This is a genomic window from Helicobacter sp. 12S02634-8 (genome assembly GCF_002272865.1).
Classification (GTDB): Bacteria; Campylobacterota; Campylobacteria; order Campylobacterales; family Helicobacteraceae; genus Helicobacter_J.
Map to the genome: position 1 here is coordinate 1 of NZ_MLAP01000009.1, position 57671 is coordinate 57671.

Genomic DNA, 57671 nt, shown 5'->3' on the forward strand with positions numbered 1-57671 from the left:
AAGAAGCAGGGGATTTTATCAACGACAACACAGACACAATCTTAAGATACATAGATATGACAATAGAGGCCAGCAAGCACATTGCTTTATTTGCCACAGCTTTTATCTTGGCTAAACCTGCGATATTGTTTGTTTCTTTTCAAAAAAAAGGGGGGGTATCTTCCCCTACCCCCTCCTTAACCCCGAAAAAACTCTTTTGGATTGCAAAATCCTTTTGCTTACGCATTAAGGGGCTAAAGGGAGCTGAGCTTAAAGCTTTGCACCTCCTAAATCCCCTTAAAAACCCCTTTACCCCTGCACGCAAAGGCGAAATACAAAAATGCAAGGATAGAAAACCTCGGATTGCTGTGTATTCGCTCGCCCTTGCGTGGTGCAAAAAGGCAGATTTAAGACTACAGAAGTGTAGTCGCTGGCTTTTTGCTAGCAAGGAAGTTGCGAGCTTCCCCTCCTTGTTTGCCGAAAAAAAGAGTTTTTTCGGGGTTAAGGAGGGGGTAGGGGTGGATAAACCCCTTTTTTGAAAGGAAATAAAAAGCATTTTTGAAAAAGCTTTCAAACTCTTAAGTATTATATCTATCCAAGGTCTTAAAATATCGCTCCAATCGCGACAAATAGGTAGCTTGAGGGGGTAGGGGGCTAGTGTTGTTTATTTCAAATACCCATAATCATAGAGTGCATTGGCCATTTTGACTAAAATCGGTCCTCCTTTGCCCCCACTCTGTCCGTGCTCAAGCAAGACGGTGATGACATATTTTGGGTTTTTATAAGGCACAAATCCCGTGATCCACGCATGCGATCGTCGGAAATATGCCATTTGGCTCTCTTTGACTCTGGTTTTGATTTCTTGAGGGATTTGTACAACTTGGGCAGTCCCTGTCTTGCAAGCAAGGGGGGCTTTAGAGCCGCGAGTACGGGAATAGGCTGTCCCTCCAGGCAGGCTGCACGCCTCATACATAGCCTTTTGGAGCACGGGGAGCTTGGATTTTTGGAAGTTGTTTAAAACATCTTGACTCACATAATCAGAGCTTTTATTGCCAAACATTTTAGCAAAATGGGGCGTGGGGAGCTTCCCTCCTGCGATGAGGGCTGTGTATCGCGCGATTTGCATGGGCGTGACCAAAAACGCCCCTTGCCCAATCGAGGTCACAACCGTATCACCCGTGTACCAAACTTTCCCATAGCGCTTCATTTTCCATTCAGGATCAGGGACAATGCCTATGAATTCATTGGGAATATCGATACCTGTTTTTTCCCCAAAGCCCATCTGCCGCAAGACATTTGCGATGTTGTTGATCCCAGCGTTTTGGGATAGCTTATAAAAATACACATCGACAGATTCTCTGATGGCTTTAAAAAGGTCTGATTTTCCGTGTCCTGTGGGCTTCCAATCACGAAATTTTCTGCCACCTAGCTCGATATAAGCTGGTGTATCGATTTTGGTGTTTTCATTGATACCTGCGTATTCTAAAAATGCGAGTGCCATACCCATTTTCACGACAGACCCAGGTGGATAGAGGGCGTTGACTAGCTTGTTGAGCAGGGGGTTATAGACATTTTCTCGCAAAGCGTTCCATTTTTCATAACTGATCCCGCCGACAAAATCATTGAGATTGTATTCTGGATAGCTCCCTGCTGCGATGATTTCACCACTTTGGATATCCATCACAATCACAGCACCCTCTTTGTCTTGGAATTCACTATCGGCGATTTTTTGGAGTCGCATATCTAGGCTCAAAATCAGGTCATTTTCAATCTCGGGCTTTTGTTCTTCTAAAATCTCAAGCTCTTGATTGAGGGCATTGACAGCTACAATGCGATAGCCGATTTGCCCTTGCAAAAAGGAGTTGTATTCTTTTTCTAAGCCTGTTTTGCCGATGATATTGGTGTATTTGCTTGTGGGGTCGTCTTTGATATCTGTGCGGTCAGCAGCCCCTACATAGCCGATGATATGGGAGCCAGAGGTGTTGTTGGGGTAGAGTCTTTTGGTGGCAGGCTCTATAGATATGTTGGGGTATTGAATAATTTGTGCATAGATTTTTTGTATCTGCGCATAAGGAATAAAGTTGATGACTTTGATGGGGGTGTGGTTGTAGAGGGAATCTTGTTTTTTATAGGTTTTAATGATTTCACTCGGATTGATATCGGGGAAAAAGCTCTGAATAATCCCCGCTTCTGTCTGCAAGTCTTTGTCTTTGAGCGAAGGGCTTAGCAAGATAGAAAATCCGACATCATTGATTGCTAAGGGCGTGTGGTTCCTGTCTAAAATCTGTCCTCTGGAGGGGATAAGGATTTCTTTTTTAATTGTGTTTCTTTGGGCGAGTTTTTCAAAGTATTGATGGGATTTGATGGTGAGGACAAAGATTTTAGTAATCAAAACAAGCCAAACAATGATAAAAAGGCTTAAGAGGATTTTATATCTGATATCTAATTTTTTCATAAATAATCCCTAAGCAAGACTCATAAAAGATATAGGCTATTAAAATCAGATTTAAATTCAAATCAAACCCTGCATCAAACATTCCAAACAAATACAACACGAAAAAATAAATGAAATAAATCAGTGGCACATAGACAAAAACAAAAAAGATATTTTCTTCAAAAAGCAATCGGAATTTTTTGACCACTAGCCAATTGGCTATGACAAATACAATGGGTAAAATCCCCGCAGGCTTGTTGTGATCGAGCTCAAAAAATATCAAACAAGCCACAATTGCAAGCACTTTGATCCATTGATTTTTTTTGCTTGCGTGGGCATAAAGGATAAAAAGCACTCCAATCATAGGGGGTAAAAATAAAAAAATATCGTTCAAGCAAGTATAAATACCAAAAGAAACCAAAAGCGTGAGTGCTTTTAGAGTTTCTTTAAAAGTGCTATTTCGTCGCAAATGGGGAAATGTTTGCATTTGATACAATCTGCCCAAATTTTATGATCGGGTAATGATGATTTTTCGATCACTTCAAAACCTAGCTTTTTAAACAAGCGCTCACGATAGGTCAAAACTAAAAATTCTTTAACACCCAAGGCCTCTCCCTCTTGGCATACCGAGCTAACAAGAGCACTCGCTATGCCTTGCCCTCGATAAGGCTCGCCCACAACCAAGCTTCTGACTTCTGCTAAAGAGGGCGAATAAATATGCAAGGCACAAAACCCCACAATCTTGCCATCAAGTTTGGCAACACAATAAGAACGGATAGAGTTTGCCATCTCTTCAGGGCTTCTAGGCAGTATCAGACCTTTTTGCACTTCTTTTTCTACTAAAGCACACATCAAAGCAATATCACTCAATATGGGTTTTTGTATCATCATCTCTGTTTGCATCTATCCCGAGCACTCCATTTAAAATCATTTCTTGGATCTTAGCTTTGCCACCAAATTTTTTATTTATCATTTTATCATTATTTGATACGACCACTCTGCCTTTTTGGTAGAAAATATGTTGTTGATTTTTGTTTAATTTGTCAAACTTTGTATAAACACTCAAAATCCTCTGATCGGGGCGCGCTATGGAGTGCAAGAGATTTTGGAGGGTGGTGTCTGCTTGCAAGTTGGTGTGCCTTGCGTCGATGAGATGGACAAAGAGCTTGATAGAAATGCGTTGGTGTAAAAACTCCCAGAGGTGGTGTTCCCAATGCTTTTTTGTGGCTTTAGAAACTTTCGCATAGCCAAATCCAGGGAGGTCGATGAGCCTAAAAGTCGCTGTTTGCATAAAAGGTGCTTTCCTCTCCCAAATCGTGTGAAAAAAGTTAATCAACTGCGTTTTTCCCGGGGTTGAAGAGCTTTTGGCAAGGTTTTTTTCTAATAATAGATTGATGAAAGTGCTTTTGCCGACATTGCTTCTGCCTAAAAATACCACTTCCATCACATCAGGTGGGGGGCAAAAAGAGAGCTTGGTCGCAGAAGTCAAAAAGCTAGCTTCTTTGATACAAATCACCTTGTGGTCTTGCTCTTCTTCCTTCATGGCTTTTCCTTTGGGTTTGTATCTTTTTGTGGCTTATCGGTGGGATTTTGTTGGGTATTTTTTTCTGTATTTTTGGGCGTGGGGGTTGGGTGTGTTTTGTTGTTTTGCTCCATATCATCAAGGTTGAAGATAAATTTAGCGGGCTTATTTTTGCTTCCAATCACATTAGCATAGCCACTGTCATTATTGACAATGATTTCTTCGCCTCTGATAGTATTTGCCTTGCCTACTTCATTGACAACGGCATTTTCTAGCAATCTGTATTCGCCATTGGTTGCATTATAGATCAGTTTATCAGAGTGCCCTTGGATCTCCCGCCCATTTTCCATAAAAATATGGAACTTGACATTACCCATCGCTTCATAAGATTGGGGAGTTCTTTTCTTGTCTGTATAGATGATGACCTTATCGGCTTGGAGAGTGTCTTTGCCTTTTGTGATATGCACTTGCCCTTCTATGGTCGTGATCCCTTTGGTATCATCGCTAGAAAACTTATCAGCAGTGACTTCAAGCGTTTCTTTACCATAGACCACTAAGGCCATCAATACACAGAGCAAAAGGAGAGTTTTTTTCATTGGATACCCTCTTTTTGGATTCTTTGATTATTGGGATTTGCTGGGCGTTTGGAGCTTGCTTGCTTGTCTTGGGATTTTTGCCCATCAAGCGTGATTTCTGAAGTGATATCAATCGCACTGATGGTTTGGGTTTTTCTGTTATAGATAATATTTTTACCATCAAAGTTCCCCTCTAGCGCAGTGAGCATAAAATTTCCCTTGCCTTTGAAGGTTTCATTACGATAGTCATAGACCCCGCTCTCACTCCAAAAGCTCCCCCCATCACTTTTAGTATACACCACGCCCTTAGGGAATTCGTAAAGATCCCCTTTTCTGAGCACTTCTTGCCCACTGATGTATTCATAGATATTTTTTGCTTGGCTGTTATAGCGGCTTGCTAAAAACCCATACAACACCTCGTAATCACTGAATTGCACGGCCCTTGCACCCTCGATTTTCATATCAACAAAATTCTTATTGATTTGATACATATTGAATCCCATCAGCTCGATTTTAGGGATATTTTTCGTATCAGATATTTCAAGAGAGGTCTGGGGAGCGAAGAAAAAAAATGACGCAAAAGTAATGGCTAAAAGCACCAAGAAAAAATTCAATACACTATTGGTAGAGTTTAAGTATTTCATCTTTGAGCCCATCTCGCATTACAATATACTCAATCATCTCGCGCACTGCCCCCTTGCCCCCGGGCTTTTGGAGTATCACATCAGCAAAATCTTTCAGCCACAACGCCCCATCACTAGGCACAAAGCGCAAGCCACATTCTGCAAACATACCCAAGTCATTGAGATCATCACCGATACAAGCTATCTCACAAGCTTGCAAATCAAATTCTTTTTTGAGCTTGCAAGCGATTTCTCTTTTATCAGATATGCCCATATAAACAGATTCAACGCCGAGTTCTTTCATGCGATAAGTCACGATTTTAGAGTGCCGCCCTGAGATGACAGCTGCTTTTTTGCCTAGCTTTTTCCAAGCGACCAGCCCCAGCCCATCTTTGATATCAAATATCTTGCTCTCAAGCAAGTCTTGATTATAAATCAAGCCCCCATCTGTGAGTGTGCCATCGACATCTAATAAAATCAATTCAATCATAAAACCCCTTTTGTGCTAGGGATCCCAGCTCGTAGATTGGGCGATAATGCCCGACGCAAAGCGAGTGCAAAGGCTTTAAAAGTCGCTTCTATGATATGGTGGAGATTTTTGCCTCTTTTGAGATAAATATGCACGCAAAAGCCCGCATTAGCTGCTACTGCCTTGAAAAACTCCTCAACAAGCTCGATATCAAAATCTCCCACTTTCCCTCTGAAATCCCCATAACAGCTCATATCAAACACCAAAAAAGCGCGATTGCAAATATCAATATCGCACTCTACGCACGCCTCGTCCATCACCACAGCCCCATTGCCAAATCTCTCAATCCCAGAAACTGGATAAATCCCCTCTTTGAGTAGCTGCCCTAGCACGATACCACAATCTTCTATGCTATGGTGGTAGTCAATATGCGTATCCCCGATACAATCGATACATAAATCTATCCAAGAGTGCTTGCTGAAAGCCTCGAGCATATGGTCAAAAAACCCAATTTTAGTATCGATTTTCCCCACTCCATTTCCATAGATTTCTAATGAAGCTTTGATTTTTGTTTCTTTTGTGTTGCGTGTGATTGTTTGCATTGATTCACTCCCTGATGATAATACCGCTTAGATTCTTAGACTTCGCAAAGTCAAAAGCCTCATCTTCGCTTTTAAAGCCCTCGATAAACACTCGATAAATCGGCTCGCCATTGCTGGTTTGTTCTTTGATTGTAGCCCGATAAGTTTCTCCTATATTTTTTTGCATTTGTTCTTTGAGAGCATTTGCCCCTGCTTGTTTTTTAAACGCCCCTACTTGCAGTGAGAAATCCCCTCCTTCAACGCTACTTTTACTCTCGCCAATTTTGAACTCTTCTTTGAGAGTTTTGGAGCGATCCATATCTTTTGCTACAGAGTTTTCATAATCCTTAGAAATCACCCCGCCAAAGCCCAAGACCTCTAAACGCACTTTGGCTGTGCCTTTATCGACCATATCAATATCTCTAGCAGCAGCATTGGAGAGGTCGATGATACGCCCATCGACAAAAGGCCCTCTATCATTGATACGCACCACCGTGGTTTTGCCATTTTCTTTATTATAGACTTTCACCACCGTATTCATGGGCAAAATCTTGCTTGCAGCTGTGTGTGCGTGCATATTATAGACCTCGCCATTAGAAGTTTTCTTGCTATGGAAATTAGGACCATACCAGCTAGCGATCCCATCAAAGATTTCACCCACATCAACGCGTGTGGGGTAATACCACTTGCCTGCTATCTGATAAGGACGCATTGTAGCCCTTTGTATCGCAGCAGAATCCCGCATACCCTCAAGCATCGAAGGATCAGGGCTATTAAAAAGATCATTAGGGGCATTGCTTGAGCTAAAACCTTGTGTATCGCCATAGGATCGGTTGGTGTAGTTTGAAGTGTATTTTTTTGAGCGATACGCCCCTAAGGCTTCATAATCGCTAAATCCTCCCACACCGCCATTATAAACACTCTGTGGCGAGCAGCCCACAAACAGCCCTATGCTAAAGGCTAGCCCCCCTTTTAGCCATTGCCCACTCAATGCTTGACCTCATTTTGAGCTATCTTTTGATAGTCTTTTTTGATGATAGGCACGATGAGCTTTTGATTGATAGATAAAAAAGAATTTTTAAGGTTGTTGGTAGTTTTGAGCTCTGAAATACGAACTTTGTATTTTTTAGAAATAGAACTTAAAGTTTCACCTTGCTTGACGCGGTGGAGGACAAACATTTCATTAGGATCTGTATCGGCCTTAAAATTTTGCTTGAAATGGGCTAGCTTTTCATAAGGGATATAAACTGTGTATTCATTATAGCCAGGGGGCAAGAAGTTATAACGGAATTGTCGGTTATATTTTTTGAGATCTTCTAAGCGCATACCTGCACCCTCAGCGATATTTTCTAGCAAAGTCCCTGCCTTGATATGCACGCTAGCTAGAGTATTCATAGCCCCTCTGTTGAGGAGATATTCTCTGTCTTCGCTTTTAAGCCTGTCGATATTATTAAAAGCTACAGACATACTCAAAATCATGCGGATATAATTCCTTGTTTCTTTAGGGAGGTATTTTTTCTCATCATCTAAAAGCACATCAATATCTGTGCTCTTAGCTTCTTTTATCGCCTTTTGAAGACGCCCTATACCGCAGTTATAAGCCATTGCAGCCAGATACCATTGACCTGTGATTTTATACAAAAACTGCAGATACCTGATAGCAGCTTGCGTGCTTTTGATCGGATCGCGCCGTTCATCGATATAATCATTGATTGTAAGCCCTAACTGCTTGGCAGTCACAGGCATTAACTGCCAGATACCTGAAGCTTTTTTGGGACTATAGGCTTTGGTGGAGAATTCTGATTCTGCCATCGCTAAAAACAAAAATTCTTGAGGGATCCCTGCTTGCGCGATCATACTTTTGAGAATCGGGATAAATTCATAGCTGGCGTCAAATTTCTGTAAAAAATAATCCCATTTGGTTTCTGCACTGCCTAGTTTGAGGGAGTTTTTTGCTTTGAGTTTGGCTAAAAACACTCCACTCACCCCAAAGGAGTTCAAGATATTCTCGCTGAATCGGTCATAGACTAGGTTGTTTAAATCGGCTCGCAATACACTCGATAAGCACACACAAGACAACAAAGCCATCAGTTTCAATTTCATCTATTTTCCTAATACTTTTGTGAGAAACTCAAAAATATAAAAAACATAAGGGTTGATTCTACTTGAAAAATCCTTAAACACCAATCGCTTGATAAGAAAATTTTTCCCCATCAATGCCACCCAAACAATTCACAAGCATTTTGCGTCGTGATCTGAGAAATCTCATCAATACCCATATCAAGGACTTCGGATAGCTTTTGTGCAATGAGGGGGATATGCATGGGCTCATTGCGCTCTCCCCGATGGGGGTGGGGGGTCAAATAGGGCGCGTCTGTTTCGAGCAATAGCCTGTTTTTGGGGATTTTTGGCAAAATCTCAATGATTTTTTTAGCATTTTTAAAAGTCGCCACCCCACCGATCCCATAATAAAACCGATCCGATAAGCCCAGCAAAATACTATCTGCATTGAAGCAGTGCAAAACTCCCCGCAAGCCCTTATAGGAGCTTAAAATCTCAAAGGCATCTCCACTGGCCTCGCGGATATGGACAATCAGAGGTTTGTCAAATTTGAGTGCTAGCTCAATTTGTGCGATAAAAGCCTCTTTTTGTGCCTTTTTATAAGCTTCTCGTTTCGATTCTATCGGCAGTCTATAATAATCCAAGCCACACTCTCCCACGCCGACACATTGGGTATGGCTCAGTGCTTTTTGCAACATCAATAAATCAAACGCCTCTATATCATAAGGGTGGCAGCCGACTGCAAAGTAAATAAAAGGATATGTTTGGGCGATATCTATAGCTTTTGGGAGATCGTGGGGGTCTGCAGCGGGGATAATGATTTTTTGGACTCCTTTTGCATACGCACGCGCGATCACTCCAGTGAGATCGTCTTGATAGTTTTGATGGTCAAGATGGCAATGTGTATCGATAAAATAGCTCAAATTTTCCCTCTTTGTTGTTTGATGATTTTGGCATTGATATTTATGGTAGAATCCGTTTAAAACTTTAGTATTTTAGTAAAAAACTGCAGCATTTTGACAACAAATAAACTTTATCCCAAAAGGACTTGTTTTGTTTACTGGACTTGTGCGTGAGATTGCCAAAGTAGAGAAATTTCAAAACAACATTTTATATCTGCGTAGCTCTTATCGACCAACGCTAGGAGATAGTATCGCTGTCAATGGTGCTTGCTTGACAGTCATCAAGCTCACGCCAAGTGGTTTTGGGCTAGAACTCAGTAGCCACACACAAGAAAAAATCGCTTCAGAAAACTACAAACATCTTGTCCATATCGAGCCAGCTTTGCGGGCTGATTCACGCATTGATGGGCATTTTGTGCAAGGGCATATCGATGGGATAGGGACAATCCAATCCATCACCCCCCATAAAAATCAAATCGATTTTGTGATCCAGACTTCTCAAGATATTTTAAATCTCATCATTCCCCAAGGCTCTATCACGATAGAAGGTGTGAGTCTAACGATTGCAGAGATTTTCTCAAATAGCTTCAAGCTCACGATTATCCCTTATACTTTCAAACACACACTCTTCCACACCTATAAGCCCCAAAGGCGAGTCAATATCGAAACAGATGTGCTTGTAAGGAGCATTGCCCTATTACTCAAACAACGCGACAAGCAGCAAAACCTCCACTCTTGGGAGGCCATTGATTCCATGATTTTAGGTTATTAATGCCCTCCAAGCTCCCTAAAGCCATTGCCCTAGCATACCACGCCCAAGAAACCCCTATGGATAATGCCTCTAAAGTCGTTGCTTCAGGTGTGGGAGCGATGGCAAAACAAATCATTGCTAAAGCCAAAGAATTTGACATACCCATTTTTGCAAACCCTGCTTTAGCAAATTCTTTGATTCAAGTTCCCCTTGATAGTGCCATACCTAGTGAGCTTTATGCGAGTGTTGTAGAGATTTTTATCTGGCTCCAAGACGCTCAAGAAAATTCTGAACTCAGCAAACCTGATTAAAAGTCAAAGTTTGACCCCCACTGACTTTGGGATTAATGGGAATATTTGTAACAAATCGTAACAAATCGAGTAAAATTTTTATAAAAAATCATAAATACAAATCGTGTTTTAAAATTTTTGTATAAAATCCGAAGCAATGAATATCTCATATTTTATCTCAAGGAGTTTGCCATTATCACTTTGAAAAATATAACCAAAACCTATCCCAATGGGTTTTGTGCGATAAAAAATCTTAGTTTGGAAGTGCAAGCAGGGGATATCGTGGGGATTATCGGGTATTCAGGTGCGGGGAAATCCACTCTAATCCGAATCATCAATCGCCTAGAAGAGCCCACTAGCGGGCATATCATTGTCAATAACACCGATATGCTTGCCCTCAAAGGCAAAGCCCTCCAAAAAGTGCGCCAAAAAATCGGTATGATTTTCCAACATTTTAATTTGCTGAGCTCAAGAAATGTCTTTGGTAATGTCGCTTTTGCCCTTGAAATCGCAGGCTGGGAACGCCAAAAAATCGCCCAAAGGGTCAAAGAGCTGCTAGAATTAGTGGGTTTGAGCCAAAAGGCAGAGTTTTATCCCAGTCAGCTCAGTGGCGGGCAGAAGCAAAGAGTGGCTATCGCACGCGCTTTAGCCAACCACCCCCATATTCTCTTGTGTGATGAAGCTACAAGTGCCTTAGATACAAAGACCACGCAATCTATCTTAGAGCTTTTAAAAGATATCCAAAAAAAGCTCAATCTCACGATCGTGCTCATCACCCATCAGATAGAAGTTGTCAGAGAGATTTGCAACCAAATGTGCGTGATGAGCGATGGAGAGATTATCGAAAGAGGGCTTGTCCACGAGCTTTTTGCCAATCCTTTACACAAGGTCACCAAAGAGCTGATTTCTTATCTCCCTCCCTCAGATAGCAAGCATATTTTAGCCCATCTTAGCGATCATAGCCATGTGTATAAAATCATCTTTACAGGCAAAAATGCTAACCAACCTTTGATTTCAGATGTGATCAAACGATTTGATATCGATGCAAATATCCTCTCAGGCAATATCGAAGACCTAAGAACGCAGAGTGTGGCATATTTGGTTATCAAATTTGGCGGGGAGATAGACCAAATCATGGCCTCGATTGCTTATTTACAGCAAAAGGGCTTGACAATCGAGCCATTAGGGGGCGTGCAATGATTTTTGATATGATTTATGATTCGACTTTAGAAACACTTTATATGGTATTTTTTTCATGCGTTTTTGCTGTGCTGTTTGGACTGCCTCTAGGTGTGCTGCTCCAGATAACCAAACACGATGGTATTTTGCCCATGCCTGTGTGTAATAAAATCTTAGGTGGCGTGGTCAATACAGCGAGGTCTTTTCCGTTTATTATCCTTGTGATTTTATTGCTCCCACTCTCTAGGCTGCTGATTGGGACAAGTATCGGGAGCACTGCTGCGATTATCCCTCTTTCGATTTCAGCAATCCCATTTGTGGCTCGATTGTTTGAGGGGGCTTTGGCTGAAGTCTCTAAGGGCTTGATTGAAGCGAGCTTGAGTATGGGAGCAAATAAATCTGTGATAATCAAAATGATGATTGCAGAGAGTTTGCCTGCTTTAGTCAATGCCCTCATCATCACTGCAATTTCTCTCATCGGCTATTCAGCGATGGCAGGGGCTTTAGGAGCAGGTGGATTGGGGGATTTAGCCATTAGGATTGGCTATCAGACTTATCGCCCTGATGTGTTGTTTTATGCTTGTGTTACCATCATTATTTTGGTGCAGATTATCCAGACAAGTGGCGATCTCATCGTCAAAAGACTCCGCAAATACAAATAAAAGGAAAGCAATGAAAACCACTCAAATCATATTAGTTTTTTTAGCAACAGCCCTCAGTCTATCTGCAGGCACACTCAAAGTCGGTGCTACGCCCGTGCCAGCTGCTGAAATCCTAGAGTTTGCTAAGCCCATCTTAGCAAAAAAAGGCGTTCAGCTCATTGTCCAGAATTTTACAGATTATGTCACCCCTGATGTTTCTTTGAACGAGGGCTCTAGCGACGCTAACCTCTATCAGCACAAGCCCTTTTTAGAAAAAATGAACCACGATAGGCGATTCAAACTTGTGTCTATCGCACCTATTTATGTTGTGCCTTTGGGATTTTATTCTAAAAAATATAAAAATGTTGCTGATATCAAAGACCGCGCTATTATCGCAATGCCCAATGATCCCACAAACTATTCACGTGCACTGATTCTCTTGCACGATCACGGTATCATCAAGCTCAAAGACCCCACAAATATTGATTCCACCGAATTTGATATCATCGAGAATCCTAAAAAATTCAAATTCAAGCAAGTTGAAGCTGCTATGCTCCCAAAGGTTTTAGATGGTATTGACGCTGCTGTGATCAATGCGAATTATGCCTTGCAAGCAGGTATGAGTATCAAACAGGCATTTTTCCACGAAAATGGCAAGTCCATTTATACTAATGTCTTGGCCTCTAGGGAGGATAATCAAAACAATCCTGATATCACAACACTCAAAGAAGTGCTTTTAAGCCCAGAGGTCAAGCAGTTTATTTTGCAGAAGTATCACGGCGAGATTATCCCTGTGCCATAACCCCAAACCACAATAAAGGAAAAAAATGAAAAAACTTATTTTTGTATGCTTGATTGCATTGAGTGCTATGTATGCTGAAGTCTTAAAAGTCGGGGCGACTCCTATCCCGCACGCACAGATTTTAAAAGAGATTATTCCTGATTTGAAAAAAGAAGGGATTGATTTGCAAGTGGTCGAATTTACTGATTATGTAACGCCAAATCTTGCACTTGCTGATAAGTCTTTGGACGCAAATTTTATGCAGCACCAGCCGTATTTAGACCAGATCAATAAAGACAGGCATTTGCATTTAGTGAGTATTGCTAAGATCCATATCGAACCACTGGGATTTTATTCTAAAAAAATCAAATCAATTGGCGCACTCAAAAATGGTGCGACTATCGCTATACCTAATGACCCTAGCAATGGCGGGAGGGCTTTGATTTTGCTTGACAAACAAGGGCTGATTAAGCTCAAAGACCCAAGCAATCTCTATGCGACCGAATTTGATATCATCGCAAATCCCAAAAAACTCAAAATCAAATCCCTAGACGCTGCGATGTTGGCAAAATCGCTCGATGACCTTGATGGGGCTATCATCAATACCAACTATGCCCTCCAAGCAGGGCTCAAAACCAAAGACGCGCTTTTTAGCGAGGGGAAAGATTCACCTTATGCTAATATTTTGGTAGTCAGAGAGGGCGATGCGAATAAACCGAGTATTCTCAAACTCAAAAAAGCCCTCCAAAGCCAAAAAGTCAAGGATTTTATCCTCAAGACCTATCAGGGCGAAATTATTCCAGCGTTTTGATGGCAATGGAAGTCAGATTTTTAGACCTTCACGCACAATACAAGCAGCTCAAGCCCCAAATTGACGCACTTTTTGCAGATATTTTGCGCCAAGGCGTTTTTGTAGGAGGGGAGTGGGTTGGGACATTTGAATCCAATTTTGCAGCATTTACCCAGACGCAAGGCTGCGTGGGCGTGGGTAATGGCACAGATGCTTTAGAGATTGCACTCAAGGCTTTGGACTTGAAGCCAAAAAGTGAGATTATCTTGCCAGCAAATACATTTTTTGCCTCTTTGGAAGCTGTTTTAAATAGTGGGCACAAGGCAGTGCTGGTTGATTGCAACGCAGATTATCTTATTGATACAAACTCCTTGCAAGAAGCGCTCACACCCAATAGCGCAGCGATTATGCCCGTGCATTTATATGGCAGAGCGTGTGATATGGGGGCGATTATGGATATTGCGCGTCGTTATTCTCTGAAAGTGATTGAAGATTGCGCCCAAGCCCATGGCGCACAGAGTCTTTGGGAGGGGGAGCCTAGGAGCGTTGGGAGTATCGGTGATGTGGGGTGTTTTAGCTTTTATCCGGGGAAAAATCTCGGGGCATATGGCGATGGGGGAGGGATTGTGAGCAAAGACCCCAAGATAGTGCAAAAATGCCGATCTCTTGCCAACCACGGAATCCAAAACAATAAATATGACCATCGCTTGATTGGGAGGAATTCACGGCTTGATACTTTGCAAGCAGGGATTTTGAATATCAAACTCCAAGCCCTCAAAACTGCCAATGCCACGAGGGCTAAAATAGCCAAACTCTATGAGCAGGGCTTGAGTCAGTTTGATGGTATCAAAACTCCTGCTAGTGGGGGATTTATCGGTAATCATGTTTGGCATCTTTATGTGATTTGTCTTGTGCGGGGTTGGGAGGGGAAAAGAGATATCGTGATGGAATATCTGCAAAAAAATGGTATCCAATGCCTCACCCATTACCCCAAAGACCTCAGCAGCCTAGAAGTTGTCGCCTCACACCCTGATTGCAGGATTTTTGCTAACACCAATGCAGTAAAATACGCCCAAAATATCATCAGCTTGCCCATGGGCGAGCATATCACACAAGACCATATCCAATATATTTGCGAGAAATTTGGCGCACTCCAAAAGCTAGAGCATATTTAGAATATCTGTAAGTGATAGGGGGGTCAAATGCTAGCTGGACTTATATTTTCAAAACAAGCCCTAAAAATTAATAGGTCAGTGGATTTGTGAGCCTTGATGGTTTTATAATTATCTTATCATTATTCTGCAATTACCCCATAATCGCCCTGCCACCCTCTCACTTTACTACACCTCGCCACGCCCCGCCACGCCCTGCAAAAAAAGGAGGAGGGAGGGAGAGGCTAAAGGGATTTAGCAGAGGTTTGGAGGAGGGCAATCAAATCAAGGGCTAAAAGGGCAAAAGGGATTATTTGAAATCTTTTAAAAGCAAGCTTTGAGTATCCATCACGCCCACACCTCTATCAAGGATATTTCTAGCAATATCTTGGGCTTCCTTCAAAGAGTGCATTTTAGCTGTGCCGCATTGATAGATATTGAGCTCAGGGATAGCGCTTTCGTCTTTGACTTTTAAAATATCTCGCATACTCGCCTCCCAAGCATCCCGCACCTCATAAGAATCAGGCTGACCGATGACACTCATATAAAATCCTGTCCGACAGCCCATGGGAGAAATATCAATGATTTCTACTTTGGAGTTGTTGAGATTATCGCGCATAAAGCCCGCAAACAAATGTTCTAAGGTATGGATACCTTTTTCGCTCAAAATCTCTTGATTGGGCTTGCAAAACCGCAGATCAAATACAGAGATTTTATCTCCTTTTGGGGTTTCCATACTCTTTGCAAGCCTTACAGCAGGGGCAGGCATAATGGTGTGATCTACTTTAAAACTATCCAATAAAGGCATGAGTGACTCCTTAAATTTATATAATCCCTCCATTATATCCCAAGTTAAGATATAATAGAAAAACTAAAACCCCTAAAGATAAGGAAAAAGTATGAAAATAAAGAAAAATGCAAGATATTCTTTTTGGATCACAGCTGTTGCTTCAGTCTTATTTCTCTATGGCTGCTCCCAGCCACCAAGCCCGCAAATTGCCACTGCGAGCCAAAAATGTGCCACTCCATTGGGTAAAATCCATATCAGTGCGATCGAGTCAGGACAAAATGACCTTGATATCAGCCCTGAATTCATCAAATCTCTTTTAGAACAAAGCGTTCAAGACAATTGCTTAGAGCTCACCAACACCCCTGATACAAATACCTATGAAACGACCATCAATTACAGCACTTCTTTAAAAAGCTTCTCTGATGAGAAAATCGCTAGCGCAGAGGTAAAAAACACGATTGGGGCTAACATTAGCTTTGTGCTTAAAAGCCCGAGTGTCACAAAAACCTTTGAGGGCAAGAGTGCGATGGAGATTGGGGGTAAGAAGATTTTAAGTATCGGGCAAGACGCTTCTGTCACCCAAGCTGACAAAGACCAAATCATGGCCCAAGCCTTTGGGGCAGCCTATCAATCAGCGCTCAGTAGCTTCAAACCAGAGGCAAAATGAAAATTCTTTTGACTCTCCTCCCCCTCTTGCTGCTCTCTTGCGCCTCAAAGCCCCAAGCAAGCGGGAGTTTCACAACTATCCAATGCGATATGGTCTGTAAAGGAGAGCAATGTTATCAAAAATGCACAGGTCTCCAAACGACACAATAATTTTTCTTCATTTACTTTTTGATTCTCATTTATGCTACAATTATGATACAATTATGATACAAAATTAATTTTAAAGGAAATGTTATGTTATCAAAAGAAGTAGTCAAATTGTTGAATTCTCAGATTGAAAAAGAGATGTTTTCGGCAAATCTTTATTTGAGTATGAGTTCTTGGTGCTATGAAAATAGCTTTGATGGTTCGGGATTGTTTTTGTTCGATCACGCTGAAGAAGAGAGCGATCACGCTAAACGCATTATCACTTATCTGAACGAAACAGATTCTCATGTTGAGTTGGTTAAAATCGATGCGCCAGAGAGCAAATTCACAAGCTTGCTAGATATTTTTGAGAAGACTTATGCACACGAAAAAACCATCACTCTCTCTATCAATGAGCTTGTAGATCATATGCTTGAGCATAAAGATTATCCCACATTTAACTTCTTGCAATGGTATGTCAAAGAGCAGCACGAAGAAGAAGCGCTTTTCAGAGGAATTGTCGATAAAGTCCGCTTGATTGGGGATAATGGCAATGGCTTGTATCTTGCAGACCAATACATCAAAAACCTTGCCCTCTCAAGAAAAAAATAACTTGACTTGATTTTGATGCCTTTTTATGGGGCGTCAAACCCCTCTTTTAGCCTTTTATAGATTGGCGTGAGATGGATTGCTTTTGTTGGTTGTATCCATACACACCCTCTATTTCCTCTATTCATATGTTTATATACTCATACTACTTGCCCCCATATCTATTCACCCTCCCCATATTAATCACCCCAAAAAACCTCCTATCAAGCTATTGAGTTCGTATTAAATTTTATTGCAAGGCTCACATAGGGCTCAATGTAGGGCTTAGTGTTTGTGGTATTTTGTCTTTTGAGTGACTTTTGATTGGATTCTATGGTATTTTTATAGGGATAATTTAGATAAAATGATTTATATCCTGAATTTTAGAGGAGCGGGTATGGATTTTTGTGATTCTAAGATGTTTTTCAATCGCGAGCTTTCTTGGCTTCGTTTCAACACAAGAGTGCTCAATGAAGCTTATAATGAGACTTTGCCCTTATTGGATCGATTGAAATTTTTGGCAATTTATGGCACTAATCTTGATGAATTTTATATGATTCGTGTAGCGGGCTTGCGGCGCTTGTATGCAAGCGGTATTGCTGAGATTGGCTCAGATAAGCTCACGCCCTTAGAGCAGCTATCCCATATCAGGGATTATTTGCATCAAGAGCAAAAAAGTATCGAAACACTTTTCCATCAGATCAAATCCCAGCTCTCCCAAGCAGGGCTTTTTATCAAAAATTTCAATGAATTGGATAAAAGCAAAAAAATAGGTATCAAGGATTATTTTCAAAATTATCTCTACCCCATCATTGTCCCTATTGTGATTGATTCTACTCACCCTTTCCCCCATCTGAATAATCTGAGCTTTGGGATTGCCCTCAAGCTTAGGAGTGAAGAAAATGGCGAAATCAAATATGGAATGATCCGTATCCCTAGAGTTCTGAAGCGATTTGTAGAGGTCGAAAAGGGAGTGTTTGTCTTGGTGGAAACGATTGTAGGGGAGTTTGCAGGAGATTTGTTTGAGGGGTATGAGCTTGTGAGTTATCTACCTTTTAGAGTCACGCGCAATGCAGATATTGAGATTGAAGAAGATGAGGCTGATGATTTCATTGAGCTGATGAGTGAGGGGTTAAAGGCGAGGAAAAAAGGCGAGATTGTAAGGCTTGAAGTGGGGGTAGGGGATAGCAGTTTGATTGAATTTGTCAAAAAGCAAATCATCGTAGCCAAAGAAGATGTTTATACCAATGATATGCCTTTGAATATGGGGACTTTTTGGGAGCTTGCCTTGTGTAAAGACTTTGCCCATCTCTCCACCCCGCCCTTGCACCCGCGGATTCTCCCGCCGCTTGATTGCGGGGCGTGTATTTTTGATGTGATTGACAAGCAAGATGTAATGCTTTTCCACCCTTATGAGAGCTTTGATTCAGTGGTGCAGTTTATCCAAAGTGCGACTAAAGACCCTGATGTGCTCTCTATCCGCATGACACTCTATCGTGCAGGCAAAAATTCACCCATCATCAAAGCCCTGACTGAAGCGGCCGAAAACAAGCAAGTTACCGTGCTCGTAGAGCTCAAGGCGCGATTTGATGAAGAAAATAATTTGCATTGGGCAAAGGCGCTAGAATCAGCAGGGGCACATGTGATTTATGGCGTGCCAGGGCTTAAAGTGCACGCAAAGGTTGCTTTAGTGATCAAGCAATCAGGCGATAAGCTCAAAGAATATGTCCATCTCAGCACGGGGAATTATAATAGCGCCTCGGCTAAGATTTATACAGATGTGAGCTTATTCACTTCAAATAAAAATATCGCCAATGATGTCATCAAGCTTTTCCACTCCCTCTCTACAGGCACTTCATATAAAACAGAGCTCAATGCCCTCTGTGTCGCACCTGCTCAAATCAAGCCCAAACTCATCGCCCTCATCGAGCAAGAAATCAAGCAAGGTGCGCGCGGTCGGATTATTTTAAAAGCAAATGCGTTGGTGGATACTGATATTATCTCTTGGCTTTATAAGGCTTCTCAAGCAGGGGTCAAGATTGATTTATTGATCCGTGGGATTTGTTGCTTGAAGCCCTCTCTTAAGGGAGTGAGTGAAAATATTCGTGTGTTTTCAATCGTGGGTAAATACCTTGAACACGCTAGGATTTATTATTTTGCCCACGCCTTGCCTCAAGTGTATTTTTCTAGCGCTGATTTGATGCCTAGAAATCTTGAACGTAGGGTGGAGTTACTCATACCAGCGACTTCTGAAGCCATTGCCCAAAGACTCATAGAGATTTTAGAGCTGCAATTGAGCGATAATGTCCAAATGTATGCGCTTGGTGCAGATGGCGAGTATGCTAAGGTGGTTTCTAAAGACAAGCCGATGAGTTCGCAGATATTTTATGAAGGCTATGTCAATGGAATCTATAATGCAAGCAAGAGCGAGCAAGAGCATTACAAGGCTAAAAAGCTTTTAGAAAGAATGATTGGAGAGTCCTAAAATGTCAGAACATAGTATCACATATAACCATATACAGCCCCAAATCGACCCTTTAGCCAAGATATTTGCACATGTTTGTGTGATCGGAGATGTGCGTATTGAAGAAGATTGCAGTGTTTGGTTTGGCTGCGTGCTGCGCGGTGATGTCAATCATATCCATATTGGTGCTAGGAGTAATATTCAAGATCTGAGTGTAGTCCATGTAGCCCATGGTGATGGGGGTGGGGTGGTGATTGGATCTGATGTGACAATCGGACATCGCTGCATTATCCACGCTTGCCATATTGATTCTTTGTGCCTTGTGGGTATGGGGAGTATCGTGATGGACGGGGCTAGAATCGGTGAGATGAGTATTATTGGAGCAGGGAGTTTGATCACTAAAGGCAAGGTTTTTCCACCAAGGAGTTTGATCATGGGTAATCCTGCTAAAGTAGTCCGTGAGCTCTCTGAAGAAGAGATTGCTTCAATCAAGCTTTCAGCTTCTAGCTATGTTGCATTAGCAAAGTCTTATATGGTGTCAAGAACCTTAGATGTGTGATTGGCTAGATTTAAATGTTTTTTGAGTAAAATATTCGGGTTATTTTCACCATTTTCACGCGCAGGCGTTCCCTAAGATCCAAAACAAAGAAAGAGCCATCGATGTCAGTATATAAAAAATTGCGTAGTGTCCTTTTTAAGCTTGATCCAGAAAATGCCCACTATCTCGCAGAGATTTTTCTCAAAAGCGTTTCGACCTCTAGTGTCCTCCAAGAGATACTTGCCAATCAGTTTTGCTATGAAAATGAGATATTACACAATCAAATTTGTGGGCTAGATTTTTATAATCCTATCGGGCTGGCTGCTGGTTTTGATAAAAACGCCACGATGGTAAGAGGGCTTTGCGCATTGGGGTTTGGGTTTTTAGAAGTGGGGACACTCACCAAGCACGCTCAAAATGGCAATCCCAAGCCCCGACTTTTTCGCTACCTTCAAGAAGAGAGTTTGCAAAATGCTATGGGCTTTAACAATCAAGGCGCACTAAAAGCTGCTGCAAGGCTCGCTCAAATCTATCCTTATACCTTGCCAATTGGAATCAATCTGGGGAAAAATAAATCCATTCCCACACAAGATGCATTGAAAAATTATGAAGAGGTTTTGTGCGATTTTTTATCGCTTGGGGATTATTATGTATTCAATCTTTCATCGCCCAATACACCTAATTTGCGGGATTTGCAAAATGTTAGCTTTGTGAAAGAGCTTTTTATGATGGCAAGGGAGCATACAAACAAGCCGATATTTTTGAAAATCTCTCCTGATATGCCAAAAGATACAATGCTTTCTGTCTGTGAGCAAGCTATTTTATGCCAAGCAAGTGGTATCATAGCGACCAATACGAGTGTGGATTATACTTTGCTTTGGGGTACTAGGGATTTTGGTGGCATTAGTGGAGCTGTGTTAAAATCTAAAAGTGCAGAGGTATTTGAGAGCCTTGCCAAAGCCTTTTTTGGCCAGACGATTTTGATTGCTGCAGGTGGGATTGATGATGCTCAAGAGGCTTATAAACGCATTAAAATGGGGGCATCTTTGGTTCAAGTTTATACGGGGCTGATTTTTAAAGGGCCTGCTTTATGCAAGCAAATCAATCAAGAGATTGCACAATACTTGCAAAGAGATGGTTTTTTGAATTTAAGAGATGCCATAGGAGTGGATTTGAAGTGAGAAGAGTATTTTTAATATTAATGGTTTTAGGAGTGATGATGGGCTTAAATGCAAAGGGGCAGTCTTATCTGCCCAAATATGAGAGTATCAAGCTTGATAATGGACTGCAAGTTGTTGTAGTGCCGATAAAAAACGGGAGCGGGGTGATTGAAACAGATATTTTTTATAAAGTCGGCTCCAGAAATGAGGTGATGGGAAAAAGCGGTATCGCACATATGTTAGAGCACATGAATTTTAAATCCAGCAAGCACCTTAAGGCCGGTGAATTTGATGAGATTATCAGGCGTTTTGGTGGGCTGAGTAATGCCTCTACAGGCTTTGATTACACGCGTTATTTTATCAAATCTAGTAATACGCATTTGGATAAGTCGCTCGAGTTGTTTGCAGAATTGATGCAAAATCTTTCACTCAAAGAAGATGAATTTATCCCTGAACGCAAGGTGGTTGCTGAAGAAAGGCGTTGGCGCACGGACAATTCACCGATGGGGTATTTGTATTTCCGATTTTTCAACACAGCCTTTGTCTATCACCCCTACCATTGGACGCCTATAGGCTTTATGGAGGATATAGAAAATTGGAATATTGATGATATTACCCGTTTCCACTCTCTGTATTATCAACCCCAAAATGCCGTGATTTTAGTGAGTGGAGATATTGACCCTCAAGCAGTCTTTGTGAGTGCTAAAAAATATTTTGCCTCTATCAAAAACACCACAGCCACAATACCTGAAGTCTATATGCAAGAGCCCGCACAAGATGGCCCAAGAGAGGCTACTATCCATAAAGACACCGAGCTAGAGTGGCTTGCACTTGGTTATAAGATCCCTGATTATACCGATGGAGATCAAGTGGCTTTAGGAGCGATTGCTGATTTGTTGAGCGAGGGGCGTAGTAGTCTTTTGCAGAGCGAGCTTGTGGATAAAAAGCGCCTTGCCTCTCAAGTCTATGCTTATAATATGCCCCTTAAGGACAAGGGCGTATTTTTGTTTATCGCAGGGGGCAATCAAGGCGTGAGTGCTAAAAAACTCAAAGAAGAAATCCTCTCTTTGATCCAAAACATCAAAAAAGGCAAGATCACACAAGCCCAGCTCGATAAAATCAAAATCAACAACAAGGCAAGTTTTATTTATAGTCTTGAAGACTCTTCGAGTGTGGCAGATTTGTTTGGAGGGTTTTTTGCAAGGGGAGATGTGAAGCCTTTGATAGAATATGAAGAGAAATTTGATGCATTGAGTATCCAAGATATTGTCAAAGTAGCCAATAAATATTTCATAGATCAGGCTTCTACAACTGTGATCTTGACAAAATAGGGGAGGTATTTGATGTTACAAGGGGCTATGAGTGCTTTGATCACTCCTTTTAAAAATACATCGATTGATGAGGAAGCTTATGAATATCTGATCCAAAGGCAGATACGCTATGGTATGGACGCTTGTGTCCCTGTAGGCACGACAGGGGAGTCAGCCACACTCACGCACAAAGAGCACATGCAATGCATTGAAATCGCTGTCAATGTTTGCAAAGGGAGTGGCGTGAAGGTGCTAGCAGGAGCAGGGAGCAATGCGACTTCTGAGGCCATTGAATTGGCACAATTTGCACAAAAAAGCGGTGCTGATGGTATTTTGTGCGTGAGTCCTTATTACAACAAGCCCTCACAAGCAGGGCTTTATGAGCATTATAAGGCTGTAGCACATTCTGTAGAGATTCCCTTAATGCTCTATAATGTCCCTGCGCGCACAGGCGTGAGTATCGAGGTAGAAACAGCTATCAAGCTTTTTAAAGAGGTTAAAAATATCTTTGCTATCAAAGAAGCTTCAGGCTCGATGGAACGGATTATCGAACTCAATCAAAACGCAGAAAAAATGGAAGTCTTTAGTGGCGAAGATGCGATCAATTACCCTATTTTAGCCAATGGGGGCAAGGGAGTGATTTCTGTGAGCGGGAATCTCTTGCCTGATAAGATTTCTGCACTGACAAAATATGCCCTCAATGGGGATTTGTCTGCTTCTAAAAGAATAAATAATGAACTTTATGATATAAATAGAGTTTTGTTTTGTGAGAGCAATCCCATTCCAATAAAAGCTGCGATGTATTTGGCTGGACTGATAAAAAATCTAGAATATCGTCTTCCTTTGGTAATGCCAAGCAAAGAAAATATGCAACGAATAGAGAAAACTTTACAAAATTATGAGGTGTTAAAATGACAAGTTTGCAAAATACGACAGAATACATGAAAGGGAAGACTCTAGTCATCAGTGGGGCTACTAGAGGTATTGGCAAGGCTATTCTTTATAAATTTGCTCAAAATGGAGTTGATGTCGCTTTTACTTATAATAAAAACGAAGAAGAAGCCCAAAAAATCGCCCAAGATGTCCAGAGCAAATATGGTATCAAAGCAAAATATTACTGCTTAAATGTCTTAGAGCCTGAGCAATATATCGAGCTTTTTAAAAAAATAGACGCAGATTTCAATCGCGTAGACTTTTTTATATCCAATGCAATCATCTATGGGAAGTCTGTGGCCGGTGGGTTTGCGCCTTTTATGCGGCTCAAGCCCAGAGGACTCAATAACATCTATACAGCTACAGTGCTTGCTTTTGTCGTGGGGGCTCAAGAAGCTGCTAAGCGCATGAAAGAGCTCGGTGGGGGGGCTATCGTGTCTTTAAGCTCTACGGGCAATTTGGTCTATATGCCCAACTATGCAGGGCATGGCAACTCTAAAAATGCTGTGGAAACGATGGTTAAATATGCAGCTGTAGAGCTCGGTGGCTGGGGGATTCGTGTCAATGCAGTCAGTGGGGGGCCTATCGATACAGACGCTTTGAGGGCTTTCCCTGATTATGAACAAATCAAAGCAGCCGTAGAAGAGCAATCCCCGCTCAATCGCATGGGGACACCAGAGGATTTAGCAGGGGCGGCATTTTTCTTGTGTGATGACACACAGAGTGCTTGGCTCACAGGGCAGACTATCGTGATTGATGGTGGGACGACATTTAAATAATCCACTCATATCCCAAAATCGCAATGGGATAGCACTCTTTAAGAAAGGATAAAATGTTGCAGTCAGTGACTTTGTATGTCAAGGACAACAAAGAGTTGAGGATCACAAAAAATCTTTTGATTATCAGTATATTGGTCTATGCTTTGTTGGTGGGGGTGAGCTTGTTTTTGCCTCAAGGGGGGATTGTGAGCTTGTTGCATTGGGGGCTTGTTGGGGCGTTTTTTGCATCCAATATCGCAGGGTTTTATCGCCTTTCAAAGCTCGCACAAAGTCAGATTTTATTTAAAAATTATATGCTTTCTATCGTGGGCTTGGCTATATTTTTGGTGGTGGTGCATTTGGCTTTTAAGCTATTTTTAGGGACTTGGATTTTTGAGATGTCTGTAGCTGATTTGCAGACTCTCTTGGGGGATACAAGTGCACATATGCTGTTTTTTGCGTTGGTGTTTGTTGGGGGTATGGTGTATTTTGGCTTGAGTATTTATTGGGGTTATAAAATATGCTCCATCTTATCTGCTTTGAGTGGGGATAGGATTTTTTCAAATGGCTTTAATTTCTTTGCAGGTTCGGTTGTGCTAATGCTTATAGCCAATGTCGTGTTTGCTTTTATGGGGCAGTTGGGGTCGTTTTTATCCTTGATATCGCTTTTGGGAATGCTGATGGGTGGATTGATGATGGTGAGTGGGTTTTTTAGGCTCAAACAAATCACATATTTGATTGCAAGATGATTGAGGATTCACAAAGAGTGTTGTAAAATATCCAAAACAAGAAGGGCTCTAGCTTTGAGAAATTTACCGAATATTTTGACAATTTCAAGGATATTTTTATCAATCTTTCTGCTCTTTTTTATCTTGTATGGACGGGATATTTTGCCCTCATGGGTCAATGGGAGCTGGGTGCATTATTTTTCTTGTTTGATTTTTTGTATCGCTTCTTTGACGGATTTTTTTGATGGCTATATCGCAAGAAATTATCACTCAAAATCTATATTTGGCGAGGTTTTTGACCCTTTGGCTGATAAAATGCTGATACTCTCAGCCTTCATTGGGCTTTTGATTGCTTCTAAGGCAAATCCTTGGGCTGTGTTTATTATTTTGAGTCGGGAGTTTTTTATCACAGGTTTGCGCGTAGTTGTCGCTAGCACGGGCAAGTCCATTGCAGCAAATATGCTGGGTAAATACAAAACAGGCATACAGATTTTAGCGATCGCTTTTTTGTTGGCAGATTTTTTTCCAGGTGGAGAGATTTTGCTTTGGATTGCGACTTTTGCGACCTTGTATTCAGGGGGCGATTATGTCTATAGATATTATAAAAGTATGCAGTGATGTGGATTGTTATTGCTATTTTGATTCTGTCTTTTTTGATTTTTTTTCACGAATTGGGGCATTTTCTAGTTGCTAGGGCTTTTGGAGTGAGGGTTGAGGTCTTTAGTATCGGCTTTGGGAAAAAGCTCTTGTGCAAGACTTTTGGGCAGACGCAATATGCGATTTCAAGTATCCCGCTTGGGGGGTATGTGAAGCTCAAAGGTCAAGATGACACCGATCCTTTAGCTTACAGCCAAGATACGGATAGCTATAGTGCCAAAGCCCCTTGGAAACGCATTTGTATCCTTTTAGCAGGTCCGGGATTCAACTTTTTGCTCGCATTGTGTATTTATATGGGGGTAGCGCTTGTGGGGCAAAAGATGGTCTTACCTGTCATCGGGGAGCTCCAAGCGCATATGCCTGCTAGCGAGAGTGGCTTGCAATATGATGATCGCATTGTATCTGTCAATGGCACTCAAGTGCATAATTGGCAAGATCTCTCTTTGGCAATCATGCAGGCAAAAGAAGCTGTGCGTATTGAGTTTGTGCGTGATGGCAAAGAACTGCAAACAACTATCTATCCAAAAAAAATGCCCGCAAAAAATATTTTTGGTGAAAATATTGAACGGAATTTTATTGGTATTGTGGCAAAAGGCGAGGTGGGTGTGGTTTCTTATGGCTTCAAAGATGCTCTAAAATACGCTATTTTAAAGACTTATGATGGCTCAAAACTGATTTTAGAGAGTGTGGAAAAAATCCTTGTGGGCGTGGTGAGTGTTTCTGAGGTGGGGGGCGTAGTGAGTATTGTTGATTTTATCGCGCAAGCAGGGCAGAGTGGGGTGATGACCTTGTTTGTTTTGGTGGCGTTGATTTCTATCAATTTGGGTGTTTTGAATCTATTGCCCATACCTGCGCTTGATGGGGGGCAGATATTATTCAATCTCTATGCAATACTCACACGCAAGCAGCTTTCTCAAACTAGTCAATACTATCTCACGATAGTAGGTTGGGCGCTTTTGATGGGCTTGATGGCTTTGGGGCTTTATAATGATATCCATCGTTTGGTGGTGGGGTCTTGAACGAGCATATTTTGAGTGTTTCTGCACTCAATACGCAGGTCAAATCCTTGATGGAAAGCACATTTTTAAATGTCAGTGTTATGGGTGAAATCAGTAATCTCACCAAGCACAGCAGTGGGCATATATATTTTAGTATCAAAGATGAAGGCTCCTCGATTCGGTGCGTGCTTTTCAAGGGCAATGCACAAAAAGTGCGCTTTGAGCTAGCAAATGGAGTGAAGATTATTGTTTATGGGGCTTTGAGTGTGTATGTCCCTAGAGGGGAATATCAGATCACTTGCAAGATGTTAGAACCTAGTGGGTTTGGGGCTTTGAGCTTGGCTTATGAACAGCTAAAGAGTGCTTTAGAGCAAAAGGGATATTTTGATATCCAAGCAAAGAAAAAGCTCCCACCTTTCCCTACTAGAATTGCCCTCATCACCTCAAGCACAGGGGCAGCCCTCCAAGATATGAAGCGCGTTGCCCAGAGCCGTTGGCCCTTGTGTGTGCTCGTTGGGATCAATACCTTAGTCCAAGGCGAGGGGGCGAAGTTTGATATTGCAAAAAATATCGGCTATGCTGATAGCTTTTATGGCACACCAGAGGGGTTTGATGTGATTGTGGTTGCGCGTGGGGGTGGGAGTATTGAGGATTTATGGGCGTTCAATGAAGAGATAGTCGCTGATGCGATTTTTAAAGCGCAAACACCTATTGTTTCAGCTGTTGGCCATGAAATTGATTTTGTCATCAGTGATTTTGTGGCTGATTTGCGTGCGCCTACGCCATCTGCGTGTATGGAGATGGTATTGCCAGACCAAAGGGAGTGGCTAATGCGTCTTGATGAGATGAGTGATTTGCTCCAAGGGGTGGTTGATAAATTCCTTTGCACACAAGAGCAGGCTTGCAAGGCTTTGATACAAGGCTTTGAGCAAGTCAGCTATGAGGCAAAATTCCAGAGGGCGTGGAGTGAGATTGAAGCATTGAGGGGGTATTTTTGCCAGAGTTTTCAAAATATGCTTGATTTTAAAGCGCAGCTTTTATCGACTCTGCCCTTAGAGCTCAAGATGGAGGGATTTTTGAGTGCTAAGGCAGCGAGTATCCAAGAAATGCAGCTTTCTTTGGAGTCTAAAAATCCTAAAAACTTTGTCCAATCAGGCTATGCACAGATTTTGTATCAAGGCAAAATCACATCTTTAGAGAAACTCCAGCCCTCTGATGTGATAGAGATTTCTGATGGTTTGTATTGCCTACAAGCTCAAATCACGCAGACAAGCAAGGCTTAGACCTACCACACTTGCATTTGGATCTTAGTGGTTTTATACATACTTTCCCCGCTCCCATCAATACTATATTCGATTGCAAAGCCATAGCGGATATTCACACTGCCTGATCGCTTGATAGAGAGGCTTTTGTAAGCATCTCTTGTGATAGGGAGAGAGCCTATGTTGGCTGCAGCTTTTGGAGGGAGCGTGCGATTTAGGCTCGTTTCTGAGATCAGATCTCCATTGATATAAAAGGCACTATAGGTGATGGTGATGAAATTTTGTGTCAGATTGGTGATATGCAAGCCCACAGAACCACGGCCAATATTAAAAGGAGAAGAGGTGAGTAAAATATCATTATTGCCGACTTGCATGGAGGGGACATTGACGCGTGAGAGAATATAGCGCGCAGGCGTATCGCCATTGTTGTTTTCGATATACATATCTGCGCCATATTGCATTAAAAGCGTGATCATATTTTTATCTTGCTTATTGACAGCATAGTGCAAGGGCGTGTTGCCCCGAATCGAGTCTTTGATATTGGGGTCTGCTCCCTCTTTGAGTAAGGCTTGAGCGAAGCGGAAGTTGCCAAATTGGACGACTTTATGCAGGGCTGTTTCTCCGTGGCTTAGGGCGTTGATTTTTGCCCCTCGGTTGATGAGTAGATATAGTATATCCATATTGTTTTTGCGCGATGCGTCATATAAGGGCGTGCTGCCACGAAGGCGTGCATTGACATCAGCACCAAGATCAATGCCCTTGCGGACATCTGTGTAGTTATTGCTAAAGAGGAGATAGTCATATTTGTTAGCGTTCAAGACACAGACACACAATACTAATAGCAGCCAAATTTGTTTCATGAGCACTCCTTCAAATATTTTTGGGCTAATGTTTTGATTTTTTGATAAGTTGCATCAAAATCCACCCCATAAGTGCGCCCCTCTGCGATGGTAGTGAAGAAGTTTGTATCTCCAATATAGCGGGGGAGGATATGCAAATGGATATGCTCAGGGATCCCAGCCCCACCAGCTTGTTTGATATTCATACCCAAATTGACTCCACTCGCACCATATGCATACAGCAAGGGTATAGATTTTTGGGAGAGTTTGTGGATATGGAGCCAATGCTCTTGGGGTAGGTGCTCGGGTGAATCTGTGTGCTGATGGGGGATCAGCATAAAATGCCCTGGAGTGTAGGGATAGAGATTCATCACACCAAAGCAAATATCATCGCGATAAATGACTCGATTGGTCTCATCAGACTCAGGAGAGGCACTGATATCACAAAAGACGCAAGTTTTCTTTTTGGATCCAAAGTATTCACTGCGCCAAGGGGAGTAGATTCTATCCATAGTGCCTCCTAAATATAGTTGGGTGCATCGTTGGCAAAAAGTATCAAATCCTCAGGATATGTGCTTGCCTTCAAGATATTTTCTAGTTGGGCTTTGTCTTTGAGGATAATTTTTTGGGGTTTGCAGATATGCTCTGATAGGACTTTTGCGTTCAGTTCGCCCGTGATGATAGCGATATCAAACACTTTATCAATGCTTTGAGCGAGTTTGATATTAGCTTCTGTGCTGCTTTCTACTAGACCTGGGGTGATGATGACTTTTCGTTTGGGATAGAGCCCAGAGAGTCGGATCGCTTCTAGCATTCCTTTGAGGTTGCCATTGAAGCTATCATCGATAATGATTTTTTGATTGACACAAGAGAGATTGAGCCGATGGGGGATAGGCTCGAGCTTGTTTATGGACTTTTGGATCTCTGCAATGGGGATTTTCAGGCTATATGCAGCCAAAATAGCAGCGCTGATGTTGGTGATATTGAAACTTCCTAGCACCTTGGTTTCAAACAAATACCAATGGTGGTCTATCTCCATTTCAAAGCTTGTCCCATCGAGATTGGCTCTAGCGTTTCTGATTTGATTGGGATAGGGTTGCAAAATAGAGGCTTTTTCTTGTGCGATAGGGCTTTTGAGCGGGATTTTATCGTGGATAAAGGCTTGTTTGAGCCGCTTGGATTCTAGGAGTTCGAGCTTTGTGTCTATGATGTTTTCAAAGGTCTTGAAATATTCGATATGCTGTTCGCCCAACTCACCGATAATAGCGTATTGATGTTCTAAGAGGGCAGCGATTTCTTTGATATCGCCCTTTTGCCTAGCCCCTGCTTCAGCGATGTAGATGTCAATACCAAAGTCTAAATTTTTGTTGATATCTTCTATCAGTCCTTTGAGTGTATTGACACTTCTTGGTGAGGCATAGACATTGTATTTGTTTTGCAAGATTTGTTTTAAGAAATTTTTGATACTTGTTTTTCCAAAGCTCCCTGTGATAGCGACAATCTTTAAAGACCCCATTGCAGCGAGCTTGTCTTTAGCGATTTGTATGTAGCGATTGAGTAAGAGATTTTCATAGAGTTTAGAAAATATATAGCCAAACACCAAGGGCAGCAAATATAAAAAACGCAAGTTTTGGTTGAAATTTTTTGAAATCAGAGTGAGGATTTCATTGAACGCCACAAAGGCAAAGCAGATGATAAAAAACCTAATGACGCGTTTGGTAAAATGGAGTCTTCTATCAAGGTTCATCGCCCAAAAGCATAAAAGTGGAATCTGGATACAATACAGATACACATAAAAAATAATATTTTGCCCATAAAATCCTGCTATCAAAAACACGCAAATCGGCAAGACAAAATGGATAATATGCCATCGCTTTTTGTGGTGCTTGCTGATAGCGCGATAAAGGCTGTAGTTATACCATTGCAACGCAGTGATTAGATAATAGCTGATACAAAAGATAAAAATCCATCTTGAAATCCCATCAATGGTGTCTAGCCACTCCATGAATCCCTCTCTTATACCAAAATCTTAAATTGGTCAAAATCTCTGCTTGAGATGTCTTGATACTCTAAATGGGTGACTGCAGCTTTGCTAGGGCCTTTTTTGAGTGCGTCTATAAAGGCCTTTAGGGCTATATCGCTCCCTTGTGCATAGACCTCCACGCTCCCATCAGCAAGATTCTGGGCAGTGCCTGTGATATTGAGCTCAAGGGCTTTAGCTTGGCAGAATTTCCTATAACCGACCCCTTGCACCTTGCCTTTTGCATGCACTATGATTGTTTTCATTGCAATGATTCCTTGAAAATGGTATTTTTCATCGATTATTTTACCTTGTTTGAGGAAGAAAAAATGATCCCCCTTGAGGACAAAAAATCGGTTATCTGCTATCAAGCTTGCGATTTTTTGCCCAGAGCTCAAAGGCGTGGCTTTATCTTCTTCTCCCCAAAAGATAGTGACCTTTTTTTTGCATTGCTTATAAAAAGGGGCAAAATCTTCTGACACAACTTGCTTAAACACTTGATACATCGCTTCATTGAGTGCATGAGCATCGGCACTGCGTAAAAACTTTGCTCTAAATTTGCAAATTTTTAAGATTTTTGCCAGCAGGATTTTTATGCGCACTTTCCAAGACTTAGGCGTGAGGATACCTGCAGCGCTCAAAAGAATCATTGCATCATTTTTACAGCCCAAAGCGACCTTCCCCCCGAAGCTATGCCCTGTGATGATATCTGCACGCACCCCCAAAGTATGCAAAAACAAATCAATAATCTTGCTGTAATCGTTGGTAGAGAGCACCTTATCATTGGGCGAATCCCCAAAACCAGGTAAGTCGATATAATAGTGGTTAAAGTCCTTGAAAACGCCACCGAAAGCTAGTAACATCAGTTCTTTATTGCTCCCCCAGCCGTGCAAAAAAACCATATTTTTTTCTTGATGGTTGTTGATATGTTTGTAAGCGATATCAAAACAATACCCTTGGTAGATGATGGAGCGTTTGGCCATTATTTGCCCTTAGCCCTTTGGATCTTTTCGATATATTTATAAGAAACTTTGATGGGTTCTTTTTTAGGGAGATGTAAGCTCAGACCTTGGAGGGCTTGCTTGAAATCATCAAAAAGGTAATTAGACATACTGCCAGGAATAGGATTGATTTCATTGAGATAGACTTCATTATCGATGACAAAAAAGTCACATCGTATCAACGCCCCCTCAAACTTATCGCAATAAAGCTTTTTAAACGCGTCTTTGATTTTTTCTTGCATATCTGCGGGGATATTGGCTTTGAGGACTTGTTCTGTTCGAGAAAAGTCCAGATATTTGTTTTCAAAATCTAAAAGGTCTTTTTTACTGGGCTCTTCGATGATAGAAAAAATATATTCACTATTGGCGTTATTGCCCTCTGCGACTTTACAGCCTGCGATATTGTATTCTTTAACCCCTTTGATAAAGGGCTCTATCAAGGCTTCATTGTCAAATTCAAAAGCACTATCAATCGCATAATCAGCCTCATCAGCTGCATAAATCACAGAAACACCAATCGAACTCCCCAAGCGATTGGGCTTAATGATCAATGGAAAGTCGCTGCCAATATTCCTTGGGCTATGCTTGCGTAAGACTTGAAATGGCAATGTTTTGACATCTCTTTCTTTGGCATAGAGCTTTGTGAGGTATTTGTTGAAACTCAGCACGCACGCTTCAATCCGAGGTCCGATAAAAGGGATTTGATGGAATTCTAAAAGTGAGGCTATCGTCCCATCTTCCCCATCAGCGCCGTGTATGAGATTGATAAGCATTTCAGTGTTTAAAAGCTTGCTTCCAAAAAATCCGTGACTATAGAACCCACCGAGTTTGATATCTAGCTGCGTGCATTTTTTATAATCTTGTGAAGAGAAAAAGTTGGATTTCATATTTTCTGCTGGAATCAGATAGAAGCGATGGGAAGCGTCTGTAAAGATAAAATGCCCGATACTATCGCCCAAGACCTTTTTGAGCGAAATCGCACTCACGATACTGATCTCATGCTCCCAGCTGATCCCTCCAAATAAAATACTGAATTTCACTTTGTTTCTCCTCGTGCTTTGTTTGATAAACCAATGGTGTTGGCAAGCTCTAATCGTGCAGTTTATCTAAAAATTACTTAATTTATAAAGTATCTTTTGGTTTATCAAATGACTGATTTTCTTGTAAAGATTATGTTACATAATGTTTATTTGGCTTAAAATTTTTTCTCATTTTATACTGCATTTTCAGAAAAAAAATATAAAATATAGTTGGTGAAACAATAATCTCGAGACACAAACCAACCAAACCAAAGGATCGAAAGGATCGAAAATGCAAAAACCAGACAATAACAACCACCTGTTTGAGCAAATCAACCAACGATTAGAAAGGCTCTCCCAGCTAGAAGCGCACAATCCTGATAAAGACCTCAATGCAGAGTTAAGCAAAAAGGGCGTTGATAGGAGGGATTTTATGAAATGGGCAGCCACAATGACAGCCACTCTAGCCCTCCCAGCAAGTTTTGCTCCCCTCACAGCTAAGGCTGCTGAAATTGCCAATAGAGTCCCTGTTATTTGGCTGCATATGGCAGAGTGCACAGGCTGTTCTGAGAGTTTATTACGGAGTGAAGATCCCAGTATTGATGCGATTATCTTTGATTATATCAACCTCGAATACCACGAAACAATTATGGCAGCTGCAGGCTATCAAGCTGAGCAAAACCTAGAAAATGCTATCAAAAAGCACAGAGGGAATTATATCTTGATGGTAGAGGGTGGAATCCCACATGGCACGGAGTATTTTTTGACCATTGGGGCTGAGGGGCGCACAGGCGCTCAAGAGTGCCGAGATGCTGCAGAGGGAGCAGCAGCAATCTTTGCTATCGGGACTTGTTCGAGCTTTGGGGGTGTGCAAGCAGCTTATCCCAACCCCTCCAATGCAAAACCTTTGAGTAAGATCATCAACAAGCCCATCATCAATGTCCCTGGCTGCCCACCGAGCGAGAAAAATATCGTTGGGAACATTATGTATTTTATTATGTTTGGCACATTGCCCGCTGTCGATGCTTATAATCGCCCCACTTGGGCTTATGGGCATAGAATCCACGATTTATGCGAGCGCAGAGGGCATTTTGATGCAGGTGAGTTTGTGCAACATTTTGGTGATGCAAACGCTGAAAAGGGTTATTGCCTTTATAAAGTCGGCTGCAAAGGCCCTTATACATTTAACAACTGCTCTAAATTGCGCTTCAATTCCCACACTAGCTGGCCCATACAAGCAGGGCATGGCTGCATTGGCTGTTCTGAGCCAAACTTTTGGGACACAATGAGCCCATTTGAAGAGCCCATTGGCAATAGACTTTTCCATACTTCTTATGATGGTATCGGTGCTGATAAGACTGCTAATACCGTAGGGACTGTGATTTTAGCAGCTACAGCTGTGGGTATTGCAGCACACGCCGTGGTTTCAAGCCTTGTAAAAACTAAAGATGAGCAATAAAAGGGAGATAAAATGACAAAACGAATTGTGGTAGATCCGATTACAAGAATAGAGGGACATTTGCGGATTGAAGTGATTGTAGATGAGAATAATGTGATTGTGGATGCGTTTTCTTCTTCAACGCTTTTTAGGGGACTTGAAACGATTATCAAAAATCGCGACCCCAGAGATGCGGGGTTTATTGCGCAAAGGATTTGCGGGGTTTGCACCTATTCGCATTATAAAGCAGGGATCACAGCTGTAGAAAATGCCCTAGGGATCACGCCTCCATTGAACGCACTTTTAGTCAGAAGTTTGATGAATATTGCGTTGTTTTTGCACGACCATGTGGTGCATTTTTATACCTTGCACGGATTGGATTGGTGCGATATCACATCTGCGCTCAAAGCCGATCCTGCTAAGGCAGCAAAGATAGCATTTAAATATACAGATTATCCCATTGTCGCAGGCGAAGATGAACTCAAAGCTGTGCAGAAGCGAGTGAGTGATTTTGTCAAACAAGGGGCTTTAGGGCCGTTCAATAATGGCTATTGGGGGCATAAGACCTACCGACTCAGCCCAGAGCAAAATCTCATTGTCCTCTCCCATTACCTCAAGCTCCTAGAGATCCAGCGAGAAGCAGCAAAAATGACAGCTATCTTTGGTGCCAAGCAGCCCCACCCACAGAGCCTTACGGTCGGGGGCGTGACTTCTGTGATGGATATTTTAGATCCGACCCGATTAGCAGAGTGGCAATTCAAGTTTGAAAAAGTCAAGGATTTTGTGGATCGTGCTTATTATCCTGATCTTGTGATGGCAGGCATTGCCTTTAAAGACGAGCAATCAGTTATCAAAGGCTGTGGGCTTAGGAATTTCATTGCTTATGAAGAGATTTTGCTCTCTAAAGACAAAAACCTCCTAAGCACAGGCGTTGTGCTCAATGGAGATATCAGCAAGCTCCACTCCATCAATGAAGACCTCATCAAAGAAGAAGTGACACACTCATGGTATCAGTATGAAAATACCAAAGAAATCCAGCTCCAGCCTTATGATGGGCAGACAAACCCCGATTACACAGGCTTTAAAGATGGCAAGAGTATCGGGCCAGAGGGCAAGCCGATTGATACAAAACTGCTCGATATTAGCGGGAAATATTCTTGGATCAAATCCCCGCGATATGACCAAATGCCTATGGAAGTGGGGCCTTTGGCTTCTGTTGTTGTGGGCTTGGCTGCAAAAAATCCTTATATCACAGAAGTTGCCACAAAGTTCCTCAAAGACACAGGATTGCCTTTAGATGCGCTCTTTAGCACCCTAGGAAGGACAGCAGCTCGCTGCATTGAAGCAAAGGTTATCGTAGATAATGGCTTGCAAACTCTGAATTCTTTGATAGAAAATCTCAAATCCGATAAGCAGACTTGTGCTCCTTATATCATCGATAAAGACAAAGAATACAAAGGTCGCTATATCGGTCAAGTCCCCAGAGGTATGCTCTCACATTGGGTGCGGATTAAAAATGGCGTGGTAGAAAATTATCAAGCTGTAGTCCCCTCGACTTGGAACGCAGGCCCTAGAGATGCTAAAGGCCAGAAAGGCCCTTATGAGATGAGCCTGATTGGCACGCAAGTTGCAGATATTACCCAGCCCTTAGAGATTATCCGCACAATCCATTCCTTTGACCCTTGCATCGCGTGTTCTGTCCATATGATGGATATCAAAGGCAATACAATCAGCGAATACAGCGTGGATCCTGCATTTGCAAGAATCTAGGGAGGCGATGATGAAAAATACAGCACATACAGACAAAAAAGAATTCCAAGTCTATAAAGAATTTTCAGGGCTCACACGGATATTCCATTGGATCAGAGCGTTTTCAATTTTTGGCTTGATTTTTACAGGTTTTTATATCGCTTATCCGTTTTTGCAGCCAGATTCTAGTGCGCAACCGACTAACTTTTTGCAAGCTTATGTCCGGAGTTGGCATTTATTTTTGGGCTTTGCTTTGATAGGGGTATCGATTTTTAGGGTCTATTTGTTTATTTTTGATCGTGCAAGCCACCCTGAGAGGATCTCATTTTTTCAATGTTTGAGTCCAAAGGTTTGGTTTGACCAAATCAAAGTTTATCTATGGCTAGGTAAGCACCCCCATATACAAGGGGCTTACAATCCCTTGCAGTTTGTGACTTATTTTTGTTTAGCTGTTTTGGTGCTATTGATTTCGCTCACAGGCGTGGTGTTGTATTATAATGTCTATCACAACGGCTTGGGGGCTTTGCTAGAAACTTGTTTCAAGTGGTTTGAAGTCTTGTGTGGTGGGCTTGCAAATGTCAGATTGATCCATCATCTCCTGACTTGGGCTTTTATTATTTTTATCCCTGTGCATATTTATATGGTCGTTTGGAACTCGCTGAAATACCCCAATGGTGGAGCTGATGCTATCATCAGTGGTTTGCGGTATAAAAAAGACTTAAAAGTTTGATGTTTTGAGGATTTTAGTCTTAGGGATTGGGAATATATTGTTTGGTGATGAGGGGATTGGTGTGCATCTTTGCAATCTCTTAAAACTCAACTATACCCTCCAAGGTCCGCACACAGTTGAGTTTGTTGATGGGGGGACGATGGCAGCGACACTGATCCCTATCATTATCGAATACGATCGTGTTTTGTTGCTTGATTGTGTCAGTGTTGTGGGTGCAGAGGTGGGGGCTGTGTATTATTTTGATTTTGATAAAGTTCCTGAAATGATCACTTGGGCAGGGAGTGCTCATGAAGTTGAAATGCTCCAGACGCTCAAGCTCACTGAACTCTTAGGCGATCTCCCGCCAGTAAAAATTATTGGCATTATCCCAGAGGTCATCGGCGAGGAAACAGCCTTTAGGCTTTCTGAAAAAGTAAAAAAAGGAGCCATTTTGGCAGAGGAATTAGCGATTCAATTTTTAAGCGAACTAGGTATGCAAGCCCAGAAAACTGATAACAGAGATCTGCAAGATATTGCTGATTTTTCCTTTAGGGGATATTGAGATGGTGTTTGCATTTCTTTTTTCTTCTACAAAAACCAAGGCTCAAATCAGGCATTTCATTGAATTTCTTGAACACCACGCTCAAGATAGGGCTTTGCGCTTTGGCCATCAATTCAAGCGCGAAGAGCATTATAATACTTATACATTTCTCCTAGAAGCCACCCCCCAAGAAGCCCTTGAATTTGCCCAAACTATCGGCGAACGCTTACCGATGTCAGTTTATTTTAACTTCATTGAATTCAAGCCCTATGAAGATACTCCCTTGCGACCCATCCTTGCTGCTCCCAAGGAGCCTAGTTTCCCAGACGCTTTGAGAATCAAGCAGATTTTGGATAAAAATTCAGGGGAATTTTGCCAGATTTTTGATTGGGTCTTTGAATTTTCAAGTCCATATCTTGATACCCCCTCTGATAGCACACAAAAGCATTGGAACCCCTCGCCCCAAGCCCTAAAGAAGGCTTTTCAAAAGATGGCTTCAGATCTTAAAGAGGGCAAATCTTTGTTGATCCAAACCTCAAGAGGAGGCAAGGAACTCTCCTTTGTCCATAAAAGCCAAAAGATTATGTTTTGGGATCTCTCTAATGTCTTGACTTATATGCGCTTGCAAACAGCTCAATCCCACTTGCTCGCTAGCTATGAAAAGCCTATCACATCTCTTTGCCCTAAAGAAGTTTTTGCTAGTTTGCTGCTAGAAAATCCTAATAATTTTGAGCTTGATGTGTGCTTGCCTTATGACCTTGTGTTGGGGCTTTTGGGGCTATTTGCCTTAGAGTTAGATATGGGATATGTTTATATCAAAGACAGCAAGGGGAAGGCTTGGGATTTGAGCTATAAGAGCCCGTATGTCCCCAAAGAGCGCCATATTATCGTGAGCCATGATGGTTTGCTGATTGATAAAGGCATTGCTAAAAGCACACAAAGTATCCAAACTCTGCTTTCTCATTACAACACCCATCAACCCCAGCCCTCTAGCACGTCCCAAATAAGCCCTAAAAGTGGCTCTAAAACTAGCTCTAAAAATATCTCTGAGGGCAAAAGAAGCACGCCCCCACCCAACCATCAAAAATTTATTTTATTTTTGAGTAAGACAAATCCGACGCGATTTTGGGTGCAAGATGGAGAATCTTATAAAACTGCCTTACCTATTAGCTTTGAAGCCAATCCAAGATGCATTATCGAAGACCTCCAAAACAACTACCTAGATGGAGATAAGCTTGTTAAAAATTTTAGCGAACATCAAAGCGAGATTTTTGCACGCATCATGGCTTTATCTCCTGCACCCATACAGAGCAATAATCTGATTGATATATTTGCGAGTGCGTCTTTTGTGTTGGGCTATCAGGAGCGTTTTGAGCTGGGGCGTGAGAGTATTTTAAACAATGCTAAAAAATTTGTTCGGGATAAAGGTCCGCGGATTGATTTCAAGCTCATCAGAGATGATGAGGTGCTAAGGCTTGATTATCCTAGGATTATCCGTTCTGCGATGAGTTTTCAGATTGCAGGTTTAGATGAGGCGACTTTGAGTTATGGTTTTATTGATTCTTTATCGGAGTTTTTGGGGAATTTTGCCCGTGATATGGTGATGAATTTTAGTATAAAAAATATTTTACTCTTAGGCGATATGCTGGGGGAAAAAGTTTTTCTGGATAAAATATTGCATTATTTCCCCAAGAATATAGATCTGACCCTCCCCAAAGAGGGCTATATAGACTATCGTTAGGATAAGAGTGAAGACTGATGTTATCGATACCTATTTTAGAGAAGAATACTTGATAGGAGATGGAATATTTGGGGCTTTTATCCATAAAGCCTGCCAGCAGCCCATCTATCATTTTAGCTTGATACAAATTGAGGGTTTTGATGAAATCACTATCGCCCATGGCACAGAGATTGCTGCTGATATACACAAACAATTCTGCCAAACAATAGCTAAATTTTTTTCTGATATGTATGCACTCGATGTTTTGGGCTTTGGGCTGTTTGGCTTGCGTGCTTTGAGTGCGGTGGCTTTAGATGAGTTTGTGCGTCTTCTTGATGAGTTTTACACAGCTTTTATCTCTGCTAAACTCTCGCCCACACAAACAATCAGTATTTTTCCTTCTTTGCGTATGGGCGTGGCTTCTTATCATCAGTCTTTAGCGGCAGAAAATGATTGGCTCAAAGAGGCTTTTTGCGCACTGCTAGAGGCTCAAAATACGCACAAACATCTTTGTGTCTTTGATTCTTCTCAAAAAATTCTGCAAAACACCCAAGAAAAAGCCAGAATAAAAAAACTGCTTTATGAGTCTTTGATTGATGGGGCTTTGTTGCCCTATTTTCAGCCAATTGTCGATATGCAAACAGGGGAAATCTCCCGATATGAAGCCCTAGCTAGAATCAAAAATGGCAACCAAACCATCTACCCCAAAGAGTTTTTTAAAATCTTAAAAAATACCTTGGTGTATGTGCACACGATCAAGCTTTTGATCCAGAAGTCCTTTGATGTATTGACACACCAGCATATCGCCCTTTCTATCAATCTCAACGCTTCAGATATCGAAAACGATGATATATCCCAATGGCTTCTTCAAGAGATCACATCACGCAATTTAGGGGCTGATTTGATTATTGAAATCACAGAGCACGAAAAGATTAAAGATTATAAAAAATTTTTGCGATTTATCCAAGCTATCAAAGCACTTGGCGTGGGGGTTGCTATCGATGATTTTGGCTGCGGGTATTCTAATGTGGATATTTTAATGCATATCCCTGTGGATTTTATCAAAATTGATGGGAGTTTTATCACAGATATCCATCAAAATCCCCAAAAACTCAAGATTGTCATCGCACTCATTGCCTTTGCAAAATCCTTGCATATAGCCACTATAGCCGAGTTTGTCAGCTCTGAAGAAATCTATGCAGTGCTAAAAAGCTTAGGCATTGACTATGCACAGGGTTATTTCATCGGCAAACCGATAAATTTCGGATAAATATGCTAAAATCCTAATAAAAACAAAGGCACTTTGATGAGATTTGAAATGCTCTATAGCAAGATACATCGTGCTCAAGTCACAGATGCGAACCTCAATTATGTTGGCTCTATCACTATTGATAAGACCTTAGCCCAGAGTGCAGGGCTATTAGAGGGAATGAAAGTCGAGATACTCAATGTCAATAATGGCGAACGTTTTAGCACTTATGTGATTTTGGGCGCTCCTGATTCAGGGGAGATTTGTCTAAATGGCGCAGCAGCGAGAAAGGCACAAATAGGCGATATTGTCATTATCGTAGCCTATGCAAGCTATGAGCAGTCTGAATTGCGTGATTATGCCCCTAAGGTCGTGATGGTCGATGCGTGCAATAAAATATTATCAATTAAGTGAGGTATGCGATGTTTGATCCAGAGCAGTTGGGCAGTTTGCTAGGAAATATGAATAAAGAACTCAGTAATTTGGAGCAAAAAGCAAAATCTAGCACGATCACAGCCAAAAGCGGGGGTGGGCTAGTGAGTGTGAGTATCAATGGTGCAGGTGAGCTTGTGGATATCGATATTGATGATAGTTTGCTTGAAGATAAAGAATCATTGCAGATTTTACTGATGAGTGCGATCAATGATGCTTATAAAAGTGTTGAAGAAAATAAAAAATCGATGGCACTCCAAATGCTAGGCGGGCTCAACCCATTTGGGGCGCAATGATGGCAGGGGCTTTGTGCCTGAGGGTGCTGTTTGTTGCTTTAGTGATTTCTTCTAGCTTTGGTTATGATTTTTCTTATTGCGCTCAGTATTATCAAAAAGCTAGCACCCCTCTTGCAGGGGGGTATCGCACTGTGAGTATTGCTAGTGGTGGGGCTGTGGTATCAGTGCTTTTTGCGCCTCTCCCTCCACAAGGGCTCAAGATACTCAAAGCCGATCCTTTTATCGGGCTATATCTAGTCCAAACCCCACTGACTCCGTATGCTTACCATCTTTTGCCTATTGATGGGCGTATCAAAGGTAGAGAGCTCTCTGCCCTCACGCCCACGACCTATGCACAAGGCAAGATTTTAAATGCCCAAAAAGGCTTCACGCATTATGCGAAGTTTTCTGCTCCTATTGCTAGAAATGGTGTTGTGGGCAATATTTGCTATCAGATTTATGGCATTGGTGTGGGTGGAGAATATTTTATTGATAAGCCATATTTGGAGAGATTTTTACATCAAAAAACGCCCTACTATGGGGATATTGGTATCCGAGTGGTGCCAAGAGAAGGGCAGCTTGTTGTCTATCAAATCGACCCTTTTTTCAAGCAAAATCCCTTTTTGCCAGGAGATATTCTTACTAGTATCAATGACAAAAAACTCCGATCTTATCAAGAGTTTGAGTGGATCAGTAGTAATTTAGCTTATGGCAAGCCTGCTAGTATTGAGATAATCAGAAATGGCAAGCCCATCAAAGTCCAAGTTCTTACAGATAGGCGTTATGGGGGATTCTTGCTTCCAGATACATTTTTGGAGCGCTTTGGTGTGCGTTTGGATAAAGAGCTTGTAGTCACGCACATAGACACATCTATGCCTAATGCTAAGATTTTCAAACCCCAAGATCGGCTTGTATGGATCAACAAAAAGCCCATTTTGCAAGCAGATGATGATACCAAGAGCAAGGCAGAGGAGGCATTGCGAGAAGCGCTCTCTCAAGCAGGGGTGGAGAAAAATATAGAAATCCTTATCATGCGAGATGGTTTGGAATTTTATCTGAAGCTGTGAGGGAAAAATGGATTTAAATTTTTATCAAAAAACTTGTGTTGCTTTTGAAGAATTTTTACTCGCTTCTAAGCCCAAAATAGATGGTTTCCACCCATATTTTGAACAGAGTTTTTGGGAGATGATGGAAAATGGGGGCAAGCGATTTCGCCCTAAGCTCTTGTTGGCTGTAGTTTGTGCGCACAACCCTGCTTTGGTTCAAAATGCCTTTTTGCCTGCTTTAGCCCTTGAGTGTCTGCATACTTATTCATTGATCCACGATGATTTGCCTGCGATGGACGGAGCGTCTTTGCGTCGGGGACACCCCACATTGCATAAAAGCTATGATGAAGCCACAGCGATATTAGTCGGTGATGCACTCAATACCTATGCATTTTATCTGCTCTCTCAAGCCCGCCTTGATCCAAATGTCAAGATCGCACTGATTGCAGCGCTAGCGCATAGAGGGGGGATTGGAGGTATGGTGATTGGGCAGGCGATGGATTGCTATTTTGAAAACCAAGCTTTAGGGCTTGCTAAACTCGAAGAAATCCATAGTAACAAGACAGCCAAAATCATTGCTCTAAGCCTTAAGATGGGTGCGATGATTGCTAATGCCCCAAAAGAGCTGCTAGAGCGTTTGGATACTTTTGGGCTTAGGTTGGGATTGTATTTTCAGATACGCGATGATATTATTGATGTGACAGAGTCTGAAGCCCAAGCAGGCAAGACGACCCATCACGACCAAGGCAAAAACAGCTATGTCAATCTCTTAGGGCTCAATGGCGCTAGAGAAAAGCTCCAAGAGCTGCGAAATTGGATTTTGAAGGAATTGCATGGCTTTGATGGGGCGATGAGTGGCAATCTGAATATGTTGTTGGAGGATTATTTATGAGGGCAAAAAAGATACTTTTAACCAATGATGATGGCTATGATTCTTTGGGCTTAAGGGCTTTAAAAGAAGCATTGAGTGCCTTTGGCGAAGTGCTGATTGTTGCCCCATCGAGTGAAAAATCTGCCTGTGGGCACGGACTTTCTCTCACAAGGCCTTTGCGATTTATTAGAGTTGATGATGATTTTTATAAACTCGATGATGGCACGCCTGCTGATTGTGTGTATCTAGCGCTCAATACAATCTATGCAGAGGGACATCGCCCTGATTTGGTGGTTTCAGGGATCAATCTGGGCTCAAATATGGGCGAAGATATCACTTATTCTGGCACGGCTGCAGGAGCGATGGAGGGGGCGATACAAGGGATTCCATCTGTGGCAATCTCACAAGTGATGAAAGATAAAAATTTAGGCGATATTTTTGATTTTGCTCTTGCAAAAGAAGTGATCACCACCATCGCACAAAAGATTTTTTCTGGGCATTTTCCTTTGGGCGATAGGAAGTTTTTAAACATCAATGTCCCCCACATAGCCCCTTGTGATTTCAAGGGATATCAAATCACGCAAGAGGGCTATCGACTCTATGGCAATGCTGCCCATCGCAATTGCAATCCCAGAGGGCAGGAATATTATTGGCTGGGCTTACACCCTCTAGCGTGGCAAAAACGCAAGGGAGCAAGGGAGATTTCAGATTTTGATGCGATCGCACAAGGCTATGCTTCTATCACCCCTATCACCTTGGATATGACAAGTTATGAAGATATAGAATCTTTGAAATTATGGCTGCAATGATTATTTTTGCCGATATGCTTTTATAGATTATGTTTTGGAGAGCCCTGATGAAAACAAATATTTTTAATATTTCTATCTTTTTTTTACTTTTGGGAGTGTTTTTGGGTTGTGCCAACAAGCTAGATATGGGGTATTACTCAGCGATCGAAAAAAACTATATTTTCAATCCCAATGCCCCTATTGTAGTCATCTCTGATCCTAATGATTTATTATCGACATATTATATTGATTGGGTGGTTTATGAGCTCCAAAGACAGGGGTTTGTGAGTGTATATAAACAGCAAGATTTGCCTATCAAGCGCGCAAAAAATGCTATTTTTGTAAGGATTTTTCGCAGTCTTCAGCCCTATCCGAGTGTCAATTTCAACTACACAGCCGTTGATAGTGGTGTGAGTCAGCTTTGTTATTGGTATGGCGATCAGTTTTATTGCGGGAGTAAGGCAAATAAGGAATTCTTTTTGAGTGGGTATTCAGAGAGCTTGAATTATTTTTCAAGTTATCATTTTGTCTTGGATTGGTATGATTTGCATATGCAAAAACGCGTGATGTATATTGATGGGAGTGTCAATGGCCGCACTTGTGGCTATAGCCTTTTGTTTAGAGATTTGATCAGCCATACCATTGCTAGGATTGATTTGAGTCGTCCAGAAAATTATCGTTATTATTCTGATATTCCTTATTATTGGCCTTGTCGTTAGAGGAGTTGTGTATGGTGATCCGTCGTTCTTTTGGTTTTTGCGCTTCTCATATCGTGCGTAATTGCACTTCTCAAAGGTGCGCAAATAGTATCCACGGGCATAATTATAAAGTTGAAATTTTTATCACTGCGAGCTCTCTTGATAGTGCGGGTATGGTGCTTGATTTTGGGCTTTTTAAAACTCAGATTGCTGATTTTATTGATGGCTTTGACCACGCCCATCATTTTTGGGATAAAGAGTCTTTGGAATTTAGGGACTTTATTGATAAGTATTCTGCTCGCTATGTTGAACTCTCTGTCAATCCGAGTGCTGAAAACTATGCTTTGGTGCTGTTGTTTTATATCGATAAATTTTTAGAAGCAAGTGCATTTGCTAACTCTGAGGGTGCGCTGCAAGTAGCGAGCGTGCGTGTTCATGAAACAGACCACGGGTATGCTGAAGCTTTCAGGGCTGATTTGGAAAATCCTGCTTTGATGGGGCATATCCATTGGGATACACTGAAGTTTTCTGAAGCGATATGTCTTGAGTGGAAAGACCCCCAAATGCTCCATAAACTCAAGACCTACCATCAAAACCCCCATACACAAGAAAAGCCCTTCAAAAACTCCACACCCCCCCATCAAGTATAGTGATGTTGGCTGTTTCTGAGATATTTTATAGCTTGCAAGGTGAGGGTGAGTTTATCGGCACTCCGAGTGTGTTTGTCCGATTGGGCGGGTGTAATTTGCGTTGTGAGGGCTTTGGAGTGAGGGGATCTTTGGGGTCAAGGGAGTTTATAGGCTGTGATAGTATCTATGCAGCCCATTATGCCTTTGCCAAAGAGTGGCGCTCTTTTGAAACCTCTGCTTTATTGATTAAAGAGATCAAGTCTTTAGGCAAGCATTTATTTGATATCATCATCACAGGTGGAGAGCCGAGCTTGCATTTTAGCAATCCCATCTTGCTCCAGACTATGGAGTATTTTTTGCAAAAGGGACATCGCATTTGTGTTGAGAGCAATGGCAGTGTGCCTTTTGTATTTGATAGTATTTTAAAGCAGCTATATTTTACCTTGAGCGTGAAGCTAAGCAATTCCGGTGAGCCCATCAGCAAACGTCTTAAAATCCCAGTGATCCAATCGATCATTGATAATGCTAAAAATGTCGTATTCAAGTTTGTCTTAAACGCGACAATGTGCCAAGAAGCAAAAGCCCTCCAAGAGATCAAAGCCTTGCTTGCAAGCTTGCGCCTTAAGGGCAATCAAATATTTTTAATGCCCCAAGGGACAACACCTCATGAGCTTGATACAAATATCCAAGCCATCTATCCACTTTGTCTGCAAGAGGGCTTTTGCCTTTCTGATAGGCTGCATATACGCATATGGGGGGATAAAAGAGGCTTTTAATCTCTGGATAGATAAGGGGATAGAGCTAGGCGTATGACTCAAGAAAATCAAAGAAAATTAAAGAGAGCCAAAACGCAAGCTAGAGATTAAAATAAAGGTGCATCCATTTCTTGGGGCTTTGGCAGGTCTAAGAGCTTTAAGATTGTAGGAGCGATATGATTCAAGCCCCCATCACAGATATGTTCTACCCCTTTTGCCATCAAGAAACAATACACATCGCCGATTGTATGATTGGTGAGTGTGTTGCCAGCATCATCTTTCATCTCCTCGCAGTTCCCGTGATCGCTTGTAATCAGCACAGCATAATCAAGCTTTTGTGCAGCTTGGAGAATCTTGCCTAGTTCTGTATCGAGCGCTTCTATGGCCTTGATCGCTGCTTGCATATTGCCTGTATGCCCGACCATATCGCCATTAGCAAAATTTACCACGATAAAGTCTGTCCCCATTTGCATGAACTCTATGACCACCTTGCCTACTTCTTGCGCGCTCATTTGTGGGCAAAGATCATAGGTCTTGACTTTAGGGCTTGGGATCAGCACGCGGCTTTCATTGATAAAAGGCTCTTCTATGCCACCATTGAAGAAAAATGTCACATGCGCGTATTTTTCTGTTTCGGCTGTATGGGCTTGTGTGAGGTTTGCTTGGGCGATGACTTCAGCGAGCGTGTTTTGGACTTTTTCTTTAGGGAAAAGCACAGGAAGTGGGAATGTATGGTCATAGCAAGTCATTGTAACGATTTGTAGTTTGCAATATTTAGTGCGTTTAAACCCCTCAAAATCAGGCTTAAAAAGGGCTTCAATGATTTCTCTGACGCGATCGCTCCTAAAATTCGTGCATAAAAATCCATCGCCATCTTCTGCGCCTTTATAACCATTAAAACTAGCTGGCAAGATAAATTCATCGGTGATATTTTGTGCATACATCGATTCGATATAAGCTCCCACTTCTAGCTCGCTAGGGTTTGCCCCTCTTAGCATACTTTCATAAGCTAGCGCAATCCTCTCCCAGCGCTTATCTCTATCCATTGTATAAAATCGCCCAGCAATCGTAGCGATTTGGATATTTTCACAACAGATAGCAAGGACTTGCTCTAAATATTTGAGTGCGCTTTTAGGGAGGACATCTCGCCCATCAGTGATGAGATGGAGCCAGACCTTTTTGCCTTTAGAAGAAGCAAGTTTGGCAAGAGAGAGGAGATGGTCTAAATGCGAATGCACCCCTCCATCGCTTGCAAGCCCGCATAAATGGATTGTATCAGAGCTTGTAAAGAGTTGTTGGAGTGCGGGATTGTTTTGGATTGTGTTGTCTTGGATCGATAGAGAGATTTTTACAAGGTCTTGATAGAGGATTCTGCCTGCTCCCATACACATATGTCCCACTTCAGAATTACCCATCTGCCCCTCAGGCAGCCCCACGCTCATGCCATAGGTTTTAATGAGAGAGTGGGGGAGGTGGGCAAACATCCAATCATAAGTGGGCTTTTTGGCGTGATAAAAGGCATTGTATTGGGTTTTGGGGCTATGACCCACCCCATCAGTGATGATCAAAACTGATTTTTGTGCCATTGTCTTTCCTTTGTTGCCTTGTTTGTTGGCATTGCTCACTTTTTGTGTCGTTATTGTAACTCAAAATTTTTTAAGGTTCGGGCATAATGAATATTTTTTCTTGTTTGCGTGGTGGTTGTGCGGGCGTGATTTTAGTGTTTTGGAGTTCTTTGATGGTCTTTTTGATTGTTTTATTTTTGTCTTCAAGCTCGATTTTTGTCGTGTTGTTATGGATTTTGGTATATTTGGGGATAAAACTGCGGAGCTTGAGGACATTGAGCTTGATGTCTTCATAATAGCTTTCAGCTAGTTTGTTGTTGTGCTTGTTTTTTTCCCAGCTAAAGCCTTTGTTATAGGATTTGATCATATTTTTGTAGTTGCCATTGCGCGTTTTTTGCCAAAAGAGCAGATTGTCTAAAGCGACCTTAGAGGCAAATTCATTATCCCGCATTAAAAGCTCGCCCACGAGGTTGCGATTGAAACTAGTGTCTTTGTATTTGCTGTATTTTTTGATGACCCCAGGGATATGGGCGTGGTAGATTCCAGCGCTTGGATCAGAGAAATTGACCATATACTCCCCCGCGCACGATTCCTTCCAAGCAATCGCTGCCATCGTATAGCCTAACCCCTTGGGTGCGCCATATTTATAAGCATATAAAATGACCTTTTTTTGTTTATCGCTGAAATTTTTGGGATCGACACATTTGCCTGTGATCTGATGGAGAGGGAGCTCTGCATATATTGGAACCAAAAACATCAAGATAATCAGGAATATTTTTAGCAATCAACCCCTTTTTGGTATATGCATGACCTTGTCAATGGGATAAAACCTTTTTAAGTTCAAGGGGTATATAATACAAAAAGATAATGAATAAACCTAATGTCCCAAAAATGGAGCTATCCAGACTGATAATAGAGGGATAAATGATAAAAATCCAGACAGATATGCCAAAGGAGTGTGTTTGAATACAGAAAAATTATTGATAGAAATCCTTGTTGAAGAACTCCCTGCAAAGCCCTTTCTCAAGGAGTTTGGCAATATAGCAGACAAGTGGCGCGCAGCGCTTAGGCCATATAATTTATCCAGCGAGCCTGAGATATTTTTTACCCCCAGACGCATTGTGGTATTTGACCGAGCATTTCCACTCACCACTGCAGCGCATGAAGAAGAGTTGTTTGGCCCACCTGTGAGTATCGCTTATGTGGGTGGCGATCCTAAAAATCCTTTGAGTAAGGCAGGGGAGAGCTTTTGCAAAAAATGTGGCATAGAGGCTAGAGAGCTAGCACACACAACAAAAGAGGGCAAAGAAGTGCTGTATTTTTCTAAACATATCGCAGGGGTGCATACAGATACATTTTTGCCCTCTGTAGTGATGGGATTTTTAGAAAGTCTGCATTTTGGCAAGTCGATGCGATGGGGGAGTGTCAAAGAGAGCTTTATCCGTCCTATCAGAAATATCTGTATTCTCTTTGGCAAGCAAGATATTCTTATGCAAGCTTATGGCTTCCAAGCACAAAGAGCGACAAAAATCCACCCAGACAAGAGCTTTGAGTGGCAGAAAGTCGCTAGCGTGTCTGAGTATTTTGATACCTTAAAACAAGGCTGTGTGATCCTCTCTCAAGAAGAGCGCAGAGCAATGATTCTTTCACAAATCCAAGCTATCGAGCAAAATAAAGGTATTTGTGTGGAGATTGATTCAGGGCTTTTAGAAGAAATCATCGCTATCACAGAATACCCCCGAGCCTTGTATGGTGAGTTTGATGCAGAGTTTTTGGCACTCCCTGAAGAAGTCATCATCACTTCCATGCGAGAAAATCAACGTTATTTTGCACTCAAAAAAGGCAACGCCCTCCATAATGGCTTTGTTGTTGTGAGTAATTCGACTGCCCTTGATACGCAAAAGATTGTCTTAGGGAATCAAAAAGTTCTCAAAGCGCGTTTGGCCGATGCGATGTTTTTCTATCGTAATGACCTAAAAAGCCCACTGAATTCAGATAGATTGTGCGAGGTGCGCTTTGTGGAGGGGTTGGGAAGCTTGGCTGATAAGGTCATGCGCGAGAAAAAGATTGCTCTATTTTTGCTAGAAAAATATAAAAATATCTTGCCTATACCCCTCTCAAAAGTGCAAGATATGATGGTGCATACTTTAGATATTGCTAAGGCCGATTTACTCAGTGAGATGGTGTATGAATTCCCCGAACTGCAGGGCTTGATGGGGTATTATTATGCCAAAGCACAAGGTGAAGCCCCTAGCATTGCTTTAGCGCTCAAAGAGCAATACCTCCCTACAGGCGAGGACTCTCCCTTGCCCTCTGAGCTATTTGGGGGCATTGTAGCCCTTGTTGGCAAGCTTGATAGTATTTTTGCACTCTTTAGCATAGGCAAATCCCCCACAGGCTCTAAAGACCCCTTTGGTCTTCGGCGCGCTGCAGCAGGCGTGCTGAAGATTATTTTGCACTATCAGCTCCCTTTGCGTTTGGATACAGATCTCAAAAGCGTTTTTGAATCTGTGGGCTATGCGTCATTTGATCTTGGTTTGTTGGAAGAATTTTTTCTTGAGCGCCTTTTGGGGATCGTGGGCTTGAATCCTTCGTTGTATCGGAGTGTTTTGGGAGCAGGAGAGCGAGATGTGTGCCAGATTGTATGCAAGTCTTTTGCTCTCAATCAATTTTTTGAAAACTCCAACAAAGAAGCATTTATCAGCACTTTTAAACGTTTGGCTAATATCACTAAAGATATCCAAACACTCCAGCCCATCTCTCCTAGCCTATTCAAGCAGCCCGAAGAAATCCAACTTTATGAAGCTTATAGCGCTATCAAACAAAGAGAATTTGCTAGTATCGATACACAGATCCAGACATTATTTGCCCTCAAAGATCCTTTGGATATATTTTTCCAAAATGTGCTTGTCAATGACGCAGATACGGCCATCAGAGAGAATCGCAAAAATCTGATTTTTGGTATTTATCAGGAATTTTTGCAAATAGGGGACATCAAAGAGATTGCATTTTAGGGACAATGGATAGCAAAAATGGCTTTTAAATTTGGCTTTTTTGCCCTTTTGGTGCTTTGTTTGGGGTGTTTGCAAGCAGAAAATGGGACAAAAGACTTCCAAGCACAAGCGGGATTTTTTAGCTCTTGGGGCTTGGGGCGTTATGGCACAGACCCACTCAAAGGCGGATATAGCAATGTTTTTGGGACATTTTCTTGGCAGAGTCGGAGTTTTGGGGGTTTTGACTTTGGGGTGGGCGTGAGTGCATCGGGGCTTTTGTATCGGGTCAAAAGTCAAGATATCTATGCAGATATACGCACAAATCCCATTGGCATTGGCTTTCGTATCAATAACGATGAGGCCAAAGACTTTCGATATACAAGCACGGGGTTTTTGCTCCATACGCTTTTTGCGCGGTATCAAAATCAATGGGGGAGCTTGCAAATGGGGCGATTCCCCCTTGAGCTTGCTTGGGTGGGTGATTATATCGAAGGTATCAAGGTCAGCATTGATAAATTTGAAGATTGGCATATCCAAGCAGGGTGGTTTGACAAGCAAGCTTATAGCGATGCTGAAGAAAATGTCAATTTTGGCTATATCAAGCATTGGTATGAAGATTATGAGGGTTATGCGATCAAAAATAACTATTTTTTAGATATTGCATACAACCATAGATGGTTGGATTTGAATTTGTATTATAATTATTTTGATACTTTGCTGGGGGTGCTGGGTATCAAGACAGATTGGTATTTTGCTTATCATCGCTTGCAGTTTGTGACGCATATGCATTATGCGTGGGTGGGGGCGAGTGCTCAAAGGAGTGATTTGTGTGCGTATTCTGATGCGCTCCAAGCAGGGCTTGCTTGCTATGTGCCTGATAGTATGGGGCGTGTGATGGGGTATTTATGGCAACTCCAGCAGACTCTTAGCTATGAGGGATTTGAATTTGCTATCGGTTATTTGCAAAATGACAAGAAAAATGCGACAAATAATTTGCCCATTTATGCTGATGATAACCCCTTAGAATACAATACCGTTGTCTATGGCGAGGGCGCAGCAACGATGTATGCTATCTTGAAGTTCCAATACGCTAGCAAGTATTTTGCAGCCCTCAAATATGGCTTGAGCGATTATGGCTATGATGGTGAGAGAAGTTCTCAATCCCAATTCAACGCCATTACAGGTATCGATTATAGGCGAGTGAAATTTTCTTTGGGCTATATCAATATCGATGACAAAAATGGCTATCGCAACAATATCACGAAGTTTTGGATAGGTTTTAAATTTTGACAATAGATTGACACAAAGATAATGATTTTATTGTTTAATTGTTTTTTTAATTTTCTCGGAGTTGTGATGATCGGATTGAGAGCGATTTTTATTTGGTGTTTGTTGTTGGTTTCTGCGTTTTCTTATGAGATGAGTCTTGCTGCATTTAGCAAAGCCATAGAAGCCAATTCGATTGCGCTCATCGGCAAAAAGGCTGAGTTTGCTAGCTTGCTTGAAGACCAGAGGTCTTTGATTGCTTGGGATTATCCTTATGTAGAAACAGATGTTTCTATGGCAAAAAATAACGCCAATAAAATGGCCCCTCAGACTACAGCCCTTTTAATGCTTATCCCCAAGCTCCCTTGGGTCAGCACAATGCTCTATCAAAGCCTCCATATCAAGACGATCCAATACAAAAAAAGCTATGAATTGAGTAAAAATCTTACTTTTATCGCAGCCAAACGGCTCTATCTCAACTACACAATCACCAAAGAAAAATACGATATCTACACCCAAAGAGAAAACAACTACCTCTCTCAGCTCAATATCGCAAAACAAAAGGTCAATGCAGGTAGTATGTCGCAAAAAGACTATATCAATTTCAAAAATTCTTATCTGGAATCGCGTCTGGCTAAAACGCAGGTTGCTTCTATGTTGATTGATTTAGAAAAGACATTAGACACGCTCATAGCCCGCACGAGCCCTGATGTTTTTGATACGCCTTTAGCGCCTGTGATGACACAAGATATTAAAGTTACAGGGCTTTCTTTTGGGTATGTGAAGATCGAAGATAGTGCCCTCAAGCAGATTTTAGACCATTCTCTTTATGTTGATATCATCGACTTGAGCGCTAAGGATTATCAGACCAATGCCAAACTAGCCAATCGCGACCGATTCAATACCTTAGAAATCGGCGCAGGAGTAGAAAATGTCAATGATGCGACAAATATTTCTTTGAAATTCCAGATCCCCTTGCCAGTTACGCCTAAAAATACCCACCTCAAAAGAAAATATATGGAACTCCAAAGTGGGGCTTTAGCACAAAGTGAAGTCATCAAGAGAAATATTCGTATCCAAACCCACTCTTATATCGACCAGCTCAAAAATAAGGAAAAATACATCGAAATACAAAAAGAAAATATCCAAAACAAAAAACATCTGATGGAAATGGGCAAAATCGCTTATGAATCCCAAAAAATAGGACTTTTTGAATATCTGATCTATCAAAATTCTTATATGGACGCACTCATTGCTTTAGCTGAAGCTAAACTTGATTATGTCAATACCACAGCCTTGCTAGAAGAAGCGCTCGGTCAGAGTCTAAATTCAGGAGAACATCAATGAAAAAATGGTTGCTTATAGCCGTATTTGTCCCATTTTTATGGGGGTATGAACCCATCAAAATATCCCAAGCCCAGCTTGATGATTTGGGTATCACTCTCATTTCTGTCAATGAGGGCATAGAGAGTTTGGGATTGCCCTTTAATGCGTATATTGACTTTGATAACAAAAGCTCAACAACGCAAAGCTCTAGCTTTGATGCTATCGTTACAGCGCTTTATCGGCGAGAGGGCGAGAGTATCAAAGAGGGCGAGGCAATTTGTGAGATCAGCTCTATTGACCTCAATAATCTCTATTTTGAACTCCAAAACACCCAAAACAAGCTCAAAGTTGCCAAAGATGTGACCCAAAAAGATCAAGAACTCTACAAAGCAGGTGTGATTTCTAAGCGCGAATACCAAACAAGCTATCTTGCTAGCCAAGAGATGGAGCTTAAAGTCAAGCAGATACAATCGACTTTCAAAGGATTTGGTATCGATCCCAAAGAGCCTAAGGGCAAATATGGCTTCCGTGTGGTCGCGCAAGATAGCGGTATTTTGTCTGTAGCGCCCAAAAATACAGGAGAAAAAATCCCTGCCTTCACGACTTATATCCGTATCACCAAGAGCAAGGATTTATTAGGCAGGATAAAAATCCCCATCAGTATGTCAAAATACATCAAAAAGGGCTCAGAGGTCTTTGATGAAGAGGGCAAAAAAATTGGTGTGATCGAATCGATTTCTGTCGTGCTTGATAAGGCTTCAAATGCGATTTTAGCCACTGCGCTGCTCCAGCACGGGAATTTTCGTGTTGGCGAGATGATTGATGTGTATATTGAGGGTATGAAACCACAAGATTCTATAGCAATCCCCTCCAATGCCCTCATCAAAAATGGCAAAGATTATTTGGTGTTTGTCCGCACACAAGAGGGATTTATGCCCACGCCTGTGCAAGTGATTGAAGAACGCGATAATCTATTTATCATCAGCGACAAACAAATCAAACAAGGCGCTCAAATAGCCTCTGGCGCACTCATTGCCCTCAAAGGTATTATCAATAACATAGGTGAAGAATAATGCTAGCAAAAATCATTGAGTTTTCGCTGCGTCAGAGGATTATGGTGCTAATTTGTGCGGGGATTTTATTGTTTTTTGGCTCTTATAGTTTCATCACAATCCCTATCGATGCTTTTCCAGATGTTTCTTCGACGCAAGTAAAAATCGTTTTAAAGCTCCCGGGGCTTTCTCCTGAAGAGATGGAAAATCGTGTTGTGCGTCCTTTAGAAATGGAGCTTTTGGGCTTGCAAGGGCAAAAATCCTTACGCAGCACCTCTAAATACGCTATTGCAGATATTACCATTGATTTTGATGATAAGGTTGATATTTATTTGGCCCGCAATATGGTCAATGAAAAGCTTTCTATGGCGATGTCTGACTTGCCTGATGGGGTTGAGGGGGGGCTAGCTCCGATTGTAACGCCCCTCTCAGATATGTTTATGTTTACCATTGATGGGGATTTGCCTGAAGTGCAGAAGCGCCAATTGCTTGATTTTGTGATACGCCCTGCTTTGCGGACTATCAAAGGGGTTGCTGATGTGAATTCTTTAGGGGGGTATTCTCGTGCGATTGTTGTGATCCCTGATTTTAATGATATGGCAAGGCTTGGGATTTCTATCTCTGATCTTGAAAACGCCCTCAAAGCCAATCTTAAAAATGATGGCGCAGGAATGGTGGATAGAGATGGAGAAACATTTTTAGTCAAGATACAGACAGCTATGATTGATGAAGAGGGGATAAAAAGTATCACAATCCCCACAAAAACGGGCTATATCCATATCGGGGATTTTGCTAATGTTGTATCCAACTACCGCACGCGCCTAGGTTTTGTGACTAAAGATGGTATCGGAGAAACCACAGAGGGGCTAGTCCTCTCACTCAAAGGGGCAAACTCCAAAGAAGTGATTGTCGATGTCAAAGACAAACTCGCCCAGCTAGCACCCCTTTTGCCTCCAAATGTGCATATCAATACCTTTTATGACCGCTCAGAGCTCACTCAAAAAGCTGTCGATAATGTTTCTAAGACACTCATAGAAGCCATCGTATTGATTGTGATTACATTATTTTTATTTTTGGGCGATTTGCGTGCGGCCATTGCTGTGAGTGTGATATTGCCTTTGTCGCTAGCTGTGGCGTTTATCTTGATGAAAGCCAATGGTATCAGTGCAAATCTCATGAGTTTGGGAGGATTGGCCATTGCGATTGGTATTTTGGTTGATTCAGCTGTGGTTGTTGTCGAAAATGCTTTTGAAAAGCTCAGCACCAACAAATCCACGACCAAGCTCCACGCCCTCTATCGCTCTTGTAAAGAGATCGCTGTATCTGTGGTGAGCGGGATTGTAATCATCATCATCTTTTTTGTCCCTATCCTTTCGCTTGAAGGGCTTGAGGGCAAGATGTTCCACCCTCTAGCAGCTAGCATTGTCTTTGCTCTACTTGGCTCTTTAGTGCTTTCTATCACGGTGATTCCTGTCGTGAGCTCGATTGTCTTAAAGGTCAGAGCGCACAAAGAAACTTTTTTGACACGATTTTTTTATCGTATCTATACTCCAATGCTTGCTTTTTCCCTCAAGCATTCTCGTGTGATGTTTATGGGCGCAGGGATATTTTTAGTCGCTAGCTTTTCGCTCTATCCATTTGTAGGCAAGGCATTTATGCCCACACTCGATGAGGGGGACTTGGTCTTAAATGTCGAAACCACGCCTGCAATCTCGCTTTCTCAGTCTAGGGACTTTATCCTCAAGGTCGAAAAAAAGATCCGTGAAAATGTCCCTGAAGTCAAAACTATCGTAGGGCGCACGGGCTCTGATGAGCTTGGTTTGGACTTGAGCGGGCTCAATCAAACAGATATGTTTATATCCTTTAAGCCCAAAAAACAATGGCAAGTCAAAAATAAGCAAGAATTGCTCGATAAAATCTCTGCTGCCCTAGAGGATTTCAAGGGGATCAATTTCATATTCACCCAGCCCATTGATATGCGCGTTTCTGAAATGCTTACAGGCGTGCGGGGGGATTTGGCAATCAAGATTTTTGGCGATGATATTTCTCAGCTCAATACACTGAGTGCGCAAATCGCACAGCTACTCAAGGGGGTTGAGGGCTCAAGCGAAGTATTCACCACGCTCAATGAAGGTGTCAATTACCTCTATATCACGCCCGAACGCCACGCAATGGCAAATGTCGGTATCACAAGTGATGAATTTTCTAAATTCATGAAATCCTCTTTAGAGGGCTTGATTGTCGATTATGTCCCCAATGGCTTTGCTCGCGTGCCTGTGATGATCCGTCAAAATAGCGATATTGCTACAGATATTACCAAGCTCAAAAGCCTTGAAATGGCCTCTAGTCGCAGTGCAGCTGTGCCAATCACTTCAATCGCTCAAATCACTGAAGTGGATGGACCTGTGACAATTGTGCGGGAAAATAGCCGTCGTATGAGTGTGGTTAGGAGCAATGTTGTTGATAGGGATTTGGGCGGGTTTGTTGATGAAATCAAATCCAAAATTGCTACACAAATCAAGCTCCCACCCAATTATTTCATCACCTATGGTGGGCAGTTCGAAAACCAGCAACGCGCCAATGCAAGGCTTGCTACGGTGATACCAATCAGCATTTTAGTGATATTTTTCATTTTATTTTTTACTTTTAAAAGTATCCCTTTAGCGCTTTTGATTTTGCTCAATATCCCCTTTGCGATCACAGGAGGGCTGATTTCATTATTTTTATCGGGCGAATATATTTCTGTGCCTGCGAGTGTGGGCTTTATTGCGTTGTTTGGTATCGCTGTGCTCAATGGCGTGGTGATGGTGGGGTATTTCAAAGAGCTACTCAAGCAAGGTAAGACAATCGAAGAAACCGTGTTTTTGGGAGCTAAGAGGCGTTTGCGTCCTGTGCTGATGACAGCTTTTATCGCAGGGCTTGGGCTTGTGCCGATGTTGCTTTCTTCGGGCGTGGGCTCTGAGGTTCAAAAACCCCTTGCAATCGTTGTTTTAGGAGGGTTGGTGACTTCAAGTGCTTTGACCTTGCTTTTATTGCCCCCAATGTTTTTAGCCCTGGCCAAAAAACTCAAACTCTAAGGAGAAACAGATGGTTTTGCTTGAGATTTATGCAGATGCCCAGCTCAAAGATGGGCTAGTGGATCGATTGCTTGAAGATGGTTTTGATGATTTTTATTATATAGAATGCCATCAATATGCGGCTACATCGCTACTTTTGAGCGAAAAAGAACAGGTAAGTGGGAGGAAAGAGTATGGTATTTTTAAGATTTTTGCCCCAGAAGCTACTGCTAGAACACTTGCACAAAAGATTTATACACATTTTGGGACTGAGGGACTAAAGATTTTTATCCATCTCTCTATCAGCCCCATCACCCCCTCTTGTGCGCCATAATTTACATATGTGCGATCATCACATCAGCAAATTCAGAGCATTTCACTTCCGTAGCCCCTTGCATCAATCGAGCAAAATCATAGGTGACTTTTTTGGATTCAATCGCCTTTTTCATCGCACTGACAACCAAATCTGCTGCTTGTGTCCAGCCCATATGTCGGAGCATCATTTCAGCTGAGAGGATCAAAGACCCAGGATTGACCTTATCAGCCCCAGCGTATTTGGGCGCTGTGCCGTGTGTGGCTTCAAACATCGCTACAGAGTCATTGAGATTTGCCCCTGGAGCAATCCCAATACCCCCTACCATCGCAGCAAGTGCATCAGAAATATAATCCCCATTGAGATTCATCGTAGCGATCACATCATATTCAGCAGGTCGGAGGAGGATTTGCTGCAAAAACGCATCTGCAATGACATCTTTGATGATGATTTCCTTGCCTGTTTTAGGGCTTTTGAGCTTGCACCAAGGCCCGTTATCAATCTCGCTAGCCCCAAACTCATTTTTAGCCAAGGCATATCCCCATTTCATGAACGCCCCCTCAGTGAATTTCATGATATTCCCTTTATGCACCAATGTCACAGAATCTCTGTCA

General features: G+C 41.9%; 61 protein-coding genes and 1 pseudogene (1 of these 62 running past the window's edge). 41 read left to right on the forward strand and 21 right to left on the reverse strand.

The window, feature by feature from the left end; all coding sequences use genetic code 11:
- The coding region (locus tag BKH46_RS09680; protein ID WP_216358708.1) for a hypothetical protein at positions 1-518 on the forward strand (518 nt) is incomplete at its 5' end.
- Positions 519-643: 125 nt separating this feature from the next.
- Here the strand turns inward: BKH46_RS09680 and mrdA are convergent.
- The 11 genes from mrdA to BKH46_RS06540 all read right to left on the reverse strand — a co-directional run bounded on the left by mrdA (position 644) and on the right by BKH46_RS06540 (position 9167).
- Entirely contained in the window at positions 644-2434 is a 1791-nt protein-coding gene (gene mrdA / locus BKH46_RS06490) for a penicillin-binding protein 2 (RefSeq protein ID WP_095226028.1), read from the reverse strand.
- Positions 2409-2900 carry a hypothetical protein gene (locus tag BKH46_RS06495; protein WP_095226029.1) on the reverse strand — a complete coding sequence of 164 codons (492 nt, stop codon included), beginning with the start codon at positions 2898-2900 and terminating at the stop codon, positions 2409-2411. Before BKH46_RS06495 ends, mrdA begins: the two co-directional genes overlap by 26 nt.
- Positions 2849-3316 carry an N-acetyltransferase gene (locus tag BKH46_RS06500; RefSeq protein ID WP_095226030.1) on the reverse strand — a complete coding sequence of 156 codons (468 nt, stop codon included), beginning with the start codon at positions 3314-3316 and terminating at the stop codon, positions 2849-2851. Before BKH46_RS06500 ends, BKH46_RS06495 begins: the two co-directional genes overlap by 52 nt.
- A complete protein-coding gene (yihA, locus tag BKH46_RS06505) occupies positions 3276-3929 on the reverse strand; it encodes a ribosome biogenesis GTP-binding protein YihA/YsxC (protein ID WP_095226120.1) in 654 nt (217 codons plus the stop codon). The genes BKH46_RS06500 and yihA overlap by 41 nt, the downstream gene beginning before the upstream one ends.
- A gap of 23 nt (positions 3930-3952) precedes the next feature.
- The gene (gene lptA / locus BKH46_RS06510; protein WP_095226031.1) at positions 3953-4531 is read right to left on the reverse strand and encodes a lipopolysaccharide transport periplasmic protein LptA; all 579 of its coding nucleotides are present in this window, start codon (positions 4529-4531) and stop codon (positions 3953-3955) included.
- Positions 4528-5154, reverse strand: coding sequence for a hypothetical protein (locus BKH46_RS06515; protein ID WP_095226032.1), 627 nt, complete (start codon positions 5152-5154; stop codon positions 4528-4530). Before BKH46_RS06515 ends, lptA begins: the two co-directional genes overlap by 4 nt.
- Entirely contained in the window at positions 5129-5623 is a 495-nt protein-coding gene (locus BKH46_RS06520; RefSeq protein ID WP_095226033.1) for a 3-deoxy-D-manno-octulosonate 8-phosphate phosphatase, read from the reverse strand. Before BKH46_RS06520 ends, BKH46_RS06515 begins: the two co-directional genes overlap by 26 nt.
- A complete protein-coding gene (hisB, locus tag BKH46_RS06525) occupies positions 5620-6204 on the reverse strand; it encodes an imidazoleglycerol-phosphate dehydratase HisB (protein ID WP_095226034.1) in 585 nt (194 codons plus the stop codon). Before hisB ends, BKH46_RS06520 begins: the two co-directional genes overlap by 4 nt.
- 4 nt (positions 6205-6208) lie before the next feature.
- Positions 6209-7174, reverse strand: a complete 966-nt coding sequence (locus BKH46_RS06530) for a septal ring lytic transglycosylase RlpA family protein (RefSeq protein ID WP_343286596.1) — start codon at positions 7172-7174, stop codon at positions 6209-6211.
- Positions 7171-8286, reverse strand: coding sequence for a lytic transglycosylase domain-containing protein (locus BKH46_RS06535; RefSeq protein WP_095226035.1), 1116 nt, complete (start codon positions 8284-8286; stop codon positions 7171-7173). Before BKH46_RS06535 ends, BKH46_RS06530 begins: the two co-directional genes overlap by 4 nt.
- A 110-nt stretch (positions 8287-8396) precedes the next feature.
- The gene (locus BKH46_RS06540) at positions 8397-9167 is read right to left on the reverse strand and encodes a TatD family hydrolase (RefSeq protein WP_095226036.1); all 771 of its coding nucleotides are present in this window, start codon (positions 9165-9167) and stop codon (positions 8397-8399) included.
- 130 nt (positions 9168-9297) lie between these two features.
- On the opposite strand from BKH46_RS06540, the gene ribE reads away from it, so the two are divergent.
- From ribE to BKH46_RS06575, 7 genes are all read left to right on the forward strand, one after another.
- A complete protein-coding gene (gene ribE / locus BKH46_RS06545) occupies positions 9298-9918 on the forward strand; it encodes a riboflavin synthase (protein ID WP_095226037.1) in 621 nt (206 codons plus the stop codon).
- Entirely contained in the window at positions 9918-10208 is a 291-nt protein-coding gene (locus BKH46_RS06550; protein WP_095226038.1) for an EscU/YscU/HrcU family type III secretion system export apparatus switch protein, read from the forward strand. Before ribE ends, BKH46_RS06550 begins: the two co-directional genes overlap by 1 nt.
- A gap of 171 nt (positions 10209-10379) precedes the next feature.
- Positions 10380-11387: a methionine ABC transporter ATP-binding protein gene (locus tag BKH46_RS06555; RefSeq protein ID WP_095226122.1), complete on the forward strand. Its 1008-nt coding sequence runs from the start codon at positions 10380-10382 to the stop codon at positions 11385-11387.
- Positions 11384-12028, forward strand: coding sequence for a methionine ABC transporter permease (locus BKH46_RS06560; protein WP_095226039.1), 645 nt, complete (start codon positions 11384-11386; stop codon positions 12026-12028). Before BKH46_RS06555 ends, BKH46_RS06560 begins: the two co-directional genes overlap by 4 nt.
- A 10-nt stretch (positions 12029-12038) precedes the next feature.
- Positions 12039-12809 carry a MetQ/NlpA family ABC transporter substrate-binding protein gene (locus tag BKH46_RS06565; RefSeq protein ID WP_095226040.1) on the forward strand — a complete coding sequence of 257 codons (771 nt, stop codon included), beginning with the start codon at positions 12039-12041 and terminating at the stop codon, positions 12807-12809.
- A gap of 25 nt (positions 12810-12834) precedes the next feature.
- On the forward strand, positions 12835-13599 hold the full coding sequence (locus BKH46_RS06570; protein WP_095226041.1) for a MetQ/NlpA family ABC transporter substrate-binding protein: 765 nt from the start codon (positions 12835-12837) through the stop codon (positions 13597-13599).
- On the forward strand, positions 13599-14753 hold the full coding sequence (locus tag BKH46_RS06575) for a DegT/DnrJ/EryC1/StrS family aminotransferase (RefSeq protein ID WP_095226042.1): 1155 nt from the start codon (positions 13599-13601) through the stop codon (positions 14751-14753). The genes BKH46_RS06570 and BKH46_RS06575 overlap by 1 nt, the downstream gene beginning before the upstream one ends.
- Positions 14754-15039: 286 nt before the next feature.
- On the opposite strand, the gene luxS is transcribed toward BKH46_RS06575, so the two are convergent.
- Positions 15040-15537 (reverse strand): S-ribosylhomocysteine lyase, encoded by a 498-nt coding sequence (luxS, locus tag BKH46_RS06580; protein ID WP_095226043.1) that lies wholly within the window; start codon positions 15535-15537, stop codon positions 15040-15042.
- Positions 15538-15628: 91 nt separating this feature from the next.
- On the opposite strand from luxS, the gene BKH46_RS06585 reads away from it, so the two are divergent.
- The 13 genes from BKH46_RS06585 (at position 15629) to xseA (ending at position 27728) form a co-directional block, all read left to right on the forward strand.
- Complete coding sequence (locus BKH46_RS06585) at positions 15629-16186, forward strand: hypothetical protein (RefSeq protein ID WP_095226044.1); 558 nt, start codon at positions 15629-15631, stop codon at positions 16184-16186.
- Entirely contained in the window at positions 16183-16335 is a 153-nt protein-coding gene (locus BKH46_RS09500; protein ID WP_172402587.1) for a hypothetical protein, read from the forward strand. Before BKH46_RS06585 ends, BKH46_RS09500 begins: the two co-directional genes overlap by 4 nt.
- An 84-nt stretch (positions 16336-16419) precedes the next feature.
- Entirely contained in the window at positions 16420-16923 is a 504-nt protein-coding gene (locus BKH46_RS06590) for a ferritin (protein ID WP_095226045.1), read from the forward strand.
- A gap of 373 nt (positions 16924-17296) precedes the next feature.
- Positions 17297-19384, forward strand: a complete 2088-nt coding sequence (locus BKH46_RS06595) for an RNA degradosome polyphosphate kinase (RefSeq protein ID WP_095226046.1) — start codon at positions 17297-17299, stop codon at positions 19382-19384.
- Between the two features lies 1 nt (position 19385).
- Entirely contained in the window at positions 19386-19922 is a 537-nt protein-coding gene (locus BKH46_RS06600) for a gamma carbonic anhydrase family protein (protein ID WP_095226047.1), read from the forward strand.
- A 101-nt stretch (positions 19923-20023) separates the two neighbouring features.
- Positions 20024-21082, forward strand: coding sequence for a quinone-dependent dihydroorotate dehydrogenase (locus BKH46_RS06605; RefSeq protein WP_095226048.1), 1059 nt, complete (start codon positions 20024-20026; stop codon positions 21080-21082).
- A 20-nt stretch (positions 21083-21102) separates the two neighbouring features.
- Positions 21103-22392 carry a pitrilysin family protein gene (locus tag BKH46_RS06610; RefSeq protein WP_253248324.1) on the forward strand — a complete coding sequence of 430 codons (1290 nt, stop codon included), beginning with the start codon at positions 21103-21105 and terminating at the stop codon, positions 22390-22392.
- Positions 22393-22404: 12 nt separating this feature from the next.
- Complete coding sequence (gene dapA / locus BKH46_RS06615) at positions 22405-23286, forward strand: 4-hydroxy-tetrahydrodipicolinate synthase (RefSeq protein WP_095226050.1); 882 nt, start codon at positions 22405-22407, stop codon at positions 23284-23286.
- Positions 23283-24083, forward strand: a complete 801-nt coding sequence (locus BKH46_RS06620; protein ID WP_095226051.1) for an enoyl-ACP reductase — start codon at positions 23283-23285, stop codon at positions 24081-24083. The genes dapA and BKH46_RS06620 overlap by 4 nt, the downstream gene beginning before the upstream one ends.
- 53 nt (positions 24084-24136) lie before the next feature.
- On the forward strand, positions 24137-24811 hold the full coding sequence (locus BKH46_RS06625) for a hypothetical protein (protein ID WP_095226052.1): 675 nt from the start codon (positions 24137-24139) through the stop codon (positions 24809-24811).
- A 54-nt stretch (positions 24812-24865) separates the two neighbouring features.
- Positions 24866-25408 (forward strand): CDP-diacylglycerol--glycerol-3-phosphate 3-phosphatidyltransferase, encoded by a 543-nt coding sequence (gene pgsA / locus BKH46_RS06630; RefSeq protein ID WP_095226053.1) that lies wholly within the window; start codon positions 24866-24868, stop codon positions 25406-25408.
- Complete coding sequence (gene rseP / locus BKH46_RS06635; protein ID WP_095226054.1) at positions 25408-26466, forward strand: RIP metalloprotease RseP; 1059 nt, start codon at positions 25408-25410, stop codon at positions 26464-26466. Before pgsA ends, rseP begins: the two co-directional genes overlap by 1 nt.
- Entirely contained in the window at positions 26463-27728 is a 1266-nt protein-coding gene (gene xseA / locus BKH46_RS06640) for an exodeoxyribonuclease VII large subunit (protein ID WP_095226055.1), read from the forward strand. Before rseP ends, xseA begins: the two co-directional genes overlap by 4 nt.
- A gap of 2 nt (positions 27729-27730) precedes the next feature.
- On the opposite strand, the gene BKH46_RS06645 is transcribed toward xseA, so the two are convergent.
- The 6 genes and pseudogenes from BKH46_RS06645 to BKH46_RS06665 form a co-directional block, all read right to left on the reverse strand.
- Positions 27731-28567: an ankyrin repeat domain-containing protein gene (locus BKH46_RS06645; protein ID WP_095226056.1), complete on the reverse strand. Its 837-nt coding sequence runs from the start codon at positions 28565-28567 to the stop codon at positions 27731-27733.
- The gene (locus tag BKH46_RS06650; RefSeq protein WP_095226057.1) at positions 28564-29058 is read right to left on the reverse strand and encodes an HIT domain-containing protein; all 495 of its coding nucleotides are present in this window, start codon (positions 29056-29058) and stop codon (positions 28564-28566) included. Before BKH46_RS06650 ends, BKH46_RS06645 begins: the two co-directional genes overlap by 4 nt.
- An 8-nt stretch (positions 29059-29066) precedes the next feature.
- Positions 29067-30551 (reverse strand): UDP-N-acetylmuramoyl-tripeptide--D-alanyl-D-alanine ligase, encoded by a 1485-nt coding sequence (gene murF, locus BKH46_RS06655; protein WP_095226058.1) that lies wholly within the window; start codon positions 30549-30551, stop codon positions 29067-29069.
- A gap of 11 nt (positions 30552-30562) precedes the next feature.
- Complete coding sequence (locus BKH46_RS09745) at positions 30563-30832, reverse strand: acylphosphatase (protein WP_253248325.1); 270 nt, start codon at positions 30830-30832, stop codon at positions 30563-30565.
- Between the two features lie 30 nt (positions 30833-30862).
- Positions 30863-31549 (reverse strand): annotated as a pseudogene (locus BKH46_RS06660) (alpha/beta hydrolase); the annotation flags it as partial.
- Positions 31549-32607 carry a D-alanine--D-alanine ligase gene (locus BKH46_RS06665; protein WP_095226060.1) on the reverse strand — a complete coding sequence of 353 codons (1059 nt, stop codon included), beginning with the start codon at positions 32605-32607 and terminating at the stop codon, positions 31549-31551. The gene BKH46_RS06665 and the pseudogene BKH46_RS06660, both read right to left, overlap by 1 nt.
- A gap of 271 nt (positions 32608-32878) precedes the next feature.
- On the opposite strand from BKH46_RS06665, the gene BKH46_RS06670 reads away from it, so the two are divergent.
- Genes BKH46_RS06670 through BKH46_RS06735 form a run of 14 tightly spaced genes read left to right on the forward strand, consistent with a single transcriptional unit; the run spans position 32879 to position 45507 of the window.
- Complete coding sequence (locus BKH46_RS06670; protein ID WP_095226061.1) at positions 32879-34045, forward strand: hydrogenase small subunit; 1167 nt, start codon at positions 32879-32881, stop codon at positions 34043-34045.
- A gap of 12 nt (positions 34046-34057) precedes the next feature.
- Positions 34058-35794 (forward strand): nickel-dependent hydrogenase large subunit, encoded by a 1737-nt coding sequence (locus tag BKH46_RS06675; protein WP_095226062.1) that lies wholly within the window; start codon positions 34058-34060, stop codon positions 35792-35794.
- Between the two features lie 10 nt (positions 35795-35804).
- Positions 35805-36503 (forward strand): Ni/Fe-hydrogenase, b-type cytochrome subunit, encoded by a 699-nt coding sequence (gene cybH / locus BKH46_RS06680; protein ID WP_095226063.1) that lies wholly within the window; start codon positions 35805-35807, stop codon positions 36501-36503.
- A 4-nt stretch (positions 36504-36507) separates the two neighbouring features.
- Positions 36508-37044, forward strand: a complete 537-nt coding sequence (locus tag BKH46_RS06685; RefSeq protein ID WP_095226064.1) for a HyaD/HybD family hydrogenase maturation endopeptidase — start codon at positions 36508-36510, stop codon at positions 37042-37044.
- A gap of 1 nt (position 37045) precedes the next feature.
- Positions 37046-38764 carry a hypothetical protein gene (locus BKH46_RS06690; protein WP_095226065.1) on the forward strand — a complete coding sequence of 573 codons (1719 nt, stop codon included), beginning with the start codon at positions 37046-37048 and terminating at the stop codon, positions 38762-38764.
- A 7-nt stretch (positions 38765-38771) separates the two neighbouring features.
- Positions 38772-40013, forward strand: a complete 1242-nt coding sequence (locus tag BKH46_RS06695) for an EAL domain-containing protein (RefSeq protein WP_095226066.1) — start codon at positions 38772-38774, stop codon at positions 40011-40013.
- A gap of 36 nt (positions 40014-40049) precedes the next feature.
- Positions 40050-40406, forward strand: coding sequence for an aspartate 1-decarboxylase (gene panD, locus BKH46_RS06700; RefSeq protein WP_095226067.1), 357 nt, complete (start codon positions 40050-40052; stop codon positions 40404-40406).
- 8 nt (positions 40407-40414) lie between these two features.
- Positions 40415-40720: a YbaB/EbfC family nucleoid-associated protein gene (locus BKH46_RS06705; RefSeq protein WP_095226068.1), complete on the forward strand. Its 306-nt coding sequence runs from the start codon at positions 40415-40417 to the stop codon at positions 40718-40720.
- Positions 40717-41766 (forward strand): PDZ domain-containing protein, encoded by a 1050-nt coding sequence (locus tag BKH46_RS06710; protein ID WP_095226069.1) that lies wholly within the window; start codon positions 40717-40719, stop codon positions 41764-41766. Before BKH46_RS06705 ends, BKH46_RS06710 begins: the two co-directional genes overlap by 4 nt.
- Before the next feature lie 7 nt (positions 41767-41773).
- A complete protein-coding gene (locus BKH46_RS06715; RefSeq protein WP_095226070.1) occupies positions 41774-42637 on the forward strand; it encodes a polyprenyl synthetase family protein in 864 nt (287 codons plus the stop codon).
- Positions 42634-43425: a 5'/3'-nucleotidase SurE gene (surE, locus tag BKH46_RS06720; protein WP_095226071.1), complete on the forward strand. Its 792-nt coding sequence runs from the start codon at positions 42634-42636 to the stop codon at positions 43423-43425. Before BKH46_RS06715 ends, surE begins: the two co-directional genes overlap by 4 nt.
- A 47-nt stretch (positions 43426-43472) precedes the next feature.
- On the forward strand, positions 43473-44123 hold the full coding sequence (locus BKH46_RS06725; protein ID WP_095226072.1) for a hypothetical protein: 651 nt from the start codon (positions 43473-43475) through the stop codon (positions 44121-44123).
- 11 nt (positions 44124-44134) lie between these two features.
- On the forward strand, positions 44135-44752 hold the full coding sequence (locus BKH46_RS06730) for a 6-pyruvoyl tetrahydropterin synthase family protein (RefSeq protein ID WP_095226073.1): 618 nt from the start codon (positions 44135-44137) through the stop codon (positions 44750-44752).
- Positions 44752-45507: a 7-carboxy-7-deazaguanine synthase QueE gene (locus BKH46_RS06735; RefSeq protein WP_172402588.1), complete on the forward strand. Its 756-nt coding sequence runs from the start codon at positions 44752-44754 to the stop codon at positions 45505-45507. The genes BKH46_RS06730 and BKH46_RS06735 overlap by 1 nt, the downstream gene beginning before the upstream one ends.
- An 86-nt stretch (positions 45508-45593) precedes the next feature.
- Here the strand turns inward: BKH46_RS06735 and gpmI are convergent, their stop codons facing one another.
- Both gpmI and BKH46_RS06745 read right to left on the reverse strand, forming a co-directional pair.
- Positions 45594-47072, reverse strand: a complete 1479-nt coding sequence (gene gpmI / locus BKH46_RS06740) for a 2,3-bisphosphoglycerate-independent phosphoglycerate mutase (RefSeq protein WP_095226075.1) — start codon at positions 47070-47072, stop codon at positions 45594-45596.
- Between the two features lie 70 nt (positions 47073-47142).
- On the reverse strand, positions 47143-47835 hold the full coding sequence (locus BKH46_RS06745) for a hypothetical protein (protein ID WP_253248321.1): 693 nt from the start codon (positions 47833-47835) through the stop codon (positions 47143-47145).
- Between the two features lie 178 nt (positions 47836-48013).
- On the opposite strand from BKH46_RS06745, the gene glyS reads away from it, so the two are divergent.
- The 6 genes from glyS (at position 48014) to BKH46_RS06775 (ending at position 57078) form a co-directional block, all read left to right on the forward strand.
- Entirely contained in the window at positions 48014-50065 is a 2052-nt protein-coding gene (glyS, locus tag BKH46_RS06750) for a glycine--tRNA ligase subunit beta (protein WP_095226077.1), read from the forward strand.
- 18 nt (positions 50066-50083) lie between these two features.
- Positions 50084-51334, forward strand: a complete 1251-nt coding sequence (locus tag BKH46_RS06755) for an Opr family porin (RefSeq protein WP_095226078.1) — start codon at positions 50084-50086, stop codon at positions 51332-51334.
- 129 nt (positions 51335-51463) lie between these two features.
- A complete protein-coding gene (locus tag BKH46_RS06760; protein ID WP_253248326.1) occupies positions 51464-52657 on the forward strand; it encodes a TolC family protein in 1194 nt (397 codons plus the stop codon).
- On the forward strand, positions 52654-53709 hold the full coding sequence (locus BKH46_RS06765) for a sodium:proton antiporter (RefSeq protein ID WP_095226080.1): 1056 nt from the start codon (positions 52654-52656) through the stop codon (positions 53707-53709). The genes BKH46_RS06760 and BKH46_RS06765 overlap by 4 nt, the downstream gene beginning before the upstream one ends.
- Positions 53709-56765, forward strand: a complete 3057-nt coding sequence (locus BKH46_RS06770) for an efflux RND transporter permease subunit (RefSeq protein ID WP_095226081.1) — start codon at positions 53709-53711, stop codon at positions 56763-56765. Before BKH46_RS06765 ends, BKH46_RS06770 begins: the two co-directional genes overlap by 1 nt.
- Before the next feature lie 10 nt (positions 56766-56775).
- Positions 56776-57078 carry a DUF3240 family protein gene (locus BKH46_RS06775; protein WP_095226082.1) on the forward strand — a complete coding sequence of 101 codons (303 nt, stop codon included), beginning with the start codon at positions 56776-56778 and terminating at the stop codon, positions 57076-57078.
- Between the two features lies 1 nt (position 57079).
- Here BKH46_RS06775 and icd read toward each other — a convergent pair whose 3' ends face one another.
- On the reverse strand, positions 57080-57671 hold the 3' portion of the coding sequence (gene icd / locus BKH46_RS06780) for an isocitrate dehydrogenase (NADP(+)) (RefSeq protein ID WP_095226083.1). Its footprint extends 701 nt past the window's final position; the window shows 592 of its 1293 coding nt (coding positions 702-1293); its start codon lies off the right edge, out of view — the gene reads right to left on this strand; its stop codon occupies positions 57080-57082.

What these genes read in the sequence shown, in the direction of transcription:
- mrdA (WP_095226028.1), bottom strand. Translation starts at nt 2,434, where the DNA reads ATGAAAAAATTAGATATCAGATATAAAATCCTCTTAAGCCTTTTTATC.
- panD (WP_095226067.1), top strand. Translation starts at nt 40,050, where the DNA reads ATGAGATTTGAAATGCTCTATAGCAAGATACATCGTGCTCAAGTCACA.
- hisB (WP_095226034.1), bottom strand. Translation starts at nt 6,204, where the DNA reads ATGCAAACAATCACACGCAACACAAAAGAAACAAAAATCAAAGCTTCA.
- BKH46_RS06600 (WP_095226047.1), top strand. Translation starts at nt 19,386, where the DNA reads ATGTCAGAACATAGTATCACATATAACCATATACAGCCCCAAATCGAC.
- BKH46_RS06515 (WP_095226032.1), bottom strand. Translation starts at nt 5,154, where the DNA reads ATGAAATACTTAAACTCTACCAATAGTGTATTGAATTTTTTCTTGGTG.
- BKH46_RS06495 (WP_095226029.1), bottom strand. Translation starts at nt 2,900, where the DNA reads ATGCAAACATTTCCCCATTTGCGACGAAATAGCACTTTTAAAGAAACT.
- BKH46_RS06705 (WP_095226068.1), top strand. Translation starts at nt 40,415, where the DNA reads ATGTTTGATCCAGAGCAGTTGGGCAGTTTGCTAGGAAATATGAATAAA.
- BKH46_RS06550 (WP_095226038.1), top strand. Translation starts at nt 9,918, where the DNA reads ATGCCCTCCAAGCTCCCTAAAGCCATTGCCCTAGCATACCACGCCCAA.
- BKH46_RS06775 (WP_095226082.1), top strand. Translation starts at nt 56,776, where the DNA reads ATGGTTTTGCTTGAGATTTATGCAGATGCCCAGCTCAAAGATGGGCTA.
- BKH46_RS06710 (WP_095226069.1), top strand. Translation starts at nt 40,717, where the DNA reads ATGATGGCAGGGGCTTTGTGCCTGAGGGTGCTGTTTGTTGCTTTAGTG.
- BKH46_RS06625 (WP_095226052.1), top strand. Translation starts at nt 24,137, where the DNA reads ATGTTGCAGTCAGTGACTTTGTATGTCAAGGACAACAAAGAGTTGAGG.
- BKH46_RS06765 (WP_095226080.1), top strand. Translation starts at nt 52,654, where the DNA reads ATGAAAAAATGGTTGCTTATAGCCGTATTTGTCCCATTTTTATGGGGG.
- BKH46_RS06770 (WP_095226081.1), top strand. Translation starts at nt 53,709, where the DNA reads ATGCTAGCAAAAATCATTGAGTTTTCGCTGCGTCAGAGGATTATGGTG.
- murF (WP_095226058.1), bottom strand. Translation starts at nt 30,551, where the DNA reads ATGGAGTGGCTAGACACCATTGATGGGATTTCAAGATGGATTTTTATC.
- BKH46_RS06500 (WP_095226030.1), bottom strand. Translation starts at nt 3,316, where the DNA reads ATGCAAACAGAGATGATGATACAAAAACCCATATTGAGTGATATTGCT.
- BKH46_RS06590 (WP_095226045.1), top strand. Translation starts at nt 16,420, where the DNA reads ATGTTATCAAAAGAAGTAGTCAAATTGTTGAATTCTCAGATTGAAAAA.
- BKH46_RS06520 (WP_095226033.1), bottom strand. Translation starts at nt 5,623, where the DNA reads ATGATTGAATTGATTTTATTAGATGTCGATGGCACACTCACAGATGGG.
- BKH46_RS06650 (WP_095226057.1), bottom strand. Translation starts at nt 29,058, where the DNA reads ATGGATAGAATCTACTCCCCTTGGCGCAGTGAATACTTTGGATCCAAA.
- BKH46_RS06760 (WP_253248326.1), top strand. Translation starts at nt 51,464, where the DNA reads ATGAGTCTTGCTGCATTTAGCAAAGCCATAGAAGCCAATTCGATTGCG.
- BKH46_RS06535 (WP_095226035.1), bottom strand. Translation starts at nt 8,286, where the DNA reads ATGAAATTGAAACTGATGGCTTTGTTGTCTTGTGTGTGCTTATCGAGT.
- BKH46_RS06620 (WP_095226051.1), top strand. Translation starts at nt 23,283, where the DNA reads ATGACAAGTTTGCAAAATACGACAGAATACATGAAAGGGAAGACTCTA.
- BKH46_RS06575 (WP_095226042.1), top strand. Translation starts at nt 13,599, where the DNA reads ATGGCAATGGAAGTCAGATTTTTAGACCTTCACGCACAATACAAGCAG.
- BKH46_RS06725 (WP_095226072.1), top strand. Translation starts at nt 43,473, where the DNA reads ATGAAAACAAATATTTTTAATATTTCTATCTTTTTTTTACTTTTGGGA.
- BKH46_RS06605 (WP_095226048.1), top strand. Translation starts at nt 20,024, where the DNA reads ATGTCAGTATATAAAAAATTGCGTAGTGTCCTTTTTAAGCTTGATCCA.
- gpmI (WP_095226075.1), bottom strand. Translation starts at nt 47,072, where the DNA reads ATGGCACAAAAATCAGTTTTGATCATCACTGATGGGGTGGGTCATAGC.
- BKH46_RS06645 (WP_095226056.1), bottom strand. Translation starts at nt 28,567, where the DNA reads ATGAAACAAATTTGGCTGCTATTAGTATTGTGTGTCTGTGTCTTGAAC.
- lptA (WP_095226031.1), bottom strand. Translation starts at nt 4,531, where the DNA reads ATGAAAAAAACTCTCCTTTTGCTCTGTGTATTGATGGCCTTAGTGGTC.
- BKH46_RS06595 (WP_095226046.1), top strand. Translation starts at nt 17,297, where the DNA reads ATGGATTTTTGTGATTCTAAGATGTTTTTCAATCGCGAGCTTTCTTGG.
- BKH46_RS06690 (WP_095226065.1), top strand. Translation starts at nt 37,046, where the DNA reads ATGGTGTTTGCATTTCTTTTTTCTTCTACAAAAACCAAGGCTCAAATC.
- BKH46_RS06565 (WP_095226040.1), top strand. Translation starts at nt 12,039, where the DNA reads ATGAAAACCACTCAAATCATATTAGTTTTTTTAGCAACAGCCCTCAGT.
- BKH46_RS06715 (WP_095226070.1), top strand. Translation starts at nt 41,774, where the DNA reads ATGGATTTAAATTTTTATCAAAAAACTTGTGTTGCTTTTGAAGAATTT.
- BKH46_RS06675 (WP_095226062.1), top strand. Translation starts at nt 34,058, where the DNA reads ATGACAAAACGAATTGTGGTAGATCCGATTACAAGAATAGAGGGACAT.
- BKH46_RS09745 (WP_253248325.1), bottom strand. Translation starts at nt 30,832, where the DNA reads ATGAAAACAATCATAGTGCATGCAAAAGGCAAGGTGCAAGGGGTCGGT.
- rseP (WP_095226054.1), top strand. Translation starts at nt 25,408, where the DNA reads ATGTGGATTGTTATTGCTATTTTGATTCTGTCTTTTTTGATTTTTTTT.
- BKH46_RS06755 (WP_095226078.1), top strand. Translation starts at nt 50,084, where the DNA reads ATGGCTTTTAAATTTGGCTTTTTTGCCCTTTTGGTGCTTTGTTTGGGG.
- BKH46_RS06560 (WP_095226039.1), top strand. Translation starts at nt 11,384, where the DNA reads ATGATTTTTGATATGATTTATGATTCGACTTTAGAAACACTTTATATG.
- dapA (WP_095226050.1), top strand. Translation starts at nt 22,405, where the DNA reads ATGTTACAAGGGGCTATGAGTGCTTTGATCACTCCTTTTAAAAATACA.
- BKH46_RS06585 (WP_095226044.1), top strand. Translation starts at nt 15,629, where the DNA reads ATGAAAATAAAGAAAAATGCAAGATATTCTTTTTGGATCACAGCTGTT.
- BKH46_RS06730 (WP_095226073.1), top strand. Translation starts at nt 44,135, where the DNA reads ATGGTGATCCGTCGTTCTTTTGGTTTTTGCGCTTCTCATATCGTGCGT.
- BKH46_RS06610 (WP_253248324.1), top strand. Translation starts at nt 21,103, where the DNA reads ATGGTTTTAGGAGTGATGATGGGCTTAAATGCAAAGGGGCAGTCTTAT.
- luxS (WP_095226043.1), bottom strand. Translation starts at nt 15,537, where the DNA reads ATGCCTTTATTGGATAGTTTTAAAGTAGATCACACCATTATGCCTGCC.
- BKH46_RS06670 (WP_095226061.1), top strand. Translation starts at nt 32,879, where the DNA reads ATGCAAAAACCAGACAATAACAACCACCTGTTTGAGCAAATCAACCAA.
- cybH (WP_095226063.1), top strand. Translation starts at nt 35,805, where the DNA reads ATGAAAAATACAGCACATACAGACAAAAAAGAATTCCAAGTCTATAAA.
- surE (WP_095226071.1), top strand. Translation starts at nt 42,634, where the DNA reads ATGAGGGCAAAAAAGATACTTTTAACCAATGATGATGGCTATGATTCT.
- BKH46_RS09500 (WP_172402587.1), top strand. Translation starts at nt 16,183, where the DNA reads ATGAAAATTCTTTTGACTCTCCTCCCCCTCTTGCTGCTCTCTTGCGCC.
- BKH46_RS06570 (WP_095226041.1), top strand. Translation starts at nt 12,835, where the DNA reads ATGAAAAAACTTATTTTTGTATGCTTGATTGCATTGAGTGCTATGTAT.